This window comes from Parabacteroides sp. PF5-6 (assembly GCF_029504695.1).
Lineage (GTDB): Bacteria > Bacteroidota > Bacteroidia > Bacteroidales > Tannerellaceae > QVMG01.
In genome coordinates this window covers 57,672-115,342 of the sequence record NZ_JAQFIN010000001.1, presented here as the reverse complement: position 1 = coordinate 115,342, position 57,671 = coordinate 57,672, and the positions used below count along the sequence as shown (strand labels likewise).

General features: G+C 48.6%; 47 protein-coding genes and 1 pseudogene (2 of these 48 cut by a window edge). 32 read left to right on the top strand and 16 right to left on the bottom strand.

Translation table 11 applies throughout. The features are described 5' to 3' along the window. The 5 genes from M2133_RS00445 to M2133_RS00425 all read left to right on the top strand — a co-directional run. Positions 1-82, top strand: partial view of a PG0541 family transporter-associated protein gene (locus tag M2133_RS00445; protein WP_277463978.1) — the 3' end only. 212 nt of this gene lie to the left of the window's left edge; the window shows 82 of its 294 coding nt (coding positions 213-294); its start codon lies beyond the left edge, outside the window; its stop codon occupies positions 80-82. Positions 83-86: 4 nt separating this feature from the next. Next, a complete protein-coding gene (locus M2133_RS00440) occupies positions 87-650 on the top strand; it encodes an STM3941 family protein (protein ID WP_277463977.1) in 564 nt (187 codons plus the stop codon). A 151-nt stretch (positions 651-801) separates the two neighbouring features. Beyond that, complete coding sequence (locus M2133_RS00435; protein ID WP_277463976.1) at positions 802-1,398, top strand: 50S ribosomal protein L25/general stress protein Ctc; 597 nt, start codon at positions 802-804, stop codon at positions 1,396-1,398. 127 nt (positions 1,399-1,525) lie between these two features. Continuing rightward, complete coding sequence (pth, locus tag M2133_RS00430) at positions 1,526-2,092, top strand: aminoacyl-tRNA hydrolase (protein WP_277463975.1); 567 nt, start codon at positions 1,526-1,528, stop codon at positions 2,090-2,092. A gap of 83 nt (positions 2,093-2,175) precedes the next feature. Further along, positions 2,176-2,586 carry a S4 domain-containing protein gene (locus tag M2133_RS00425; protein WP_277463974.1) on the top strand — a complete coding sequence of 137 codons (411 nt, stop codon included), beginning with the start codon at positions 2,176-2,178 and terminating at the stop codon, positions 2,584-2,586. A 98-nt stretch (positions 2,587-2,684) separates the two neighbouring features. Here M2133_RS00425 and M2133_RS00420 read toward each other — a convergent pair whose 3' ends face one another. The 5 genes from M2133_RS00420 to M2133_RS00400 all read right to left on the bottom strand — a co-directional run bounded on the left by M2133_RS00420 (position 2,685) and on the right by M2133_RS00400 (position 9,507). Then, positions 2,685-3,701, bottom strand: a complete 1,017-nt coding sequence (locus tag M2133_RS00420; RefSeq protein ID WP_277463973.1) for a Gfo/Idh/MocA family oxidoreductase — start codon at positions 3,699-3,701, stop codon at positions 2,685-2,687. A 102-nt stretch (positions 3,702-3,803) separates the two neighbouring features. Further along, positions 3,804-4,895: a glycine cleavage system aminomethyltransferase GcvT gene (gene gcvT / locus M2133_RS00415; protein ID WP_277463972.1), complete on the bottom strand. Its 1,092-nt coding sequence runs from the start codon at positions 4,893-4,895 to the stop codon at positions 3,804-3,806. 48 nt (positions 4,896-4,943) lie between these two features. After that, positions 4,944-6,152 (bottom strand): peptidase T, encoded by a 1,209-nt coding sequence (gene pepT, locus M2133_RS00410; protein ID WP_277463971.1) that lies wholly within the window; start codon positions 6,150-6,152, stop codon positions 4,944-4,946. Between the two features lie 108 nt (positions 6,153-6,260). After that, positions 6,261-7,664: an amidophosphoribosyltransferase gene (locus M2133_RS00405; protein WP_277463970.1), complete on the bottom strand. Its 1,404-nt coding sequence runs from the start codon at positions 7,662-7,664 to the stop codon at positions 6,261-6,263. 163 nt (positions 7,665-7,827) lie between these two features. Further along, positions 7,828-9,507: a putative transporter gene (locus M2133_RS00400; protein ID WP_277463969.1), complete on the bottom strand. Its 1,680-nt coding sequence runs from the start codon at positions 9,505-9,507 to the stop codon at positions 7,828-7,830. A 311-nt stretch (positions 9,508-9,818) separates the two neighbouring features. On the opposite strand from M2133_RS00400, the gene M2133_RS00395 reads away from it, so the two are divergent. After that, positions 9,819-10,772: an Rpn family recombination-promoting nuclease/putative transposase gene (locus M2133_RS00395; protein ID WP_277463968.1), complete on the top strand. Its 954-nt coding sequence runs from the start codon at positions 9,819-9,821 to the stop codon at positions 10,770-10,772. On the opposite strand, the gene atpG is transcribed toward M2133_RS00395, so the two are convergent. From atpG to atpD, 9 genes are all read right to left on the bottom strand, one after another. Further along, positions 10,769-11,632, bottom strand: a complete 864-nt coding sequence (atpG, locus tag M2133_RS00390; protein ID WP_277463967.1) for an ATP synthase F1 subunit gamma — start codon at positions 11,630-11,632, stop codon at positions 10,769-10,771. The genes M2133_RS00395 and atpG overlap by 4 nt on opposite strands. Before the next feature lie 10 nt (positions 11,633-11,642). Continuing rightward, positions 11,643-13,223 carry a F0F1 ATP synthase subunit alpha gene (gene atpA / locus M2133_RS00385; RefSeq protein ID WP_277463965.1) on the bottom strand — a complete coding sequence of 527 codons (1,581 nt, stop codon included), beginning with the start codon at positions 13,221-13,223 and terminating at the stop codon, positions 11,643-11,645. 3 nt (positions 13,224-13,226) lie between these two features. After that, positions 13,227-13,778: a F0F1 ATP synthase subunit delta gene (locus tag M2133_RS00380; RefSeq protein ID WP_277463964.1), complete on the bottom strand. Its 552-nt coding sequence runs from the start codon at positions 13,776-13,778 to the stop codon at positions 13,227-13,229. Positions 13,779-13,781: 3 nt separating this feature from the next. Next, a complete protein-coding gene (gene atpF, locus M2133_RS00375) occupies positions 13,782-14,282 on the bottom strand; it encodes a F0F1 ATP synthase subunit B (RefSeq protein WP_277463963.1) in 501 nt (166 codons plus the stop codon). A 12-nt stretch (positions 14,283-14,294) separates the two neighbouring features. Then, entirely contained in the window at positions 14,295-14,546 is a 252-nt protein-coding gene (atpE, locus tag M2133_RS00370) for an ATP synthase F0 subunit C (protein WP_277463961.1), read from the bottom strand. Positions 14,547-14,727: 181 nt separating this feature from the next. Continuing rightward, entirely contained in the window at positions 14,728-15,717 is a 990-nt protein-coding gene (gene atpB / locus M2133_RS00365) for a F0F1 ATP synthase subunit A (protein ID WP_277464309.1), read from the bottom strand. A gap of 40 nt (positions 15,718-15,757) precedes the next feature. Continuing rightward, on the bottom strand, positions 15,758-16,183 hold the full coding sequence (locus M2133_RS00360; RefSeq protein ID WP_277463960.1) for a hypothetical protein: 426 nt from the start codon (positions 16,181-16,183) through the stop codon (positions 15,758-15,760). A gap of 13 nt (positions 16,184-16,196) precedes the next feature. Beyond that, complete coding sequence (locus M2133_RS00355) at positions 16,197-16,439, bottom strand: hypothetical protein (RefSeq protein WP_277463959.1); 243 nt, start codon at positions 16,437-16,439, stop codon at positions 16,197-16,199. Positions 16,440-16,445: 6 nt separating this feature from the next. Continuing rightward, a complete protein-coding gene (atpD, locus tag M2133_RS00350) occupies positions 16,446-17,984 on the bottom strand; it encodes a F0F1 ATP synthase subunit beta (RefSeq protein ID WP_277463957.1) in 1,539 nt (512 codons plus the stop codon). A 318-nt stretch (positions 17,985-18,302) separates the two neighbouring features. Here atpD and M2133_RS00345 point away from each other — a divergent pair, with 318 nt between their 5' ends. Genes M2133_RS00345 through M2133_RS00335 form a run of 3 tightly spaced genes read left to right on the top strand, consistent with a single transcriptional unit; the run spans position 18,303 to position 19,824 of the window. Then, positions 18,303-18,800, top strand: coding sequence for a sigma-70 family RNA polymerase sigma factor (locus M2133_RS00345; RefSeq protein WP_277463956.1), 498 nt, complete (start codon positions 18,303-18,305; stop codon positions 18,798-18,800). After that, on the top strand, positions 18,800-19,387 hold the full coding sequence (locus M2133_RS00340) for a hypothetical protein (protein WP_277463955.1): 588 nt from the start codon (positions 18,800-18,802) through the stop codon (positions 19,385-19,387). Before M2133_RS00345 ends, M2133_RS00340 begins: the two co-directional genes overlap by 1 nt. A gap of 23 nt (positions 19,388-19,410) precedes the next feature. Then, on the top strand, positions 19,411-19,824 hold the full coding sequence (locus M2133_RS00335; protein WP_277463954.1) for a DUF5024 domain-containing protein: 414 nt from the start codon (positions 19,411-19,413) through the stop codon (positions 19,822-19,824). A gap of 68 nt (positions 19,825-19,892) precedes the next feature. Here M2133_RS00335 and M2133_RS00330 read toward each other — a convergent pair whose 3' ends face one another. After that, a complete protein-coding gene (locus tag M2133_RS00330) occupies positions 19,893-20,756 on the bottom strand; it encodes an AraC family transcriptional regulator (RefSeq protein ID WP_277463953.1) in 864 nt (287 codons plus the stop codon). A 342-nt stretch (positions 20,757-21,098) separates the two neighbouring features. On the opposite strand from M2133_RS00330, the gene M2133_RS00325 reads away from it, so the two are divergent. The 15 genes from M2133_RS00325 (at position 21,099) to sppA (ending at position 45,227) form a co-directional block, all read left to right on the top strand. Further along, positions 21,099-22,913, top strand: coding sequence for a sodium/solute symporter (locus M2133_RS00325; RefSeq protein ID WP_277463952.1), 1,815 nt, complete (start codon positions 21,099-21,101; stop codon positions 22,911-22,913). Between the two features lie 72 nt (positions 22,914-22,985). Then, the gene (iolB, locus tag M2133_RS00320; RefSeq protein ID WP_277463951.1) at positions 22,986-23,846 is read left to right on the top strand and encodes a 5-deoxy-glucuronate isomerase; all 861 of its coding nucleotides are present in this window, start codon (positions 22,986-22,988) and stop codon (positions 23,844-23,846) included. 59 nt (positions 23,847-23,905) lie between these two features. Further along, on the top strand, positions 23,906-24,997 hold the full coding sequence (locus M2133_RS00315) for a transaldolase family protein (RefSeq protein ID WP_277463950.1): 1,092 nt from the start codon (positions 23,906-23,908) through the stop codon (positions 24,995-24,997). A 124-nt stretch (positions 24,998-25,121) separates the two neighbouring features. Next, a complete protein-coding gene (iolD, locus tag M2133_RS00310) occupies positions 25,122-26,978 on the top strand; it encodes a 3D-(3,5/4)-trihydroxycyclohexane-1,2-dione acylhydrolase (decyclizing) (protein ID WP_277463949.1) in 1,857 nt (618 codons plus the stop codon). Between the two features lie 22 nt (positions 26,979-27,000). Next, the gene (locus tag M2133_RS00305; protein ID WP_277463948.1) at positions 27,001-28,464 is read left to right on the top strand and encodes a CoA-acylating methylmalonate-semialdehyde dehydrogenase; all 1,464 of its coding nucleotides are present in this window, start codon (positions 27,001-27,003) and stop codon (positions 28,462-28,464) included. A gap of 143 nt (positions 28,465-28,607) precedes the next feature. Beyond that, positions 28,608-29,507, top strand: a complete 900-nt coding sequence (locus tag M2133_RS00300) for a sugar phosphate isomerase/epimerase (protein WP_277463947.1) — start codon at positions 28,608-28,610, stop codon at positions 29,505-29,507. 18 nt (positions 29,508-29,525) lie between these two features. Continuing rightward, entirely contained in the window at positions 29,526-30,539 is a 1,014-nt protein-coding gene (gene iolG, locus M2133_RS00295) for an inositol 2-dehydrogenase (protein WP_277463946.1), read from the top strand. A gap of 56 nt (positions 30,540-30,595) precedes the next feature. Continuing rightward, on the top strand, positions 30,596-33,670 hold the full coding sequence (locus tag M2133_RS00290) for a TonB-dependent receptor (RefSeq protein WP_277463945.1): 3,075 nt from the start codon (positions 30,596-30,598) through the stop codon (positions 33,668-33,670). A gap of 12 nt (positions 33,671-33,682) precedes the next feature. After that, the gene (locus M2133_RS00285) at positions 33,683-35,287 is read left to right on the top strand and encodes a RagB/SusD family nutrient uptake outer membrane protein (RefSeq protein ID WP_277463944.1); all 1,605 of its coding nucleotides are present in this window, start codon (positions 33,683-33,685) and stop codon (positions 35,285-35,287) included. 103 nt (positions 35,288-35,390) lie between these two features. Beyond that, positions 35,391-37,307 (top strand): hypothetical protein, encoded by a 1,917-nt coding sequence (locus M2133_RS00280; RefSeq protein WP_277463943.1) that lies wholly within the window; start codon positions 35,391-35,393, stop codon positions 37,305-37,307. A 28-nt stretch (positions 37,308-37,335) separates the two neighbouring features. Continuing rightward, a complete protein-coding gene (locus tag M2133_RS00275) occupies positions 37,336-39,438 on the top strand; it encodes a metallophosphoesterase (RefSeq protein ID WP_277463941.1) in 2,103 nt (700 codons plus the stop codon). 29 nt (positions 39,439-39,467) lie between these two features. Continuing rightward, complete coding sequence (locus M2133_RS00270; RefSeq protein ID WP_277463939.1) at positions 39,468-40,550, top strand: alkaline phosphatase; 1,083 nt, start codon at positions 39,468-39,470, stop codon at positions 40,548-40,550. 63 nt (positions 40,551-40,613) lie between these two features. Continuing rightward, positions 40,614-42,008, top strand: coding sequence for a glycoside hydrolase family 88 protein (locus M2133_RS00265; RefSeq protein ID WP_277463938.1), 1,395 nt, complete (start codon positions 40,614-40,616; stop codon positions 42,006-42,008). Positions 42,009-42,077: 69 nt separating this feature from the next. Then, the gene (locus tag M2133_RS00260; protein ID WP_277463937.1) at positions 42,078-43,307 is read left to right on the top strand and encodes a DUF4861 domain-containing protein; all 1,230 of its coding nucleotides are present in this window, start codon (positions 42,078-42,080) and stop codon (positions 43,305-43,307) included. Positions 43,308-43,421: 114 nt separating this feature from the next. After that, complete coding sequence (sppA, locus tag M2133_RS00255) at positions 43,422-45,227, top strand: signal peptide peptidase SppA (RefSeq protein ID WP_277463936.1); 1,806 nt, start codon at positions 43,422-43,424, stop codon at positions 45,225-45,227. 108 nt (positions 45,228-45,335) lie between these two features. Here the strand turns inward: sppA and M2133_RS00250 are convergent. After that, positions 45,336-45,692, bottom strand: a pseudogene (locus tag M2133_RS00250) (KilA-N domain-containing protein); the annotation flags it as partial. A 393-nt stretch (positions 45,693-46,085) separates the two neighbouring features. On the opposite strand from M2133_RS00250, the gene M2133_RS00245 reads away from it, so the two are divergent. From M2133_RS00245 to M2133_RS00210, 8 genes are all read left to right on the top strand, one after another. Further along, complete coding sequence (locus M2133_RS00245) at positions 46,086-47,267, top strand: 6-bladed beta-propeller (RefSeq protein WP_277463935.1); 1,182 nt, start codon at positions 46,086-46,088, stop codon at positions 47,265-47,267. Positions 47,268-47,299: 32 nt separating this feature from the next. Further along, entirely contained in the window at positions 47,300-48,484 is a 1,185-nt protein-coding gene (locus M2133_RS00240) for a 6-bladed beta-propeller (protein WP_277463934.1), read from the top strand. Positions 48,485-48,510: 26 nt separating this feature from the next. Then, on the top strand, positions 48,511-49,692 hold the full coding sequence (locus M2133_RS00235; RefSeq protein ID WP_277463933.1) for a 6-bladed beta-propeller: 1,182 nt from the start codon (positions 48,511-48,513) through the stop codon (positions 49,690-49,692). Positions 49,693-49,727: 35 nt separating this feature from the next. Beyond that, positions 49,728-50,903, top strand: a complete 1,176-nt coding sequence (locus M2133_RS00230; RefSeq protein ID WP_277463932.1) for a 6-bladed beta-propeller — start codon at positions 49,728-49,730, stop codon at positions 50,901-50,903. 32 nt (positions 50,904-50,935) lie between these two features. Continuing rightward, positions 50,936-52,162 carry a 6-bladed beta-propeller gene (locus M2133_RS00225; RefSeq protein WP_277463931.1) on the top strand — a complete coding sequence of 409 codons (1,227 nt, stop codon included), beginning with the start codon at positions 50,936-50,938 and terminating at the stop codon, positions 52,160-52,162. A 46-nt stretch (positions 52,163-52,208) separates the two neighbouring features. Continuing rightward, entirely contained in the window at positions 52,209-53,840 is a 1,632-nt protein-coding gene (locus M2133_RS00220) for a tetratricopeptide repeat protein (RefSeq protein ID WP_277463930.1), read from the top strand. A 393-nt stretch (positions 53,841-54,233) separates the two neighbouring features. Continuing rightward, complete coding sequence (locus M2133_RS00215) at positions 54,234-57,374, top strand: TonB-dependent receptor (protein ID WP_277463929.1); 3,141 nt, start codon at positions 54,234-54,236, stop codon at positions 57,372-57,374. A 28-nt stretch (positions 57,375-57,402) separates the two neighbouring features. Continuing rightward, a protein-coding gene (locus M2133_RS00210; RefSeq protein ID WP_277463928.1) for a RagB/SusD family nutrient uptake outer membrane protein crosses the window boundary here: on the top strand, positions 57,403-57,671 show its 5' end (the start). Its footprint extends 1,243 nt past the window's final position; only the first 269 of its 1,512 coding nucleotides appear in the window; the start codon lies at positions 57,403-57,405; its stop codon lies off the right edge, out of view.

The window sequence follows — 57,671 nt, the reverse complement described above, 5'->3', positions numbered from 1 at the left end:
GGAGTTGCTGCAGAAGCTGGATAAACAGACCGAAGCCTTGGGCTTGCGCGCGTTTGTAATGAATGTGGAACAAACGATATAATCACATGGTTCCTAATGTTATTACATTCACCCTGGCCCGAAAAGAGAAGATCATCTTCTATCTGATCACTTTTCTCTCGGGAGTGATCGGATTCGGTGGAGTCTTCCTGGCAGGGAAGCTGGCTTTCGGGGGTGGCAGGTTTATTGTCCTGACCGTGGGTGTCTTTTCCTTGATCGTTATGTTCTTTTGCCTCTACAGCTTCTTCCGCCTGCGAAAAGAAGAGGGGGTCGGGATCTATATCTCGGACGAAGGAATCTATGATATCTCGACGGGAAACACCTATGGCACAGTTGTTTGGAGTGATGTGGAGGAGATTCGCATCATGGATGATATCAGTGACTTGAAACATCAGTATATCGTGGTCCGGGTGAAGAACCCGACCGCTTATATCCAGCGCGAACAGAACAAAGCTAAACAACACTCATTGGAGCTGAAGTTACAGTTCTACGGTACGCCCATCTGTTTCTCCAACCGCACATTGAATTGTACATTCGAGCAGCTGAAAGACGCTGTTTTCCTCAAATACAACCAGTACAAAGAGCAAAACGAAGCCCCGGCAAACGAATAAAAGAAAGAATAAGAGTTGTTTGAGAAAAAAACTTTCAACTTTCAACTTCCTACTCTCAACTTTTTATGTATCTTTGCACCGCTTTTTAGCCCCGTACGTGTGATGGGAAATTAGAAGCACTAATTTTGAGTAACACAAAAAAAGAATTAAAATGAAAACATTTGTTTTAGAAGGCAAATCAAGAGAGATCGCAGCCAGCTCTGCCGATCAGAAGAGATCATTAAGTGCGTTAAGAAAGAATGCCCAGGTTCCTGCTGTATTATACGGTGGTGAAAAGGTGATTCATTTCAGTGTAAGCTTCGACGGTATCCGTCCGTTGGTTTATACTCCGGAAGTATTCCTGGTAGAACTCACGATCGACGGCGCAAAGAAGATGGCTATCGTGAAAGACCTGCAGTTCCAACCGGTAACCGACGAGCTGTTGCACGTAGACTTCCAGGAAATCTTCGCCGATAAGCCTGTGATGATTGAAGTACCCGTTGTTCTTTCAGGTTATGCCGAAGGGGTGAAAGCCGGGGGTAAGTTGACGCTGCGTATGCGTAAGCTGAAAGTAAAAGCATTGTACAGTAACCTGCCGGAGAAACTGGTGATCAACGTAGATAAGTTAGGTCTGGGTAAATCCATGCAAGTGGGCGAATTGACTTTCGACAACCTGGAACTGATGAATGCGAAGAACGCTGTAGTTTGCGCCGTTCAGTTGACACGTGCTGCTCGTGGTGCTGCCGCTGCTGCCGCTGCCGGAAAATAAATAACGTAAGTTATCACATAGACAAGGGGCTCTTTCGCAAGAATGGCCCCTTTGTTCATTGTGTATGAGAATGAGTATCAAACAACGTTCGCTTAGCGAAGTGTAAAGCAATTATCAATTAAATAAGGTGAAATATCTGATTGTCGGATTAGGGAACATCGGTTCGGAGTATTGGGGCACCCGCCACAATATCGGATTCCGCGTAGTCAATAAGTTGGTCGAAGCTGCCGGAGGGCAGTTTACCGAGCAACGCTACGGCGCGACCGCCCGGATCCGGGTGAAGAATAAAGAGTTGGTCGTGCTCAAACCCAATACGTTTATGAACCTCAGCGGCAATGCCGTGCGCTACTGGTTGCAGAAGGAGAATATCCCGGTGGAACACCTATTGGTCGTTGTCGACGACATCGCCCTACCCTTCGGTACCCTTCGCCTCAAACCCAAAGGTAGCGACGCGGGACATAACGGATTGAAAAACATCCAACAGATCCTGGCCACCCAGGACTACTGCCGCCTGCGCTTCGGTATTGGCAATCAATTCCCCCGGGGCGGACAGGTCGATTACGTATTGGGACTGTTCGATCCGGAAGAACTCTCCGCCATGCCCCCCGTATTGGACCGGGCGATCGAGATTGTCAAAAGCTTCTGCCTGGCCGGTGTGCAACTGACGATGAATCAGTACAACAACAAAGATTAATTGACAATTGATAATTGACAATTGACAATTGGCTTGTGCGTAGGAGGCTAACCATTAAACATTAATCATTAAACATTAACAACATGAACGAAGTTCGAATAGATAAATGGATGTGGGCGACCCGGATCTTCAAGAGTCGCTCGATAGCAGTGGATGCCTGCAAGAAAAACCGGGTGATGATCGGTGGAGTCAATATTAAAGCTTCGCGCATGATCAAGGTAGGCGATGTAATTCAGGTGCGCAAGCCGCCGATTGTGTATTCTTTTAAGGTATTGGCACTGACCGAACGCCGCATGAGTGCCAAACTGGTGCCCGAATACCTCGAAAACGTAACCACCCCCGACCAGTATGAGATCCTGGAGATGAATAAGATCTCCGGCTTCGTCGATCGAGCCAAAGGAATGGGCCGTCCGACCAAGAAAGACCGCCGTGAACTGGAACAATTCACAGACGACGATTTCGACTTTGATTTTGATTTTGAATCGGAAGACTAAAAGGCTGCCGGCCTTTTCCAAAAGGCTGCCGGAGTTTTCCAAAAGGCCGCCGGAGTTTTCCAAAAGGCTGCCGGCCTTTTTTTAAAAGCTGCCGGCCTTTACTTATCCGCCGGATAAACCACACCTAACTGCCGGCGGATCTCATCAATAATCTCCAAGGTGATGAGGGAATGTTGCCAACTATTGATCTCAGATTCCGGTTTTCCGGCACCGATCAGGTCGATAAATTCTTTTATTTCATAGTAATATTCATCTTTGTCGGTAACTGCAGAGAGGTCTTCCGCTGTTGCGGGCGTTTCTTTGCCGGAATTGGGTTGCTGGCGGGGGATAAATTCGACCCGGCCGATCGTATTGATCCGGTCGAGCATTAGATTGCCTTCTTCGCCTTGTATTTCTGTGGGCAGACTGGAATTGGCGATCTTAGAATAGAGTACGGTCGCGTTCATGCCGTCGTATTGAAAATTGACCGCCCCTTGTCCGTCGGCACCCGAGGAGAGTACCACCCCGCTGGCGTCGATCCGTTGCGGCCTGCCGAAGAGCACCACCATCGGATAGATCGTGTAGATCCCGATATCCATAATCGCGCCGTTAGACAACTGTGGATTGAAGGCATTCAAGACGATGCCTTCCTTGAACTTATCGTAGCGGGAGGAGTATTGGCAGTAAGATGCAAAATAACGACGCACCACCCCTACCCGATCCAGGTTGTCGCGCAACGCTCGGAAGTTCGGCGTCAGTGTGGGTTTCATCGCTTCCATAAAAGTCACCCCGTTGCGTTCCGCCGCGGCGATCATCTCGCGCACTTCCCGCGCGTTCGAAGCCAAGGGTTTCTCACACAAGACATGTTTGCCGTGATCCATGCAGAAAATACTCTGCTCGGCATGCAGATAGTTGGGCGTTGCGATATAGACGGCGTCGATCAAAGGGCTGGCCGCCATCTCTTCCAAAGAAGTAAAGGTATGTGGGATTTGGTGGCGGGCAGCAAAAGCTTTGGCCGTTTCCGGATGACGGGAGCAGACGGAAGCCAGTTCGAAACGCTCGTCCTGACGGCCACCGGCAATGACCCAGTCGGTGATGAAGTTGGTGCCGATGACACCGAATTTGATTTTGTTCATAAGGGGAGAAAGGGGGATAAGGGGATTAAGGGGGATAAGGGGTTTAAGGGGGATAAGGCCTTAATCCCCTTAATCCCCTTAAACCCCTTAATTCCTTTTTCTTTATTTCTTCGCCCGGAACGGTGTCTTAATCACCTGGGCTTTCAGGTTGCGATTACGCACCTGGATAAAGAATTCAGTACCTACCTTAGTCAATTCGGGGGCAACATAACCCATACCGATGCCTTTCTTCAGGAAAGGCGACATGGTTCCCGAAGTAACCACCCCAATCGCATGGCCATTGCCATCAACAATATCATAGCCATGACGGGGAATCCCTTTGTCGATCATCTCAAACGCACAGAGCTTACGGCTTACGCCTTCTTTCTTCTGGCGTTCCAGTTCGGCACGGTTCGTGAATTCTTTCCCTTCCACGAATTTCGTGATCCATCCCAGGCCGGCTTCGATCGGCGAAGTGGTATCGTCCAGGTCATTGCCGTAGAGGCAGAACCCGGCTTCCAGACGAAGTGTATCGCGTGCGCCCAAGCCCACCGGTTTGATGCCTTCCGGTTTGCCGGCTTCGAAGATGGCTTCCCAGATCTTCATAGCATCAGCGTTGTCGAAGTACAATTCGAAACCACCCGCTCCGGTATAACCCGTATTGGAGATGATCACATTCGGGCATCCGGCAAATTCGCCTACGGTAAAGGTATAATAAGGCAATTGAGAAAGATCAACCGGCGTCAGGCGTTGCAATACTTCCGTGGCTTTCGGTCCCTGAATAGCCAACTGAGCGATCCGGTCGGAGGAGTTCTCCAGTTCGGCACCCATCGGGTTATGGCTGACACACCAGTCCCAGTCCTTCTGCAGGTTACCGGCATTGGGCACCAACAGATACTTCTCCGGCGCATAGCAATAGACCAACAGGTCGTCTACGATACCGCCCTTATCGTTCGGGAAACAGGAATACTGGATCTTACCCGGCGTCAATGCCGCTACATCGTTCGAGGTGATTCCCTGCAGGAAGGCCAAAGCTTGCGGGCCCTTCACCCAGAATTCACCCATGTGGGAAACATCAAACACACCCACACCGTCAACAACGGTCATGTGTTCGTCCATAATACCGGTGTACTCAATAGGCATATTGAACCCGGCAAACTCATGCATCTTCGCGCCTAAGGCGATATGCACATCTGTAAAAGGAGTAGTTTTCATACGTTTCTTTGTTTTTGATTTTGACGTATATAGTATTTGAAATAAATATTAATTCACTCGTTCGATAATCTTCACGATCGTTTCCATACTCTTCTGCAACGAAGGTACAGGCAGGTACTCATATCTCCCGTGGAAGTTCATCCCGCCGGCAAAGATATTCGGACAGGGCAATCCCATGAACGACAAGCGCGCACCGTCGGTTCCCCCACGGATAGGCTTGACGATCGGTTGCACACCGACCGCTGTCATGGCTTCGAAGGCCAGGTCGATAATATGTTTCTGCGGTTCAACGATCTCTTTCATATTGTAATACTGGTCGTACATCTCCAACACGGTGCTTTCCGGGAAGAGTTCGTTCATGCGCTGCGTCAATAGCCGCATATTCTCTTTCCGCGCTTCGAACGCTCCGCGGGAATGATCGCGCAGGATATACGTCAGGCTGGCTGCTTCGACCGTGCCCGACATCGCTGTCAGATGAAAGAATCCCTCATAACCCTCCGTAGTCTCCGGACGTTCGGTCGGCGGCAACCAGGAAGCAAACCGGGCAGCCAATAGAGCAGCGTTGACCATCTTGTTTTTCGCCGTGCCCGGATGCACATTCAAGCCTTTGAAGCTGATCCGTGCCGCGGCGGCGTTGAAGTTCTCATATTCCAATTCGCCCAGCTGTCCGCCGTCGATCGTATAGGCCCACGCGCAGCCGAACTTCTCCACATCGAAATGATCCGCTCCCTGGCCAATCTCTTCATCGGGCGTAAAAGCGATGCGCACCTTGCCGTGTTCGATCTCTGGATGCGCCAGGAGATACTCCATGGCCGAGACGATCGCGGCGACACCCGCCTTATCGTCGGCACCCAATAACGTCTTGCCATTGGTTACGACAATCTCCTGCCCCACATAGTTATTGAGTTCGGGAAACATCTTCGGAGATAATACAATATTTCCTTCCGCGCAGAGTACGATATCGCCCCCTTCATAGGCAACGATACGAGGCTCCACCCCTTTGCCCGACATATCGGGGCTGGTATCCAGATGGGCGACAAAACCGATGGTTGGGATCTCCCGGTTCGTATTGGCCGGCAAGGTAGCCATCAGATAACAGTTATCGTCGAGCGTTACCTCTTCCATTCCCATATCTTTCAATTCCTTCACCAACGCCTCGGCCAAAACCCGTTGTCCCGGCGTGCTCGGTGTCGTTCCGCTCTCCTCATCGGATTGCGTATCGAAAGTGACGTATCTTAGAAAGCGATCTATTAACATTTCAATTAAGAATTAAAAATTAAAAATTAAGAATTACGAATTAAGACTATAAGCTGCTGTTTTTAATTTTTAATTCGTAATTTTTAATTTGTTATTTTTAGTTTCTAACTAAAAATAACTGGTTCCATTGTAGCAATGTGTACAAACACATTCCTTAGGCAATCCGATCGAGGCTACAAGATCCTCCACGGTATTAAATTGCAGCGTGGTGATGTTCAGTTTCTTGCGGATACTTTCGATCATGGCATTGTATTGATCGGTTCCGGTGGTGGCATACTTGTCCAGATCCTTAGCATCATCACCTTCCAATTCTTTGATCGTCCGGCGGGCGATCAGCTCCAGGTGCGATTTGGAAGCGGAGAATCCTACAAACGGACAGGCATGCAGGATCGGTGGACAGCCCAGGCGCATATGTACTTCTTTGGCGCCATAGCCGTAAAGGATACTGACGTTATCGCGCAACTGCGTACCGCGCACGATCGAGTCGTCGCAGAAGATCACACGTTTGCCGTCCAACAGGTGGCGGTTGGGGATCAGTTTCATCTTCGCCACCAGATCACGGATCGACTGGTTGGCCGGTGTGAAGCTACGGGGCCAGGTGGGCGTGTACTTGATGATTGCCCGACGGTACGGGATGCCTTTGCCTTCGGCATAACCCAAGCCCATGCCGATACCCGAGTCGGGGATCGCTGCGACATAGTCGGCATTCACCTCGTCTTTCTTCGCCATGCGCAGGCCGGTGGCATAACGCACCTGATCAACGTTCACCCCTTCGTAGTCGGAGACGGGATAACCGTAGTACACCCAAAGGAAGGAACAGACCTGCATCTTTTTGTTCGGCTCGCGCAATTGAGTCATATCCTCGGCGGTAAGCAAAACGACTTCGCCCGGCCCCAGGTTGTACTCCAATTCAAAATCCAAATTCGGGAAGCTGCAAGGTTCACTCGAAGCGGCATACGCTCCCTCCTTGCGGCCAACTAATATAGGCGTACGGCCCAGTTTATCCCGAGCCGCGATGATTCCATATTCGGTAAGAAGCAACATCGAACAAGATCCTTTGATCTTTTCCTGCACGATCTCAATGCCTTCGACGAAAGTCTTGCCTTGCGAGATCAATAAGGCGATCAGTTCGGTTTGGTTGGTCTCTCCGGAGCTCAATTCGGTGAAGTGCGCGCCTTTATCCAGGAGCTCCTTTTCCAGTTCATTCAGATTATTCACTTTGGCCACCGTGACGATAGCGAACTTCCCCAGATGGGAGTTGATAAAGATCGGCTGCGGATCGGTATCACTGATGATCCCGATACCCGAATTGCCCTCGAACTTATCCAGTTCCGATTCGAAGCGTGTCCGGAAGTATGAATTTTCCAGGTTATGTATCGAGCGATGAAAGATACCGTTATTCAACGTTGCCATCCCTCCTCTTCGTGTACCTAAGTGTGAATTATAATCTGTGCCATAGAAAAGATCGGTAGCACAAGCCGAATCAGATATAGTTCCAAAAAAACCACCCATTATGTCTCTGCGTTTTTATTATTATTTCGGTGGCAAAGGTACTGATTATTTTTAGATAAAGGGATAAGGGGTTTAAGGGATTTAAGGGGATTAAGGAGTTAAAAGACCTTAGCCCCCTTAATCCCCTTAATCCCCTTAATCCCCTTAAACCCCTTAAGATCCTTTAAGCATAAAACAACAAGATCAACAACTGCGCCGTCAACACCCGCAAAAACATCGTGATCGGATAAACCGTCGCATAGCTCACTGCCGGCGCATCATTGCCTGCCGTAGCATTGGAATAGGCCAGTGCCGGGGGATCGGTCATACTTCCCGCCATGAGTCCGATCAGGATGAAATAGTTGAGTTTGAAGCCATAGCGTCCGATCGCTCCGACGATCAATAGCGGAATCGTTGTGATGGCAAAGCCGTAAGCGATCCAGGCGAAACCACCTTTATTGAGGATCGTATCGATAAAACCATCGCCGGCGCCAATGCCAACACAGGCCAGGAACAGGGCGATACCAACCTCGCGAAGCATCAATGCCGCGCTTTGCGTGGTATAAGTCACCAGTTTATAGCGATAGCCAAAGCGGCTGATCAGGATTGCCACGATTAATGGGCCACCTGCCAGGCCTAACTTCACCGGTTGCGGGATACCCGGGAATACAAAAGGAATACTGCCCAGCAATACCCCCAGGGCTATGCCGACGAAGATCGTGATCAGGTTGGGCTCATTCAACCGTTTTACCGAGTTACCCAATATTTCCTCTACTTTGGTCACCGCCGGCTCACTACCCACAACCGTCAGACGGTCGCCTACCTGCAGAGTCAATGCGCCGGAAGCGACCAGATCGACACCCGCGCGGTGCAGCCGTGTAATATTAATGCCATGTATACGCCGCAGTTGCAAATCACCCAGGCGTTTGCCGTTCAGTTCGGACTTGGTCATCAATATACGCCGGCTGATCAACTGGCTATCGGCGGGAATCCATTGTTTGCGGTCCATCTCGATGGCCTCACCCACAAAGGTACGGATCGTCTCCGCATCCTGTTCGGTGGTGATCACAAAGATCCGGTCGTCGGCATGCAACACCGTATCGGCCGAGGCAATCTCGACCCGGTGTGTATCATTATACATGATGCGGGAGATCACAAACTCACGGTGTTTCAACAGTTCGCATAATTCAGCGATGCGCTTGCCAAAGATCGCCGGGTTCTTCACCACCAGGGAGATCGGTGTTGCTTCACGCTCGTTCTGATGCTCACCTTCGATCAGTTGTTCGTTTTCTTTATTCAGGTTCACCCGGAAGATATAACGAATCAACAACATGGAAAGGATTATCCCGACCACCCCCAAGGGGTAAGCCACGGCATATCCCAATGCGATCGTCTCATCGCCCTGGCCGAACAGATCATGAAACGCCTGCTGCGCCGCACCCAGACCGGGAGTATTGGTAACCGCGCCCGACATCACCCCAACCATCGTCGCCATCGGCGTACCGGTGATGAAATGAATGGCTACAGTGACCACCGCGCCCAACAAGACGATCGAGCAAGCCAACAGATTCAATGTAATACCACCTTGTTTGAACGAAGAAAAGAAACCGGGTCCCACCTGCATCCCGACCGCAAAGACAAACAGGATCAAGCCAAACTCCTTCACAAAGTGAAGCACTTCCGGATCCATCCGAAAGCCGAAATGTCCCAACAGGATACCCACGAAAAGCACCCATGTCACACCCAGGGAGATCCCAAAGATCTTGATCTTCCCCAATTGCACACCCAAAGCGATCACGACCGCCAGGAGCAGGATAGAATGCGCTACCCCTTGCCCCCACAATAAATCATTCATCCAATCCATTTTATCTAAAAACCTTAGTGTTAAGGACTTCTCTAATACCTATTCTTCCGCATGCCCGATCGGACATCGCAGATCTTAACCGGCTGCAAAGATAAGCATTATTCCTATATGCTTACCTATCATCCGCATTTGTGAGATTGGAGGAAACTATACGGTATCCGCACTCTCCCTCCTCACCCTGCTTCGGAGTATAAGTTTTGATCTTCAACCCCTGCGCAATACCCTCCTAAGAAAATCGGCAAATCACTTGGTTATTAACCTGTTATTTCCTATCTTTATCCTCAGAGGAACAACTAAAAAAGACCTGAGCTATGGGAAAATACATGAATCCTTTACTCGACTTTAGCTTCAAGCGATTATTCGGGCAGGACGCAAATAAAGAGTTATTGATCGACTTCCTGAATATCCTGTTCGAGGGCGAACGAAAGGTGGAAGACATAACGTTTATGGATAAAGAGATTCCTTCCGAGTTCCTGGAAGGAAGGATGGTGATCTTCGATATCCTTTGCCGTGAGAAGGACGGGACGTTTTTTATTGTGGAGATGCAGAACAGCAACCAGTTTTACTTTTTCGATCGGGCGCTGTTTTATCTCTGTCGCATGATCAGCAGCCAGGGGCAGAAAGGAAGTGGTTGGAATTTTAAAATCTGTCCCGTGTATGGGATCTACTTCTTGAACTTCCGCCTGCCGGGCTTGGAGAAACTGCGAACGGATGTGATCCTGGCCGACCGGGATACCGGGATACAAACCGACAAGCGATTGCGGCAGATCTTTATCTCGTTGCCGCACTTCAACTTGGAGGCGGATGAATGTAAAACGGATTTTGAACGATGGATTTATCTATTTAAGAATATGGATACGTTAGAAAGAATACCATTCGAGACCAAAAAAGCAACCTTCAAAAAGTTGCTTAAAGCAGCTGAGGTAGAAAGTCTCAACTCGGGTGACCGCTGGCTCTACGATAAGATCCTCAAGAACTACCGCGACTATGTCAATACCGTTGAATACGCTAAAGTAGAAGGCGAAAGGAGGGGCATAAAGATCGGCAGAGAGAAAGGTATAGCCGAGGGCAAAATGAAAGGCATAGAGATCGGCAGAGAGAAAGGAATAGCCGAGGGCAAAATGAAAGGTATAGAGATCGGTAGAGAGAAAGGGCGTAAAGAAGAGAAACGCCTATTGGCCATTCAACTCAAAAAAGAAGGCCTGCCCTTCGACTTTATCAGTCGCCTGACCGGCCTGCCACCCGAAGAAATCAAGCTGCTCTAAGCAAACGAGCTTCCGATAATATCCAGGAGTTCGGTGGTGATGTTTTGCTGACGCAATTTGTTGTAGGTGAGTTGCAGTTCGGCGAGTATCTCGTCGGCATTCTCGGTGGCCAATTGCATCGCCATGGTGCGGGCGGCGTGTTCCGAGGTTTGGTTTTCCGCCAGCGCATAATGGAGTTGTGCGCGTAGTGCCATGGGGATCAATGCGTCGATCAGTTCCTCGCGGCCGGGCTCATAGATATAGTCTTCATTCGCCGCGACGCGCGAAGCCAATGTCGTAGTGAAAGGCAATAAAGTCACCTCTTTGATCTCCTGAATCGCCATGCTTTTGTATTGGTAATAAATCAGATCGGCTTGTTTGATCTGTTTGTTGCGGAAGAGATCGATCAACAGAGAAAGCAGTTCAGTCACTTCTTTGTCGGTGTACTTACCCGAGAGCTGGCTACCGTCCAGTCCTTCAGGCCAGCCGATCGCATGGCCTGCCCTTTCGACTGCCTCGCGGATCTTCTTGCCGATGGGGAAAAACAAGAGATCCTCGTCCGGATAGTAGACCCGGATATTATCAAGTAATTTGATCATATTGGCATTGAAAGCCCCACACATACCGGAGTCGGACGACAGGATCACCACAGCTACCGCACCTGTCGGTTGGTGGCCAACAAGCGGCAACTCGTCCCAGCCGGGACTACCCGAGAGTCCCGCCAGGATCTGATCCAATGCCAGTTTGTATTGTTTCGTATTCTCCAACACCCCTTGCATATGATGCAGTTGTGCCGAAGCGACCATCTGCCGTGCCTGGGTGATCTTCCGGGTCGTGCCGACCGAAGCGATACGTGTTTTTACCTCTTTCAATGAAGCCATAGTCTATCTCTTACAGATTCTTACTTACCGTCGCGGCGGTTTCTTTCAATATCTCTTCGATCTCCGGAGTGATCGTGCCTTTGCCCAGGGGCGTCAAGACGGTGTCTTTATATTGCAGGCGCAGCTGATCGAGGAAGTTCTTCTCGAACGTATCGACCTGCTCCAAGCCAACCTGGCGCAAGAGGCCATGCGTGCCGCAATAGAGCACAGCGATCTGTTCGCCGGCATTCAGGGGTTGGTATTGTGGCTGCACCAGCAACTGGGTATTCTTCCGTCCTTTATCGATGATCGAGGCAGTCACCGCATCCATCTCTCCGCCAAAGCGGGTAAAAGCTTCCAGTTCACGGTACTGTGCTTGCTCGATCTTGAGCGTACCGGCCACCTTCTTCATCGACTTCACCTGGGCATTCCCTCCGACACGCGATACGGAGATCCCGATATTGATCGCCGGGCGGTTACCACTATTGAACAGTTCGGTATCGAGGAAGATCTGTCCGTCGGTGATCGAGATCACGTTGGTCGGGATATACGCCGAGACGTCGCCCGCCTGGGTCTCGATAATCGGCAATGCCGTCAGCGAACCACCGCCTTTAACCCGTCCTTTCAATGCTTCGGGCAGGTCGTTCATGCGCGCGGCAATCTCGTCCTGGTTGATAATCTTAGCCGCACGCTCCAACAAGCGGGAGTGCAGGTAGAAGATATCCCCCGGATAGGCTTCCCGTCCGGAAGGACGGCGCAGGATCAATGACACCTCGCGATAGGCTACCGCCTGCTTCGACAGGTCATCGTAGACCACCAACGCGTGGCGCCCCGTATCCCGGAAATACTCCCCTACGGCTGCCCCGGCAAAAGGAGCGAAATACTGCATCGCCGCCGGATCGGAGGAGGTTGAAGAGATCACGGTGGTATAATCCATCGCTCCCTTCTCGCGCAAGGTATCCACCAGCGAAGCTACCGTCGAGGCTTTCTGTCCGATCGCCACATAGATGCAATAGACCGGTTGCCCTTCTTCGTAGTTCTTACGCTGATTGATAATGGCATCGATCGCGATCGAGGTCTTGCCCGTCTGGCGGTCGCCAATGATCAACTCACGCTGGCCACGTCCGATGGGGATCATCGCGTCGATGGCTTTGATACCCGTTTGCAAGGGTTCGTTCACCGGTTGACGGAAGATCACACCCGGTGCTTTGCGTTCCAAAGGCAGGGAGATGCGTTCGCCGGTGATCGGGCCGCCCCCATCGATCGGTTCGCCCAAAGGATTGATCACCCGGCCTACCAGGCCTTCGCCCACAGCGATCGAAGCGATCTGTCCGGTACGTTTGACGGTATCCCCTTCATCGACCCGTTCGCTGGAGCCCAGCAATACCGCGCCGACATTATCTTCTTCGAGGTTCATCACAATCGCTTTCACCCCATTATCAAACTCCAATAACTCACTGGCCTCGGCATTGCGCAGGCCATAGATACGCGCTACACCGTCGCTGATCTGGATCACCGTTCCTACCTCTTCCAGGTTCTTGTCGGGATCCATCTGATCCAGCATCTTATAGATGATATCCGAGATCTCACTCACTCTAATATTGTCTGTCATAGCCTATTCCATTTTAATCGAATCTTTCAATTCTTTCTTTATCTGTCGTAACTGGGAAGTAACGCTGGCATCCCAACGGTAGGTGTCCCACCGCAGGATATAACCGCCGATGATCGACGGATCGACTGTCGAACGGATATCGACCGTTTCGCTCGTCAGTTGCTCAAGGCGCTTGACGATGGCTTTCTCCGTTGCCTGGTCGACCGGCACGGCCGTGACGATATCGACTTGCAACAGCTTCTGCTCCGCGCGGTAGATCTCCTGATAGCTCAGACAGATCATCTGCAGGAAGTCTTCACGCTTCTGTCGGATCACCAGGCGAACGAACTCACGAAAGACTTCACTCACCTCCCGGCCGGCGGCCAGGGCGATCAGTTTCTCTTTCTCTTCCGTTGCCAGGATAGGGTTGGCCAACGTGCGCCGCAACGCCTCGTACTGCAGGTAGCTATGGCTTAGCGCCACCGCCGAGTCGTAGACACTTCGCTCCTGCCCGTGTTTGTGGGCATACCTGTACAACGCCTTGGCATATCTTCCCGATACTGTTCCCCGATCCATACGTTACGATTTATAGATTACTTCTTCTTTCAACAAGCGGTCGATCAATTCTTTCTGCTTCTTGTCGCCGGCGAGTTCTTCGCTGACCACCTTTCCGGCAATCTTCACCGAGAGGTCGACGATCTGATCTTTGATCTCCGTCAACGCCCGGCGCTTCGACTCTTCGATCTCCGCCAATGCTTTGTTCTTGAGTTGCCCGACCTCAGCCAGGGCCGACTCACGGGCTTCCATCTCAATGCGTTTCTTCGTTTCCGCGGCTTCCTCCAATAAGGCTTTGCGCTCTTCACGCGCCTGCTCCATCAACGCTTCAGCCTGCTGGCTGAGTGTCGCCAATTTCGCCTCCGCTTCGCGGGCGGCATCAAGCGAGTCGTGGATATAGCGGTTACGCTTCTCCACCCCTTGCGAGATGACGGGGAAAGCAAACTTGGCCAGGATAAAGAAGACCACACCGAATGAAAGTGTCATCCAGAACAGAAGCCCTACCTCCGGAATTAATAAAGACATAGTCGGCGCGTGTTAGAGGGCAAGGAAACAAACTACCACAGCAAAAAGGGCAACCCCTTCCACCAACGCGGCAGCAATAATCATGTTCATTCGGATGTTATTGGCCGCTTCCGGCTGACGCGCGATAGCATCCATTGCCGATCCACCGATCTTACCAATTCCAAACCCTGCACCAATCGCGGCAATGCCCGCACCAATCGCAGCACCTAAAGTACCTAACTCTATTCCGGCTGTTGCTGCCTGTAATAATACTGATAATAACATAGTTCTTAATTATTAATTGTTAATTGTTAATTGTTAATTATTCTTTCTATAGTAGTCAGCACTCGCTTTGCTCGTTGGTAGTCAGAGTAGTTATCACTCGCTGCGCTCGTTAGTAGTTAAGTCGTATCGCATGCGACTACTTTAACTACTTGACTACTTTGACTACTTTGACTACTTCATTTTAATGCGCTTTCACTTTAGCCAGCCCGATAAACACGGCCGAAAGCAATGTAAACACATACGCCTGAATATAGGCCACCAGCAGTTCCACCAGGTTCATAAAGATCGAGAACACCACCGCCAGTGCCGACATGCCCGCGTTGATCGCCGTTCCCATCGAAGCGGTGATAAAGATCAGACAGATCAGTCCCAGGATCACCGAGTGCCCCGCCATGATATTGGCAAACAAACGGATCATCAAAGCAAATGGCTTAGTAAACACCCCGAAAAGCTCGATCGCCGGCATAATCGGTAGCGGCACTTTCAACCAGGTAGGCACCTCGGGCCAGAACACTTCTTTCCAGTATTCTTTCGTTCCCGAAACATTCACCACCACAAACGTGCAGAACGCCAAGACCAGCGTGACCGCGATATTACCCGTCACATTGGCGCCACCCGGAAAGAACGGTACCAACCCCATCAGGTTATTAATAAAGATAAAGAAGAATACCGTAAGCAGGTAAGGCGCATAGCGTTTATAGTCTTCACCGATACAGGGCCTGATCAGTTCTTCCTGCACATCGAGCAATAAAACTTCGACCGCCCCTTTGAATCCTTTGGGCGGCGTATATTCCGTCTTTCGGTACCACCGGGCCAGGGGCAGGAAGATCAACAACAACACAGCACTATTGATCAACAGTGCCAACGCGTTCTTGGTCAGCGAAAGATCCAGTGCGGGACGCACCTCTTCGCCCTGCGCGTTTCGTTCGACCACCTTACCGGCGTATGCCCCTTCATGGGTAATATAAAAACCATTGTATTCCGCTCCATGGTGCAGGCGGGAAGATGAAAACACCTGCCAGCCGCTTTCCCGGCCTTTGACAATCACCGGCAGCGGAATGCCTATCTCTTTCTCGCCCCAGTTCGTGATATGCCATTCATACGAATCTCCCAGGTGTTCAAAGACAATCTCTTTCACATCCACCTCCTCCGCTGCCGAGCCTATGGGCATCCACACCGCAAGAAGGAAAAGAAATACGCCGAACCACCTCTTATTCCTTTGTCGCATCTTTGTTTTTGTTTACTGTGATCTTCTTGTTATACAGGAAGTATATATACATCTCAAGGAAAGTATAGATAAAGTAATTACACATCAATGTAATGGAAAACTGCATCTTCACCTCCGGCTCACGAGTGACATAAAAGAGCAGGAACAGGATCGTACAGAAAAACTTGATCATCTTCATCAGCATGAAGATATGCATCAATTTGTCCGGACTGGTCTTCCGGAAATGATCCAGGGAGAAAGTCAGTATCAAGCCCATCACCAGGTAGAAGATACTGATGGCGGGGAAAAGGCCGAAATATTCTTGGGGAAGAAGATATTCGAGTACGACTTCACCCAACAGGCCGACAAGCGTATACACCACGGCGACCAATACGAACAATTTTACCTTTAACTTGATATATGTAATCATCTTTTCGTTCCGATTAATGTTCTGTAAAAACCCAGATCTTGTTTTGCCGGACCTCTACGATACCGTCTTGCACTTCGATCTCTTTCTCTTCCGCATCGCCCCGGGCGGTATAGCGGATCGTCCCGTTGCGCAGGGTCGAAAGCAGAGGCGCATGGTTAGCCATCACCATAAACGAGCCCTGGCTTCCCGGCAATGTGGCCTTGTCGACCTGCACATTACACCGGATCCCACGCGGGGTTATCACTGTCAGTTCCATATCTTTTTACTTTTGGGCTTCCGCCGCCAGTTGTTCACCTTTGCGGATCGCATCTTCGATCGTTCCCACGTTGAGAAACGCCTGTTCGGGCAGATGGTCTACCTCCCCGTCGAGGATCATGCGGAACCCTTTGATCGTATCTTCGATATCGACCACCACCCCTTCGACGCCCGAGAACTGCTCGGCCACCTTAAACGGCTGCGAGAGGAAGCGTTGCACGCGGCGGGCACGGTTGACCACAATCTTGTCTTCATCCGACAGTTCTTCCATACCCAGAATCGAGATGATATCCTGAAGCTCTTTGTTGCGTTGCAGAATCTGCTTGACGCGTTGAGCGGTCTGGTAATGTTCTTCGCCCACAATCAGCGGATCGAGCACACGGGAAGTCGATTCCAACGGATCTACCGCCGGATAGATCCCCAATTCGGTGATCTTACGGCTCAACACCGTGGTGGCGTCCAGGTGGGTAAAGGTCGTTGCCGGAGCCGGGTCGGTCAAGTCATCGGCCGGCACATAGACGGCCTGTACCGAGGTGATCGAACCGTACTTGGTCGAGGTGATGCGTTCCTGCATCGCCCCCATCTCGGAAGCGAGCGTCGGTTGATACCCCACAGCCGACGGCATACGTCCCAATAGAGCGGACACTTCGGAACCGGCCTGCGTAAAGCGGAAGATATTATCGATAAAAAAGAGAATATCCTTCGGGCCTTCCGTCTCCGTATTGTCGCGAAACGACTCGGCAATGGTCAGACCGGATAAGGCTACCGATGAACGCGCACCGGGCGGTTCGTTCATCTGGCCGAAGACCAGGGTGGCCTGCGACTTGGCAACTTCATCATAATCGATCTTCGTGAGGTCCCAATGGCCCTCTTCCATACTTTTCTTGAACGCGTCGCCATAACGGATCACATCACTCTCGATCATCTCGCGCAACAAGTCGTTACCCTCACGCGTACGTTCGCCAACACCGGCGAAGACCGAGAATCCGTTGTGTTTCTTCGCGATATTATTGATCAGTTCCATGATCAATACCGTCTTGCCTACACCCGCGCCGCCAAAGAGACCGATCTTCCCCCCTTTCGAATAAGGTTCCAGCAAGTCGATCACCTTTATGCCGGTAAACAATACTTCCTGTTTGGTACTCAGATCTTTGAACTTAGGCGGTTCCCGGTGAATCGGCGAACTATTCTCCTGATCCAGCGCTTTCATGCCGTCGATCGGCTTACCGATCACATTCAATAGACGCCCTTTCACCTGATCGCCTGCCGGCACGCGGATCGCCGAGTGCATCGGATAGGCAGCTACCCCACGGCTCAGGCCGTCGGTAGTATCCATCGCGATCGTACGGACCCGGTTCTCCCCAATATGTTGTTGTACTTCGAGCACGAGAATAGAGCCATCAGGAGCATCTATTTCAATGGCATCATGTATATGAGGCAATTCGATCTTTCCTTCTTCATCCCCCTCAAAACAAACATCTACGACAGGGCCAATCACCTGGGTGACAAACCCTTTCTTATCTGTCCTCTTTCTTTCGACAATCATTTTCTTTTTCTCTATTAAAAAGACATTATATGATTAAAACAAACTATACTGCAAATATGTTAACAAATTCGCCGACAAAGATAGTCTATATCCGCCAGAAAATGTGCTAAACCCCCGTTTTTCCTCTTTTTAATATTATTTTGTCATTTCGTCCCTTCCCTACCCGATCTTTCCGTTTGTTGGCGGCGCATAAGCTTCCCGTTTTTTGCCTCGAATGAGAGGGTTAAATCAGTCGTTTGAAAAATAATTTGTTCTTTCTTTGAAAAAAACATTCACTTGGTGTTATGTTTTTATCTTTGGTTTGTCGTTAGAATAGAAATGGATCAGATACAGTTTAAACGGGAAGTGCTGCCGTTGCGGGAAGAGTTGTTATTCTACGCCCAGCGGATGTTAGCCGATAAGGATGAATCAGAGGATATTATCCAGGAGGTCTTTCTGAAATTGTGGTATATGCGTGAGGAGTTGAACCATTATAATAATGTAGCGGCGCTGTCGATGACGATCACCAAGCATTTATGCCTGAACCGGCTGAAGGTGCGCCAGCGAACGTATGAAGATGTAGAAGATGTTACTTTGATCAGCGAAACGCCCACGCCGCATTATCAGTTGGAACAAAAGGATAACCTGGCGAATGTGTTGCGGATTATAGACCGGCTGCCCGATTTGCAGCAGACCGTCCTTCGAATGAAACATATCGACGGATACGAAGTGGAAGAGATCGCTTCACTGACCGGTAGCACCCCCGATGCTGTACGTATGAACCTGTCCCGTGCCCGCCGCCGGGTGAAAGAAATCTTTTTTAAAATGCAAAACTGATGGAAGAGAAGATAAAGCATATAGAAGAGTTATTGGAACGCTTTTTCGAGGGACAAACCTCGAACGCGGAAGAACAAGAGCTGTACATCTTCTTCGGAAGTGACGATCTGCCGGAACATCTGGCTCCCTACAAACCGGTGTTCGGTTATTTCGAAACAGGCTTAATGGAAGAAATACAATCTTCATCGGAAAAGCAGGCATCTGTTAAGCCTTTGCCGCTTCGAAGGAAAGTGTTGATGGTATTGACCAGCGTGGCGGCAGTGGTATTGGCATTTTTCCTGTTGCAACCCTTGTTTACACATCAAAACGAGGAACCCGATCCCTTTGAAGGCAGTTTTATCGTGCGCAATGGCGAACGGATTGATGATCTCGACCAGATCCGTCCCGAACTGGAGTTGAAGATGCAACTCGCCCTCTTGCAGGAAGAACGCGCAGACCGGTTGTTGAACTGGAACGCCGACGATGAAGATCCCCTGCAGATGATCGAACAGGAATTGAAAGCTCAATATTGCGAACTGATCCACCAGTTCCCCGACGAAGCCGTGCAGCAGGAAGTGAAAGATATCTTACAAATCGAATGTGAATAATAACATATAAACAAGTAGAAATTATGAGAACAAAACATGTTGTATTAGCAGTCTTATTCCTGATGACAGGAAGCCTGATCGGTGAACTCCAAGCACAGGAAAATATCAAAGCGGTGATGAATAAATGTATCACGATGGATAACGTCGATGTCAACCGTATCCGCAGTAAAGACCGCACTATTATCACGGTGACGTTCAAAAATAACGATGCATTAATGAACGAGATCAGCGAAGCCTGCCGCAAAGACGAGCCCCAGGCTGAACATATCTCCGAGAGTAAGAAAAATGGAAAGATGGTACCGAACTTTTACCGTTTCGATAAAGGTTCTTTCAGTATCAAGGTCAACGAGGAAGATAATAGCGTCTCCGCCACCTTTGTCGAAGAGAAGGGGGATAGCTTCTACGCCCCGAAAAGAACACAGCGCACGGTGAAGTAAAAATAGTTAGATATAGGTTAACAGCTAAATGAGTAAATATCCCGCCTGCGAAGGTGGGATATTCTTTTTTATAATTTGTATTTCTTCCGGTACTCCTGCGGGGTGTATCCGGTTACTTTTTTGAACTGCTGGTTGAAATTGGAGAGGTTGTTGAAGCCGCATTCATGAGCAATGGTCGAGATTTTAATGTCGGTCTCGACCAATAGGCGGTTGGCATGGCCGATCCGAAACTCGTAAAGGAAGACGGAGAAACTTTTGCCCGTTCTTTTTTTGAAGTACCGGCAGAAGGCCGTGGGCGCCATATAGGCTTGCTGGGCAACATCCTCCAACCGGATCGGACGGGTGAAGTTCTGGATGATGTATTCGTATACGGTATTGAACCGCTCGAAATCGGAGGTGTATATACTTTTTGAGAAACCGCTGCTGGCAAGATATTCAAACTCTTCTTCATTCGACATCGCTTCAAGCAGCAGCAACAATCCGGAAATCCGTTTGAGTCCGTTCTCCTGGAAGATCTGCCGTATCATCTTTCCGATTTTGAGTCGCGAATTCCCCGTGAAGCGGATGCCCCGTTGCGACCGTTCCAATAATAAACGGATAGGCGCCATCTCAGGTAAACTGATAAATTGCAACAACACATCCTGCCGGAACTGAATCACATGGGCGTTCATGTTCAGGTTGGAACCTTCTTCGAGGTATTCGTTGTCGCTTTTCCACCAATGGGAAAGGCTTTCGCCGATCAAACAGACATCACCCGGACCGAATGTTTTGATGCTGTCGCCGATGTAACTCGTTCCCGTACTTTTGACCACCAACAGAATCTCGATTTCCGGGTGATAATGCCAGGGCACGATGAAATGGGGTAACTCTTCTTCGTAGAAAATAAAGGATTGTTCGGACGAAGGAAGTAGTTTTTGATAAATGGGTTTCATGGCTTTTTCATTATAATTATCTCTTCGGGGGCAAGATAAAAAGAAAAATGTTAAGATACCATCATGAGTGGTCAAAAAAAAGCAAATCATTTAATAAAGACTTCTTTATATTTGTAGAAGAAAGGATGCGCCTCAGCATAGCTCAAATAAATTTGGCTCTGCATTCGACTTTCACTTTCTTTGTAGAAGAAAGGATGCGCCTCAGCATAGCTCAAATAAATTTGGCTCTGCATTCGACTTTCACTTTCTTTGTAGAAGAAAGGATGCGCCTCAATATAGCACAAATAAATTAGGGGTTGCCATAAGAACACAAGTATAGGAATTTTTTAAATCTGATGAATTATGAACCACTTTGCACTTATCGATTGGGTAATTTTTGTCATATACGTCCTCGTCATCGTTGGGGTAGGATTATGGGTTTCGCGCACGAAGAAAGGGGAAGAGAAAACCGCTTCCGATTACTTCTTGGCCGGACGCTCGCTTACCTGGTGGGCCATCGGAGCCTCGTTGATTGCCGCTAATATTTCTGCCGAGCATTTTATTGCCATGTCGGGCTCCGGTTATGCGATCGGTCTGGCCGTGGCTTGTTATGAATGGATCGCGGCGGCGGTCTTACTGGTGGTGGCCAAATATTTCCTTCCCGTATTCCTGCGCACGGGTATTTATACCATGCCGCAATTCTTGAATAAACGCTACGACCGCCGGGTCAGCACCAGCTTATCTGTCTTTTGGCTGTTGATGTATGTGTTTGTCAACCTCACTTCCGTCAGTTATCTGGGCGCGCTCGCACTGGAAAAGATCCTGGGTGTTCCTTTGATGTACGGCATCGTGGGTTTATCGCTTTTTGCTGCCATTTATTCCCTGTATGGCGGGTTGAAAGCGGTGGCGTGGACGGATGTCATACAGGTGGTGTTCCTTGTTGGCGGTGGCTTGATCACTACGGTCCTGGCCTTAGATGCCGTAAGCGGTGGCGCAGGGGCTTTTGCCGGATTGAAAGAGATTATCTATCAGGCGCCCGAGCGCTTTACCATGATTATAGAGAAAGGTGTGCATTCCATTCCGGACGGGACCGATGGGGCAATGAAAGATGCGTTTCTGGACCTGCCGGGTGTGGCGGTTATCCTGGGTTCGATGTGGCTGACCAATACCTGTTTCTGGGGATTCAACCAGTATATCATACAACGGGGACTGGCAGCCAAGAGTGTGAAAGAAGCCCAGTACGGACTGACATTTGCTGCATTCCTGAAATTGTTGGTTCCCCTGTTGGTGGTTATTCCGGGTATTGCCGCTTATGTCTTGCAGGCAGATATCAGTAAATCGGACGAAGCTTATCCCTGGCTGTTGAATAATATCGTTCCTCCGGGCATTACCGGTCTGGCTTTTGCCGCCCTGGTTGCTGCGGTGGTCTCTTCTTTGAGTTCGATCATCAACAGCACTTCGACGATCTTCACCATGGATATCTATAAAGAATATGTACGGCCGGATGCCGGAAACAAAGAACTGGTACGTGTCGGGCGTATTGTGGCATTCGTGGCCTTATTGATCGCCACACTGATCGCTCCGAAATTTGCTTCGCTCGATCAGGTGTATCCGATCATTCAAGAGTATACCGGCTTTATCTATCCGGGCATATTCCTGATCTTCTTTATGGGCATCTTCTGGCGGCATGCGACGACCAAGGCGGCTTTGTGGACGGCTATCTTCACGCTGCCGGTAGCCTTTGCCATGAAGTTCCTGATTACCGATATGCCGTTTATCATCCGCATCGGTTATGTGTTTATTGTATTATCTATCCTCTTTGTCGGGTTGAGTCTGCGGGAGAAAAAACATCGGGTCGATGCGCCGGAATTGGGCGACGAGGCGAAAAAGAAAGATGTGCGTTTCGGCTCGGTGATGATTGCCATCTCAGCCCTGGTCGGTATTGTGGCGGCATTCTTCCTGAAGCGGTTCTCTACGTTCGCACTCGATTCGGTTTATGTATTGGTAGTCGGTTTCATCCTTTTGGGCATTGTATTGATCACCAATGCCAAACGTTCCGATATGGATGAAAAAGCTCTGATTTTCGACCGGAAAATATTCAAGACCTCGGTACCTTTCAATCTGGTTGCGATCGGTATCTGTGGTATACTGGCGTTTTTGTATTTCTATTTCTGGTAATATCAAAGAAAGGAATTCGGTATAACAAACTAAAAATCAAGTTTAAATATGAGTTGTAGTCATTGTAGGACTTTGCTGATTAAAGCAAAGCAGGGATCTCTTTATCAAAAAATTACGGCAGAGGATGCCCATTGGGAACACCTGAACTTCTGTGCGCGGACGCTGAAAAAAGAGGAAACATGGACGCAAAACACAGGCCATTCCGAGTATTGCATCGTCTTGTTGGGAGGCAATTTCTCTGTTACGTCCGATAAGGGAAACTGGCAAACTGTGAATGGGCGGGCGGATGTGTTCAGCGGCCTTCCCCATGCGCTTTATCTGCCGGCGCATACGCAATTTACGTTGACGGCAGAAAGCGAACTGTTGGATATCGCTTATAGCTGGGTGGAAACCGACCAGCAACACGAACCCTTATTCGTTACCCCGCAGGCGGTACAGGATATGGGCATTGAATTCCGCGGGGGCGATAATGCGAGCCGGCAGATCAATAGTATGTTGCCTCCCGGCTCACCCTGTCATCGGTTGGTTTGTGTGGAAGTGTATACGCCCTCCGGCAACTGGAGCTCTTTCCCAGCGCATAAACATGACGAACGGAAGGTGGATGCCGACGGGAAACTGAAAGAAGCCTGTCTGGAAGAGATCTATTTTTACAAGACAGATAAACCCCAGGGATTTGCAATTCAGCATGTATATACGGAAGATCGGGAACTCGATGAAATTGTGGAAGCGCATACGAATGATGTGGTGCTTGTGCCGCGTGGCCATCATCCGGTGATTGCCGGGCATGGATACAATGTGTATTACCTGAATTTCCTGGCCGGTAGCGATCAGAGCCTGGCCGGAAGTAACGATCCGGATCACGAATGGGTCTACGGCACCTGGAAAACCATGGATCCGAGACTGCCTTTGGTTACAATAGAAATGAACAAATAAACATATAAAATATGATATCATATTTATGAATAATATAGGATAATAAAAACGGAGGAATTATGAGTACAATAGGAAAAACCCCTTTGCACACCATGACATTAATGAGTCCTACGGAATTTTGGAATGACTCCTGTTCCGTTGCTGATTTAAAGTACGCCATTGATAATGGCGCGGTTGGTGGCACAAGCAACCCGACTATTGTTGGGAGTGTATTGAAAAAGGAAATTGATATCTGGCGGCCAGCTATCGTTTCCCTTATTGAAGAACACCCTTCCGCTACCGAAGATGAGATAGCCTGGAAAATTATGGAAATGATAACTGTCAATGCGGCCAAGCAACTGATGCCTATTTTTACCGAAAGCAATGGACGCAACGGCCGGCTTTCCATTCAAACCAATGCAAAGTATTACAGGAATGCAAACGCTATTGTTGAACAGGCGGTTTATTTCGATTCTCTTTATCCCAATAACAATATAAAACTACCCGTGACCAAAGCGGGAGTAGAAGCGATTGAAGAGCTTACTTATCGGGGGGTAAATATTAACGCAACGATTTCTTTTACGCTTCCGCAGGCAATAGCCGTAGCTGAAGCTGTGGAGCGTGGACTTAGCCGCCGACAGAAAGAGGGTAAGGATATCTCCACGATGAGTCCCGTATGCACACTTATGGTAGGGCGTCTGGATGATTGGTTGAAAGTACAGGTGGCCAAAAAAGGAATTATCACCGAACCCGGTTACCTGGAATGGGCAGGTGTCGCCGTTGCGAAAAAGGCTTATCAAATATATAAGAAACGGGGCTACCGGACAAGACTCCTTATCGCAGCCTTCCGTAACCATTACCATTGGTCGGAATTTATCGGTGCGGAAATGTCCCTGACCATTCCACCGGATTGGCAAAAGAAATACAATGCTTCGGATGTGGAGGTGAAAAACCGTATTGATAACGAAGTAGACCCCCAAATCATCGCGGGACTCCAGGCTAAATTCCCGGATTTCAATAGGGCATACGATGAAAATGGAATGAAACCGGAAGAATTTGAACTCTTCGGATCGACCCGCCGTACCCTCCTTTCATTTATTGAAAGCTATGCGGATTTGCTGAAACTTATACGGCATATTATGATTTCGGATCCGGATGTGAAGGGGGAGTAGGGAATTATGAATTATGAATGTTTTGAATAGCGAGAGCAGAGGCCAAACTCGTTTGGACTATGCCGAGTCATGAAAAACATCTGTTCAGAATGAATAAATTATGAATTACGAAAAGTATGAGATAATGAAAAGACGATTAACTGTAGGACAGGCAGTCCTTGAATTTTTAAATAATCAGTATGTCGAACGCGATGGAGTGGAACATAAGTTCTTTGCCGGTGCTTTGGGCATATTTGGCCACGGTATTGTCGCCGGATTCGGACAAGGATTGTTGCAGCGTCCCGGTTTTAAATATATTGTTACCCGTAATGAACAGGGATCCGTACATATTGCGGCAGCCTACGCCAAAGTGAAAAACCGGCTGGGCGCCTTCGCCTGCCTTTCTTCGATAGGGCCGGGAGCAACCAATATGGTTACGGGCGCGGCTATGGCGACCATCAATCGCCTGCCGGTATTATTGATCTCCGGTGATATTTTTGCCCGCCGCAATGTCGCCCCCGTATTGCAACAATTGGAGTCTGTACAGACACAGGATATTTCCGTGAACGATTGCTTCAAACCCGTGACCCGATACTGGGACCGCATCAATCGTGCCGAGCAACTGATCACCTCTTTACCCGAGGTGATGCGGGTACTGACTTCGCCTGCCGATACCGGAGCGGTTATGCTTTCTTTGCCTCAGGATGTGCAGGCCGAAGCCTACGATTTCCCGGAAGAACTCTTTCGGAAGAGGGTATGGAAAATACCGCGGTTGCGTCCGGATATGAACGTATTAAGTGAAGCGGCACAGCTTATCCGCACGGCCCAAAAACCGATGATTATCGCCGGAGGCGGAGTGATCTACAGTGAGGCAACCGAAGTATTGCAACAGTTTGCCGAGGCAACCGGTATTCCCGTAGCGGAAACGTTCGCGGGTAAAGGATCACTGCCTTATGATCATCCCTTGAATCTGGGTGCCGTAGGAGCAACCGGAACGCCGGGAGCGAATAAGGTCAGCCAGGAAGCGGATGTCGTAATTGGCATCGGTACACGTTATAGCGATTTCACTACTGCCTCCAAAACGGCATTCCAAAACCCCAATGTGCGTTTTATCAATATCAATGTGGCCGAATTTGATGCGTTCAAACAGGCCGCACTGCCTTTGACCGGAGATGCCAAAGCGTGTCTGGAGGAATTACTGGAACAATTGAAAGGCTATCGGACCGATGACGCCTATCAGCTTCAGGCGAAACAGTTTAACCGGGAGTGGGATCAGGAAGTCTCTACGATTTATAAAGACAGTGGAGAACTGCCGGTATCCCAGCTTGAAGTCGTCGGCGCTGTGAATGAAGTGGCCGATCCGAAAGATATCGTATTATGTGCTGCCGGCAGTCTTCCCGGTGATTTACATAAGCTGTGGCGTACGGCACATCCGAAAGGTTTCCACCTCGAATATGGCTATTCGACTATGGGATACGAGTGTGCGGCCGGTATGGGTGCGGCTATGGCTTATCCGGATCATCAGATTTGGGTGATGGTCGGCGATGGAAACTACCTAATGATGAACAGCGAGATCGTTACGTCCATACAGGAAGGCGTGAAATTCAATATTATCCTGTTGAATAACGATGGTTTCCAGAGCATCGGAGGACTGTCGGAATCGTTAGGCTTACAGCGTTTCGGCACGAAATACCGCTACCGGGAAGAAGAGTCCGGCCAGTTGACCGGTGATATCCTTCCGGTGGATTTCGCCGCGAATGCCCGGAGTCTGGGTGCTTATGTGATTGAAGCAACCGATATTCCTTCTTTAAAGAAAGCCATGGAAGAGGCGAAGAAACAAACGCGTACGACGGTAATCACCATCCATACCGACCTGTATAAGTGCGGGCCGGATTTTGCCTGGTGGGAAGTGCCTATCGCCGAAGTGTCTGAAATTGATACCGTGAACGAGGCCTATCGCAATTATGTGGAGCAAAAGAAGAAACAACGCTATTATTTATAAAACAAAATAAAAGAATAAGAAGATGCTAAAGAATTATATCAATGGAGAGTGGGTGGCTTCGACAGGGAGCGCCTCTATCGATGTCGTCAATCCGGCTACCGGGAAAGTGATCGAACAGGTACCGGCAGGAACCGCGGACGATATTGCCCGGGCAGTAGAAGCAGCACAAGCTGCCGCGCAGGCCTGGCGTAATACCCCGGCAGTGCAACGCATACAGTATCTGTTTCGGATGAAACAGATATTGGATGAACACGCGGAGGAGATCGCAGAGATCTGTACGAATGAAAGTGGCAAGACCTATGGCGAGTCGAAAGCCGAGGTGGTGCGGGCGGTTGAGAATGTAGAAGTCGCCTGTGGCATCCCGACGATGCTTCAAAGTGAATTCTCAGAAGATATTGCCGGCGGGATCGATGAGTTTATGATCCGTCAGCCGCTGGGCGTTTGTGCTTGTATTGCTCCGTTCAACTTCCCGATTATGATCCCATTCTGGTTTATGCCGTATGCCATAGCTTGTGGTAATACGTATATCGTCAAACCGTCCGAAAAGGTTCCGATGACCATGACACGCATCTTTGAATTGTTTGAAGCTGTGGGCCTGCCGAAAGGCGTATTGAATATGGTGCACGGCGCAAAGGATACGGTAGATGCTCTATTGGATCATCCGGCTGTTCCAGCCATTAGCTTTGTGGGATCGACAGCCGTTGCCAAATATGTGTATCAACGCGGTACAGCTAACGGCAAACGCATACAGGCACAGGGTGGTGCCAAGAATCCGGTGGTGGTGATGCCCGACGCGGATATCGACACTACGGTTCGAATTATTGCGGATAGTGTATACGGCTGTGCCGGTCAGCGTTGCCTGGCCGCCTCTTTGGTTGTGTTGGTCGGAAAGGCGAAAGAGCTGTTCCGGGACAAACTAGTTGAGGCTGCCAGAAATAAGACGACCGGTTATGGGATGGATCCTGCCGCGGGCATGGGACCTGTGATCACGAAAGAAAGCAAAGAGCGCATCGAGATGTTGATAGACAAAGGTGTTGACGAAGGAGCCTCCCTATTGCTCGACGGACGGAATAAACCGGTATCGGGTTATGAAGAGGGCTATTTTATTCACCCGACAGTATTGGATGATGTAAAACAAGGGACAGATACATTCGCGACCGAGATCTTCGGTCCGGTAATGGGCTTGATGTATGTGGATACGTTAGATGACGCGATCCAATTGGTCAATAGCGGAAATTACGGCAACTCGGCTTGTATCTTTACCCATAGCGGCTCGGCCGCCCGTCGTTTCCGCCACGATGTGATGGCCGGAAATATCGGAGTGAATATCGGGGTGGCTGCTCCGATGGCCTTTTTCCCGTTCAGCGGATGGAAAGACAGCTTCTTTGGCGACCTGCATGCCCAATCGCATCATGCGGTTGAATTCTATACCCAGACAAAGGTGGTGATTGAGCGCTGGCATGATGAATGGAATCGGAAGTTCTGATGCCTTAGAATTTTATTGTCGATGCGCATGGACAGTACTGTCGAAGGGCATGGACAATACTGTCGAAGAGCATGGACAGTACTGCCCATGTGCATCGACAATAGAAAAAACTAGGATATAAAACGATTTAATACAGATAATATATGATAAAAATAGCCAATGCCCCTTGCTCATGGGGTGTATTAGAATTTGAGTTGGAAGGCGAAGCAGCCGGTTATGAACAGGTTTTAGACGAGATGAAAGCCTGTGGTTATGCCGGAACGGAACTGGGCGACTGGGGATTTATGCCCACGGATCCGAAAGCTTTGCGGGCCGAGATGGATAAACGCGATTTCCACTTGTTGGGCGCTTTTGTTCCCGTATTGATGAAAGACCGGACGAAGCATGATGCCGGCGTAGAGCAGGCGGTGAAGACGGCTCGCCTGATGGCAGATGCCGGATTCCCCGAAGCCTTTATCGTCCTGGCCGATGAGAACGGAAGCATTCCCGAACGGACTCAAAACGCCGGCCGTGTAACCCCTGCTATGGGGCTGTCGACCGAGGAATGGAAAACCTTTGCGGAAGGAGCCGATCGCATTGCCCGGGAAGTGAAAAAACAAACAGGGCTGCGCACCGTATTCCATCATCATTGTGGCGGTTATGTGGAAACACCGGAAGAAATAGCCACCTTGTTGACATTTACCGATCCGGAACAGCTGGGACTGGTATTGGATATGGGGCATTATATGTTCGGCGGCGGCGATCCTTTGCAGGCGCTCCGGCAGTATGCCGATCGGATCTGGCATATTCATTTCAAAGATTGTGATCCGGCGATAGCCGCGAAATCACGCGAAGAAGGAATGGACTATTTCCAATCGGTTAACTCCGGCGTCTTCTGTGAATTAGGCAAAGGAGCGGTGGATTTCCAGGCGATTGTAGCAGAGCTTCACCAACAGAACTACGACGAATGGATTGTAGTCGAACAGGATGTACTTCCGGGTATGGGTAATCCTAAAACCTGTGCCCAACGGAACCGGGAATTTATCAAGACATTGGGATTATAAATAAAAACGAAAACGAGTATGACAAAATTAAAATTGGGAGTTATTGGTACCGGCCGGATCGGTAAGGTACATATTGCCACACTGGTACAGAGCGTACCGGATGCGGAAGTCGTAGCAGTCGCTGATATTAACATCGAAGGCGCTAAAATATTAGCCGCACAATTCGGTATCTCATTCGTTACGCCGGATTATAAAAACGTGATCAATCATCCGGAAGTCGATGCCGTAGTGATCTGTTCGCCGACCGACACGCACGCCAAATATATCGTAGAAGCGGCACAGGCCGGTAAACATATCTTCTGCGAAAAGCCGGTGGATCTGTCCTTAGCGGTCATCCGGAACGCGATCGATGAAGTGGAGAAAGCCGGCGTAAAACTGATGGTTGGCTTCAACCGCCGCTTCGATCCGAATTTCAAGAAAGTGCATGATATGGTGAAAGCTGGGAAAGTGGGTGAGCCGAACATCCTTAAGATCACATCGCGCGACCCGGCACCGCCTCCGGCGGAGTATGTGGCTGTTTCCGGTGGCATGTTCCTGGATATGACGATCCATGATTTTGATATGGCGCGTTATATTGTCGGCAGCGAAGTGACGGAGGTCTATGTCAAAGCAGCCGTTCTGGTGGACCCGGCTATCGGTGAAGCCGGCGATGTAGATACGGCGATCATCACATTGACTTTCGAGAATGGCGCTATCGGTGTGATTGATAACAGTCGCAAAGCGGTGTATGGTTATGACCAGCGTGTGGAGATCTTCGGTTCGAAAGGAATGGTTAGTGCCGATAATAATTTCCCGGACAACCATCGCTACTTCTCCTCCGAAGGCATACAAGGTTCCCTGCCGCTTAACTTCTTTATGGACAGGTATCTCGATGCCTATTCGACAGAGTTAAAAGCCTTCTGTGATGCCGTTATCCATGACAAACCCGTACCCGTCGGTGGCCAGGATGGTCTCCTATCCGTCGCCATCGGCTTAGCCGCAAAGAAATCGGTTGCCGAAGGGCGTCCGGTAAAATTGAACGAGATCAGGTAAAAAAACCGTAGAGTCTCTCTTGTTATCTCATTTATAAATCTAATAAATTTGTTTTTATGAAGAATCATGTGAAGAAAAGTACAAGACCACTTCTTGTTTTTTTGTTGTTGTGTGTGTTGTCCGTCCATGCTTTCGGCCAACAAGTTACTGTGAGTGGTACAATTACCGACCGGGTCACCGGTGAACCCCTGCCGGGCGTAAATGTGGTTGTATCGGGTACTACTACCGGGATATCTTCTGATATCGATGGAAAGTATTCTCTTGCTGTTCCAAGCGGGAATGTCAAATTGGTCTTTACCTATATCGGATATGATCCCGTAGAAGTTGAGACACGAGGATCACAAACGATGAATGTGACGATGGTGGAAAATAACACCCAACTGGAGGAAGTGGTGGTGATTGGTTATGGCACGATGACCCGTAAAGATGTGACCAGTTCGATCACTACCGTTACTTCTGAGAAGATGAATGTCGGGGTTTATTCGGATCCGGCTCAATTACTTCAGGGAAAAGTACCGGGGCTGGTGATTGCTCAGAGCAGCGACCCGAATGCGACTGCTTCGATCACCCTACGTGGTGCTTCCACCCTGCGTGAGGGAGCCGCTATGGAGCCCTATTATGTTATTGATGGTATGCCGGGTATGTCTTTGTCGTTGATCTCTCCAAATGACATTGAGAGCATCGATGTGCTCCGCGATGCTACGGCAACGGCGATTTACGGTTCGAAAGCAGCTAATGGTGTGATTATCGTTACGACCAAAAAAGGACAAGCAGGTCGCACAAATATCGATTACAATGGCTATGTGGCTGTAGACAATGTAATGGGGAATTATGAGATGATGACTGGTCCGGAACTTCGTGCTTATGCACAATCGGGAGGCATTGCTTTGATGAATGATTTAGGTTATGATACCAATTGGCAGGATGAAGTACAACGTACAGGCTTCAGTCAGAACCACAATGTGTCGATTAGTGGCGGTACGGACCAACTCTCATTCAGCGGTGGTGTTAATTACATGGAAAACCAGGGAGTTATCAAAGGGTCGGATATGACTCGCCTGATCGGACGCGCCTATATCCAGGCCAAAGGGCTGAAAGATCGTCTTACGGTATCATTTAATATCAATGCAAGTGTAACCAACAGAAGCAGGATTCAAACAAGTGGTCAAGGCATGAGTGTGTTGGATGCCATCTATTACTACTCTCCGTTGGTGCCTGTTCGCAACGAAGATAATACGTATTATGAAGATCCCAGTATTACTCAATATTATAATCCGGTTGCTTTGATTAATGAAAATATCAATGATACGGAAGGTAAACGCCTGATGGGTACGGGTAAAGCTTCACTCAAGATCGTAGAGGGTCTGATTTACAATGCGAGCTTGGCTTATCAGAATGAGCAATATATTTATAGCACCTATAACTCTTCCCGGTCATTAGTGGCTCAGAATATGAATGGTAGAGCTCGACGCTCGTCTGTGACAAACAAACGAACGGTATTTGAGACCTATCTGAATTATGATAAAACATTTAACAAAGTGCATAAATTGGGGCTTATGGCCGGTTATTCCTGGGAAGAATCAAATGATAATGATGGTTTCCAATTGACGACTTACGATTATTATAATGATGACCTGACCTATTATAATATGGGTATGGCGAACAAAATCGAAAAAACAGGTTTGGGGGATTACAATCTTTCTACGTTACGTATGATCTCATTCTATGGCCGCATCAATTATTCTTATGCCAGTAAGTATCTGTTCCAGGCCACTTTGCGTCGTGACGGATCTTCGGCTTTCGGGAAGAACAACCGATGGGGTACTTTCCCTTCCGTTTCTCTGGCCTGGCGTCTTTATGAAGAAGATTTCATCAAGAACCTGAATGTGTTTGATGACCTGAAACTGCGTGTGGGGTATGGAGTAAGCGGTAACTCTATGGGCTTCGACGTCTTTACAGCCACCCAATTGTATGGATCAACCGGTTGGTATGATCATTTGACTACTACAGGTCAATCCGACCAAATCCAAATTCTGGGCGCTACCCGCAATGCGAATCCGGATCTTAAATGGGAACGTACGGGGATGTTCAATGTCGGTCTGGACTTCGGTTTTTTCAATAACCGTTTGAGTGGAACGATTGAATATTATGACAAACGCACAAAAGATTTGATTGCTGATTATGCGGTTTCAACCGCTAAGTATCCTTTTGCTACTTTGACGGCAAACGTGGGCGAGATCAGCAACAAAGGGATCGAATTAACGCTTAATGCCACACCGGTTCAGGAAAAAGATTTCAGATGGGAAACATCCATAAATCTTTCGCACAATAAAAATGAGGTGGTTAGCATATCCAATCAGATGTATTCCGTGGATTACTTTGATAAGGGAGGTGTGCAATCGGGAGGTTTTTCAGGTGCAAATGTGCAACGTGTAATGGCCGGTTATCCCATGGGACAATTCTATACCTGGAAATGGGCTGGAGTTAAAGACGGCGTCTCTCATTTTTATGTATATGGCGAAGATAGCTTGAATGATATTTACAAGGAACAGGGCGGTTTTGAAGGTAAGGTGACAAAACAAGATGATGGTCGTTATATTGACAATGCAACCGGAGAGTATGTAACCACGAAAAACTGCTTGTACAGTGATAAATATTTTGCTGGTTCGGCTCAGCCTAAACTGTCCGGAGGATGGAATAATACCTTTACTTATAAAAAATGGACCTTGACAGCCTTCATGCAGGGTGTGGTTGGAAATAAAGTCATGAATGCTACGCGAGCCAATCTGAATAATCTTGGCAATGTGACAGTGGGAAAGAACGTATTAGCGAGTGTGGCAAAGGAAATTCCGACAACAGATAATAATGCGCATGCACCATCTGATCGCTATTTGGAGAATGCGAGTTATTTACGACTGGCATCACTCTCTTTAGCGTATAACTTTGGTAAGATTAATGATTATATCAGAGGTCTTCGTCTGTATGCTACCTGCAACAATGTGTTTACCATTACGGGCTACAAGGGCATTGACCCGGAAGTTTCTCTCGGTGGCATAGCTCCGGGTATTGATAATCGCCAGACTTATCCGCGTACACGTACTTTTATGTTTGGTGTGAATGTTAATTTCTAAAATGCAATAAAGATGAAAACGAAATATATAAAATCATGGATGCCGGTGTTTTTGCTGGCGCTAACGATGAGTTGTACGGATCTTGATGTAGATATCAAATCCAGATATACTGAATTTCCCGATAATGAGAGGGCTGTTGAAGCCAAAGCTTCCAATGCCTATTTTGCCATGCGCGGACCGATAGGACGTCATTATAATTCCGCTCAGACTTTATCTTCCGACGAATCCATGTGTTTTTCTTATAATGGGACTGACTATTATGATTCCGGTGCCTGGAGCCAACTTGCCTTACATTGGTGGAATGCGGATAACGGGTTTATTGCGTATTGGGAAGACCTTGCCGGAGGCATTACGATTTGTAATGAATTAATCGCTGAAATGGGAGGGGAAGAATCCGATGCCATTGCTCCTATTCGCGCCGTTCGTGCCTATTATCATTGGGTGTTGATCGACAATTATGGTGATGCTCCCATACTGGATCATGTGTTGGAAGCAGACGAAGCTGTAGATCGTTCTCCCCGTGCGGATGTAGCCCAGTTTATTGAATCGGAACTGTTGGCTGTAATGGATAAACTGTCGACGAATGTGGATATTACTACGTATGGGAAACCGACACGCTGGATGGCTTGTGCTCTATTGGTAAAACTTTATCTCAACTGGACGGTCTATACTTGTGGTGATGTGGCTACTTATACTCCATCGATGCCTAACAATAAATTGAACGATGCGGTACGTCTGTGTGATGAGATTATTGCTTCCGGCATATTCGATCTGACAGATGGCTATATCTCTAAGTTTCTTCCGGAAAACGGGCCACATATCAAGGACTTCATTTATGCTATGCCTTTCGATCGTGAAACGCAACGCGGTATGACCTACGCTCGCTTCAGGACACATCGTAGTGGACAACAAGTATTCTATGGCATAAATCTGCCGCAGAGTGTCGGGGGAAATATTGCAATGAACGCTGAATTTGTAGACAAATTTAATTTGTCGGGTGATGAACGTAACGAGCAATTTGTCGGTGGTCCATTGTTTGTACGTGATCCGAATACTTACAAAGCAACAAATGTTCCATGGATGATTGATGATCAGCAAGTAACATTAACGAAACAAATCACATTGACCAGCTTGGATCAAACCTTGCCGGTTGACGCTACGCCCCATGGAGGACGTTCGCAAGGCTATCGTTCCATTAAGTTTTATATGGATTTGAAAACAACACAAGCCCAAGCCCGTTCCCAGAGTAATGATGTGCCTATCTTCCGTTTCGCAGATATTATCTTGATGAAGGCAGAAGCGATCTTACGTGGGGCTACGGCAACAAACGGTGATACACCTATGTCTTTGATGAACCAGATTCGGGATTATGTTCAAGCTCCGCGGCTGACCCAGCATCCGACATTGGATGAGCTTCTGGATGAGCGTGCCCGTGAATTTGCGGATGAGAACTGGCGGCGTAACGACCTGATCCGTTTTGGGAAGTTTGAAGATGATTGGGGATATAAACACATTATTAATCCGCAGGCTAAGACAGAACTTTATCGGCGTATTTTCCCGGTTCCCAGAGGCATTCTCAATACAAATACGAACTGGAAACAGAACCCCGGATATTAAAAAAAACAAAACATTGCACTTTTGCGGACAAAACATTGCACTTTTGTGAACAAAACATTAATGTTTTATCCGTGAAAGTGCGATGTTTAAAAAACAAGAAAATATGAATACTGAAAATAAACGAGAACCACAGAATTTCATCTCCCGTAGAACATTTATCAATCGTGCCGCATTGGGGGCTGCAGCGATTGCGATAGCTCCGGCCAGTTCTCTTTGGGCAAATCCGGGGACTGCGTTTTCGGCCGCGCTTCCCGGGCAGATCCGTCTGCCGGATAATGAAGAAGGAATGCACCTGCTCAAGGAATTGACCACGCTTAATGATGGTTTTCTGGCGCCGATGATCCAAAATATCGACCGGATGAATATGTCGGGCTTCCGCAATGTCGGCGGATTTATTATGGCCCTGTCGGCGGCTTATGTAAATCCGGAATCCAAATACCGGCATGACCAATCATTGCCACCCCTAATGGAGAAACTGGCTGTAGGCCTTGCCGAGCGCCAGAATCCAAGCGGGCTCTACAACGGGGGCAACCTGGACTCGCCACCCGATACCGGTTTTCTGGTGAAGACGCTTTGCAAAGGGCAACATCTTCTCTTGCAAGATGACTCGTCTGCGACAACCGGTGTCCGTGACCGGCTTAAAGAGATCATACTCAAGATCTCCAAAGGACTGCTTGTCGGAGGCGTGCATACACCGAATCACCGGTGGGATATCTGTTCGGCATTAGCCCATATCCATACACTCTATCCGGATGAGGCCTATATCAAGCGGATCGACGAATGGCTCGGCGAAGGAATCGATATCGATGAAGACGGGCAATGGGCGGAAAGAAGCTCCAATTATAATTCAGCCGTGAATAATCCGGCGATGATGAATCTGGCGTTGTCGCTGAAGCGTGAGCAGCTTTTGGAACCTCTGCGGAGAAACCTGGAGATGACACTGTATTATGTCGGTCCCGACGGTCTGATGGAAACGGTCGCTTCCCGTCGCCAGGATCAGCGTCGCGGCTCACGCAAATCCATATACGAATACTACAGCCAGTATCGCCTGCTCGCGGTATTGGATAATAACGGTGTCTTTGCCAGTATGGCGCGCCATATCGAAGAGAACTATATGAAAGAACTGGCCGGTATGGTGACGGATATGAATTCGCCTCTGGTTTATCTGCTTGAAGATCCGCTTTTCGGCGCTAAACTGCCCGAACTCAAGCCGCTTCCGGAGAATTACGAAAAGGTATTTCCCCATTCCAAACTCGTGCGTATCCGGCGCGGTGATCTGACCGCGACGATCAATGGCGGCAATGATGCGGCTCTTGGCTTTGGCTTTGCATCAGGCCTTGCCATGAATCCCGCATTCTTCCGCATGACAAAAGGAAAGGCCGTATTAGACTCCATCCGCATGACGCCGGCGTTCTTCAATACCGGTTTCTTTTATCCCGATGAATTTATTCCCATCGAAGGTGGGTATATCCTGCGGGAGACCCGGAAGGTGCCTTATCACCTGCCGCTGCCGAAGGAATATCGGCATGCCGATGGAGATTATAAGCTTACGCCCGATGGACGCTTTTACAGCAAAATGGATTTCCCTAATCGCCCGAAGGACTACAAAACAATCGTCAATACGGTGACTATCCGGGAAAAGAACGGTGTTTTTACCTTGGATTTTGATATCAGCGGTTATGAAAATGTGCCGGTGACGATTGAACTTTGTTTCCGCCGTGGCGGTCAGCTTAATGGAGTTGTTTCGACAGGAAGTGGTAATGCATTGGGGGGTGTAGCCAGTGGGCGTGCCGGTCGGCAGATGCAGGATGATCCGGAAAGCTATAAAATGAATGAAGGCTGGGGAACGTATACCGTAGACGGGAGTACACTTGAATTCGGCCCGGGCATCTATGAACACAACCGGTTGGGTATGGAAGGTGAGCAGTTCAGCGTGTATAACGGTGAACTCAAAGCTGACGGGCAGCGTGTCTATCTGACGGGAACTACTCCGTTTAAACATACGCTCAAACTCAAGTAACTTCTTCGTGAAAATGCCAGATAAGACAATGAATCCGATAAAGAAAACATCAACGAAGAAACGATGGTTTGTGTCGCGTCGTGAATTTCTTCGTGCCGGTACTTTGCTTGGCATGAATGCGTTAGCCTTGCGTCAGTTTGAGTTGCATGGCGAAACGTTTCGCGACACGACAAAGGATTCGCTACAACAAATCGCCTTCTTGGCAGATGTACATTTCCATGATGTCTATGCCATATTCGAAGAGGGATCATTTCAAGGGATAAAAGGTGCGGACGGTCGCAATGCCACCATCCGCACCATGTCGGCGCAACTCTCATCCACCCGCTTGTTCAATGAGAATTATTTTGCGTTAAAGGCGGCCTTGGATAGTATTGTAGCCCGTAACATTAAGCTGGTTGTTCTTACAGGCGATTTCAGTGATGATGGGCAACCGGTGCATATGCGTGGACTGAAGCGTATACTCGACGAGTATACGTTGCGCAATGGAATCCGTTTCATTGCTACATTCGGCAATCACGATCCGGTGAAACCCTTTGAGCAGCCGCATGGCAAGCGTGATTTTCTCGGTGAATATGGCCGGCAACAGGCTGTTCTCAGTCAGCAAACGGCTGATATGCGAGCGTTGGGTTATGAGGGACTTCTGGACTATATGGGGCAATTCGGGCCTTATCCCCAAAAAGAGGATACCTATTGGGAATCACCATTCTCAACGTATTCGTACACGGATTATACATTTGAGCGTGCCCGTGCAGAGGCAGGTCTTGAAAACCGGATGTATGAAGCGTATGAAAAGGCTACTCCTTCTCCTGATGCCCCTTCGATTCGTATTCCGGATTTGAGTTATTTGGTGGAGCCTGTTGAGGGCGTCTGGCTATTGGGTATTGACGCGAATGTATTTTCGCTATCTCCGGATGTCGATTTTCTACATCCCGAGGCTCCGGCCAACTTTGTGGCAGCAGGCAATGCCGGTTGGAACCGGCTGGTAGTAGAAAAGAAAGCTGTGGTGACATGGATAAAGAACGTGGTAGATCGTGCAGCGGCTTTAAACAAGCGGTTGATCGCGTTTAGCCACTACCCCATGCTCGATACGATGCGTGGCGCAGGCCCGGATATTGCCGCAATGTTTGCAACCGGGCGAAATCAACCAACTGCTGAAACCATGCGTGAAATGGCTGCAACAGGTTTGCGCCTGCATTTTGGTGGACATTTACATAAAAACAACACCGCCGTCTATGCATCGGAAGATGCTTTTCTGGTAGATGTGCAGATCCCGTCGATTGCCGCCTACGTGCCTGCTTTCAAAGTTTTGACACTTCATCCTAACGATTCTGCGGAAATTGAAACCATTACGCTGGACGATGTCCCTGGTTTTGATACTTTCTTCGATCATTACCGTGTTGAACATGCACATTTGGCGCAGAGCGAATCGCCGGCACTTTGGAATGCCCGGATATTGGAGTCGAAGAACTACCGCGCCTATACGCAGGGGCACCTTATGGAGCTGACCCGGCGACGATATCTTCCGCGCGAATGGCCCAAGGAAATACGCGAGTCGTTTGGCACCATGTCGGGGATATCTTTGCTGACTCTTCTTGCGTTTAATACGGATGTCCGGATGCAGGATCTTGATACAGTGGCCGATTCGGAATCGAGATTGATCGCTAAATTGTCTGATGGCGAGAGTGAAGACATACGGTTAGGGAAGTTGATAACGGATTGGCACGCAGCAGAGCAAGTTGTGATACGGGAACTCGAAAAAAGAGAGATCACTCGCGAGAGCCTTAGCGATATTAACGGATTGATGATCGCAACCGATTATTATCGCCTGTTGGGTGCCGGCGGCTCGCTTGCCGCCGAAGATATCAAACCAAGAGTCTGCTTTTACAATATTGCCCGAACATTAGCGAAAGCTTCTTCGGCTCTTTCAATAGAAGGTATTGAACCGAACCCGGAGGATCTCATGCCTGTGGGAATGCGTTTCAAGAGGCAGTTTATTCACTTACTGCATATTATAGACAAATTGTCGGGAGGGTTGCCAAACGATCATTTCAAGATCGATTTCAAATACAGATGCGTTCGAATGATGCATGACGGCAACAATATCTCGGATATTATGCAGTTAGATATATAGTCATATCCTTTCATTTAAAAACTAATATTATGTATCAAAAAATCAAATCATTCTTGTATTTACCGGTTATATTATTCCTTTTTTGGGGATGTACGACTGCGCCCGAAAAAGATCCTCACGTTCGTAATGTTATCCTGCTGATTGGCGACGGCATGGGGCTTACCCAGATGTATGCCGGTTACACGGCAAATAAAGGTAGTCTTGCTCTTGAACGTTCTCAATATGTAGGGCTTGCCACAACATTTTCGGCGAATAGATATAATACCGACTCGGCAGCGGGTGGTACAGCGATTGCCTGTGGCGTGAAAACCAATAATGGTATGTTGGGCGTAACACCCGATACTATCCCTGTGAAATCCATGCTTGAATATGCCGCGGACTTTGGCCTTTCAACCGGTATGGTCGTAACCTGCGAATTAACTCATGCCACACCCGCTGCTTTTGTCTCACATGTAGGGAAAAGAACCGAAAATGAGAAAATCGCATTGCAGTTGTCGCATTCGAAAATCAACGTAGCCATTGGTGGCGGACGTAAATATTTTGAAGAACGAACAGATGCTAAGAACCTCACTGACTCAATGCGGGCAAAAGGTTTTCATGTAGCCTATTCGATGGATGAAGTGAAAGCTGTTCAGGAAGGTAACCTTCTGGGTTTACTCGCTGATGTAGCACAAGAGCGTTATCCTGCCCGTGGTGAAATGCTTCCTGAATCGGTTGCAAAGGCTATCAATATCTTAAATAAAAACAAGAAAGGTTTCTTTCTGATGGTCGAAGGCTCGTTTATCGACAGTGGAGGACATGCCAATGATCATGAGTTTGTGGCGAACGAAATGCTTGATTTCGATCGTGCAGTGAAAGCCGCACTCGATTTTGCCGAATTAGACGGACATACATTGGTCATCGTTACCGCAGACCATGAAACGGGTGGTATGACAATCAACAGCGGTGATCTTGAAACCGGCAGTATGGCCACCAGTTTCTCCACCAAAGGGCATACCGGTGTCCCAGTTCCTGTGTATGCTTTCGGACCTGGTGCGGAAACGTTTACAGGCATATTCGACAATACGGATTTTTTACCTAAAGTATTGAAATTGTACGGGATCAATCCATAGTTTTCTATTATTTGTGAAAAAGACGGTACCTTCACACTCCAATAAATCAAAAATGATATACAAATGAAACAAGCCATTCTAATTACTTCTTTATATTTATCCGGCGTCGTGTTTTTAGGTGCGTGCCAACCGAAAGCGGAGCAGGAAGTCAATGATTCCAATACTCCGTTGCATTTGCTTCAGCCGGCTTATCAGAATCCTTATGGGATACCCTCTGAAAGTTCGATCAAGCAGGTGCTCGACAGGGTCTGGACTTATCTTGATAAAGAAACACCCACGCAGGTAGTCGATGCCGTCAGCGGAGAAGAAATCGCTGATTATACGAAAATCGATCGCAACTCCGTATTGAAAAGCGGTGCCTTCCGCCTGACCAGTTATGAGTGGGGGGTTACCTATGCCGGTATGACTTTGATCGGCGAAGTGACGGGTGATAAAAAGTATTCGGATTATACCACCCGCCGTTTGCAGTATCTCTCCGAGATAGCGCCTCATTTCAGAAAACTATTAGACGACAAATCCATACAGAATCCGCAGTTGCATCAGTTGCTCACGCCAAAGGCATTGGATGATTGCGGTTCCATGTGTGCCGCGTTTATCAAGGCCTCTTATCAGGAGAATGCGCCCGATTACCGGAGTATTATTGATAATTACATGGATTGGATCATGAATGGGCAGATGCGATTGGCCGACGGTACACTTGCCCGTAACCGTCCCCAACTGAATACATTGTGGCTGGATGATATGTTTATGAGTATTCCCGCTATGGCGTGGATGGGTAAGTTCACGGGCGAAGCCCGGTATTACGACGAAGCAGTCAGGCAGATCCGGCAATTTGCCTCGCGCATGTTTATTCCCGAGAAGAACCTGTTCATGCATGGATGGGTAGAAGGAACGGATCACCCCGCGTTTTTATGGGGCCGCGCCAATGGTTGGGCGGTGATGACGCTGGTGGAAGTGCTCGAGGTATTGCCTGAAACGCACGAAGGATACGCCGATGTCATGGCGCTATTGAAGAATCATATCCGCGGCCTGGTTGCCCTGCAATCCGGTGAGGGGTTATGGCATCAGTTATTAGACAAGAGCGATTCGTATCTGGAGACATCGGCTTCCGCTATTTATATCTACGCCATTGCCCGGGCGATCAATAACGGATGGATCGATGCCCGGATCTATGGCCCGTCTGTCGTGTTGGCATGGAATGCGGTTTCCCAGCAGGTTAATGCAGCCGGTCAGGTGATGGGCACATGTGTCGGCACCGGAATGGCTTTCGATCCGGCTTTTTATTATTATCGTCCGGTCAATGTGTTTGCCGCGCATGGGTATGGCCCGGTATTGCTTGCCGGTGGGGAGATGATGGTCTTGCTCAAAAAGACGCATCCGAAAATGAATGATAACGCCGTACAATTCTATGATAAAGAAGTGATCACGGATCAGGCTACCTTTGAGATCGAACCGTAGGAGGGGAGAAGATAGAAGGTAGAAGGTAGAAGATAGAAGATGGAAGATAGAAATAAAAAAGAGATAACGATGAAAAGGAATTTTGCACTTTTAGCTTTATTATTAATCAGTTTTTGGGGTACGGCCAGCGGACAGAATCGCGTGGAGTGTACGGTCAGCAACCCTTTGAACAGCCTGCGCGAGAACGAACCGGTAGTGATCCGCTTGACGGATATCCGTAAAGAACTGCCGGGTTATAAAGGCGGTAATGTTGCGGTGTATAACGGCAATACGCAAGTCTGTTCGCAACAGGACGACCTCGATGGGGATGGCCTTTGGGACGAACTGGTCTTTCTGACCGATCTCGGCCCGAAAGAACAGAAAACGTTCGTGTTGCATCTCAATGCCAATAGCCAACCGAAGGCATGCGTGAAGGAGATGAATGCCCAGATGTTTTTCAATAATCCGGATAAGAGCATCAGCCCGACGCTCGAGGCCTCGTCTACCGCCGACGATATGTACAACAAGATGTATCATCACGGTCCGGCATGGGAATCGGATAAGATCGGATATCGCCTCTATTTCGACAAGAAAACAACGGTGGATGTGTACGGCAAAAAGAAATACCGCCTGGAACTGGCCGATACGAAGTGGTATCCTACCGATCAGCAATTGGCCGATCAGTACGGTGATGACATCCTCTGGGTCGGCAGCTCGGTCGGTGTCGGCACCTTGAAAGGCTGGGATGGCCAGGCGGCTACGCATATCGATCCGATGGACAAACGCACCGCGCGTATTGTGATCGACGGCAACCTGCGTACGGTGGTCGATATGACCGTGGAAGGCTGGAAGTATCAGGGACAATCGATCAACGTGACGGCCCGTTACATCCATTATGCCCGCCACCGGGATATGATCGCGCAGGTGATCCTTGATCAGGCGGCAGCGGGTAAGAATCTGACGTTCAGCACCGGTGTGCAGAAGGTGCGCCAATCGCAGACCTATAGTGAAAAAGATGGATTAGTTGCAGTCTGGGGCACGGAATATCCGACGCCCGACTCATTAAAGTATGCCCGCGAGACTTTCGGTCTGGGAGTAATTGTCCCCCAAAAGAATATAGAGAAGATGACGACCGATCCGCTCAATCATCTCGTTGTGATTCAAAACAACAAACAGCCGGTGATTGAATATTATGTTACCGCAGCATCGCTCAAAGAAGAAGCCGGATACAAAACGGCGGATGAGTTTTTTGCCTATCTGCGGGAATGGAAACAAGTCGTTCAACATCCTGTTAAAGTGAAATTAAAAAAGAAGAAATGAACTTTCTTATTTCGTAAATGATTGTTTTTAAAGGAAAACATTGCATATGTTAAATAAAACATATTGCTTTGTATCTCCTGAACGACAATTTTATAGTTTAAATAGAAAGTTATTATGAAGTCATTTTTCAAAACATTCTTCGCCTCTACGTTGGGCGTGTTTTTCGCATTGTTTATTTTATCGATAGTGTTTTTCGTTTCGCTGATCGGCATGCTGGCCACCAGTGATTCGACGTATACCGTAAAGAACAATACGGTGTTTCGTCTGGATCTGAACGGTACGATCTCCGACTGTGACCAGTCAAGCCCGCTGGATGCGATCCTGGGTGCCGGGGAGAGCATGACTGAAGAAGCCATCATCACTTCGATAAAAAAAGCCAAAGAGAACGATAAGATCAAAGGCATTTACCTGAAAGGGGAATTGCTGGATGCTTCTTTTGCTACCCTGGAACCGATCCGTCAGGCGTTGCTCGACTTTAAGGAATCGGGTAAGTTTATCGTGGCCTATAGCGAGATTTATCTGCAGACCTCTTACCTGTTGGCCTCTACGGCGGATAAGGTGGTGTTGAATCCCAAAGGCATACTCAGCCTGGAAGGTTTGCAATCTATTTCGCAGTTCAAAAAGAACCAATACGACAAACTGGGCATCAAGTACCAGGTGTTTAAGGTAGGCACCTTCAAATCGGCGGTCGAACCGTATATCCAGGAGAAGATGAGTGATGCCAACCGTGAGCAGGTCACTTCTTACCTGAACGATACCTGGAAGCACGTATTGACCGGTATCTCCGAGAACCGGGGCATCTCGGTGGAGACACTGAACGCTTATGCCGATCAAATGCTGATGTTCACCGAACCGGAAGAGATCCTTTCTTACGGCTTGGTGGATGAGCTCTTGTTCGAAAACGCCATGGCCGATTATATCAAAGATCTGGTTGGTGTGGAGAAAGCGAAAGACGTGACCTATGCGACACTGAAGAATATGAAATCCGTGCCGGCCAAGAAAGAGAAAAAACACAAAGATAAGGTCGCTATACTTTATGCCGAAGGGCAGATCGTGAACGACTTCTATCCCGATTCGCCCCTGATGGGTTCGGGCGCGATGATCCGTCCGAAGGATGTGGCTACGGAACTGAAGAAACTGCAGGACGATGAAGACGTGAAAGCCGTGGTGTTCCGTGTGAATTCACCCGGAGGAAGCGCTTCGGCGTCTGAACATATCTGGAACGCGGTGGTGGAACTCAATGCCGTCAAACCTGTGATTGTCTCTATGGGTCAATACGCCGCATCCGGTGGTTATTATATCTCTTGCGGCGCGACTTCGATCGTGGCCGAACCCACTACGCTGACCGGCTCGATCGGTATCTTCGGCCTGGTGCCCGACGGAACGGAGCTGGCCCAGAAGATGGGACTTTCTTTCGATGAGGTGGGGACGAATAAGTTCAGCACCTTCGGTGGACGTTCCTTCGGTATTCCTTTCCTGGTCGATGCCTATTCCCGTGCTTTGAATGAAGAAGAAGCAGCCTTGATGCAGATGAATATCGAACGGGGGTACGACCTGTTTATCACCCGTTGTGCCGACGGCCGCGGAATGACTAAGACCGAGATCGATGCCATCGGTCAGGGACGCGTATGGACAGGCGCCCAGGCGAAAGAGATCGGCCTGGTCGACGAACTGGGAGGTATCAAAGAAGCCATCAAACTGGCGGCTGAGAAAGCTGAGCTTGAAAAATACTCCACCGTACGTTATCCCGAAGAGAAAGATTTTATGACTAAGATGATGGAAGAGATGATGGGCGGTATGGAAGTACGTATGGTCAAAGCCTTTATGGGCAAAGAAGCCTACGAGCAACAATCCCTCCGCCGCAGCCTCAACGCCCTGGAATTCCAGCAAGCCATCATGACCGAAGGCATTGCTTATTAAAACCGGATACCCATAAAACACACAAAGGCTGCCTTTCGGGCAGCCTTTGTGTGTTTTGTCTCTTGGGGTATTTTGTAACTTGAAGTCGAAAATTTCGACTTCAAGTTATACCCAAGTAGCAAACTCAAATGCAATGTCTTTATGAGCGAAGGTGCCACCGTAACGTCCTGTCCTTGCTGTAATCCCTTTAGAATTAGTTTTTTCAGTCCATTGCTTCACGGAAAGGGTAAATCTGTTTAATCCGGCTTCATTTTTAATTCCCTCGAATTCGGGGGAATTAAAATCTGGGTTGTACATTTCTTCCCATATTCCCAAGAATTCGATTGTGTTTTTATTTCTTAACCATTTTTCGATTAAAGACAGACCATTTTCGACGCCTCTGACCATATCTGTCAGTGAGATATAATCTTTTTCTTGTATTGTAATTACTGTTATTTCAGTCTCTTTTACCGTAATTTTTGCCATTTTACATAGTTTTTAGATGTTACAATTTGGTTATGAGTTGTCACAAAGATAACTTTTTAACCTGTACAATTTATAATTATCGGCAAAAACAGGTATGGAAAAGTCTCCAAAAAGGCAGCTTTTTTGTGTTCGAAAAGCAAAACGATAGGGGGCTGTATTTTGAACCTATCGCTGGAGTATTTATTTGTTGATAATTATCAACAAACAAATACTCCCTACTGTTCATGGAATGATCGGGGAAACTATATTTCTCTACTATTGACAAGGGTTAATAGGTGCAAAGCGGGGCATCACAAAAAATTACGCAATAACCGTATAAAGATAATTATAAAAGCATTACGTTTATTTCGTAATTAATTATATCTTTATGCCGTCAACAAAAAGAGACGGAATATGAATACTTTATTGAAATGCCTCTACGGCTGTGTGTCTTTCGTATTTATCCTGTTTGCTTGTGCGCCGAAAGAGAAATCAGCGGAGAACGAACTCTATGTTATCGATATCGGTCGGGAGGCTCCGGTTAAAGAGATGGTGTTGCAAGACATGGCCGAGGTGGAGTATATTCGGATGGAAACGTCCGATGAGATGTTGTGGCAAGGATGGGCTGTCAGCGCATTTACCGACCAGTATATTATAGACTATCATTTCAGGAGCGGCGATGTATTGGTCTTCGACCGGAAGGGAAAAGGAATCCGTAAAATCAACCGAAAAGGAGAAAGTGGGGAGGAATATTCGCTTTACAGCAATTTGCTCTTCGACGAAGAGCAGGAAGAATTGTATTTCAACGATCCGATGAAAAATAAAATTCTGGTCTATACCCTGGACGGAACATTCAAAAGAGCGCTCGATCACGCCGCGGACAAACGCTACACCGACCTGCGGCTCTTCGACTCCGAGCGATTGATCGTCTACAACAGCCTCTATCCGGACGACCAGGTTAATACTTACCTGATCCTTTCGCGAGAAACCGGTGCGATCGAAGAGGAGTTTTTAATCCCCCAGATGGGAAACAAACTGAACACGCAGCATCGGATGACGGTGGGCGAACAGGAATTGCTTGTCTTTATCCCAAATTATCCCCTGATCGCCACACCACCTGAATTTATTCTTACGGAGATCTCCAACGATACGATCTTTACGATGAACCGGGCGATGGAACTCACTCCGTTTATCGTTCAGCAACCGGCACGACGGACGATGGAGTCCGAAACGTTTCTCTTTTATGCCTTCAATAGTTCGAACTATCTTTTCCTCACCTCGATAGAAAAGATCTTCAAAAGAGAACATGGCAACATCAATCCGGCCAGAAAACATTGGATGTATGATAAAAAAGAAGGCAAACTCTACCAGCCGGCGATCCGGAACGGCGATTTCACGACGGAAGAGGAAATAACGATCACCACCCAGCAGACGGTATTCTCCGCGGCGAATCAGAATGTCTACCTGCAAGTCTTACATGCCGGCGACCTGGTGGAAGCCTACGCGAACAACCAACTAACAGGCCGGTTGAAAGAGATCGCCAAAGAGTTGGACGAAGAGGACAATCCGGTTATTTTGGTGGCAAGGTTTAGATAATGATTAATTATGAATGTTTAATTATTAATTGTATGAGAGTATTGATCTCCTATTTTTGTTTCGCTTGGCTGCTTTTGATAGGATTAGTGGCTTGTGCGCCGAAAGAGAAAACAGTTGTTCAAGAAGTCGTGACTATCGATGCCAGTCGGGAGTATCCGGAAAAGAAGATGTTGCTGCAGGATATGGCCGAGGTGGACTATATCCGGCTGGAGACATCCGATGAGATGTTGTGGAAAGGCGGCGTAAAAGCGTTTACCGACAACTATATCCTGAACCAGAATCTCAGCACCGGAGATATTTTGTTATTCGACAAAACAGGGAAAATAATCCGGAAAATCAACCACCAGGGAGGTAGCGGAGAAGAATATTCGCCGTATAGCAGTGCATTGTTCGATGAAGAAAACGAAGAGCTCTATGTGAATGACACCGACAAGCGCAAGATCTTTGTGTACGACCTGGAGGGAAACTTCAAAAGGGTTTTGGACTTTGTGCCGGATAAGTATTACTACTACAGTAGCCTGCACCTCTTTGATGCGAAGCATCTGATCGTTTATAACGACGCGCAGGAAGATGAAGAGGACAACAGCTACCTGATCCTATCGAAACAGACCGGTGAGATCGAGAAAGAGATTATCATCCCACCGACCAGCCGGAAATTGTTTTTGCGTCACACCCTGCAGAGCGGAGGAGAAACGATGACGATTGTATTTATGAATTATCCGCTGGCGGCTGCCCATCCGAAACTGATCCTGACGGAGATTTCCAACGATACGATCTTCTCCCTGAACCAGGCGATGGAATTGAAACCGATTATCGTTCAAAAGCCTTCACGTTCCACGATGGAACACGAGACTTTCCTGTTTTATACAATGGAGAGCAACAACTATATCTTCCTTTCGGCTACAGCAAAGAAATTCATAGGCGAAGGTTATAATACCAAAGCAATCGCCTATAATCTGATCTATGACAAAAAAGAAGCAGCCTGTTATCAGCAGGACGTCCGAAACGGGGATTTCACTCCGGAGAAGAAAGTCTATATTCCGCCCGTAATGCCCCAGCTTTCGCTTTCCAATAAAAATGTATTCCTGCAAATCCTGAACGCCGGCGACCTGGTGGAAGCCTACGAGAACAATCAGTTAACAGGCCGGTTGAAAGAGATCGCCAAAGAGCTCGATGAAGAGGATAATCCGGTGATTTTGGTGGCAAGGTTTAAGTAATGGATAATGAATAATTGATAATGGATATGAAGAATTTGATTTCATTTTTATGCGTCGCAGGAGTACTTTTGGCAGGGCTACCGGCTTGTGCGCCGAAAGAGAAAACAGTTGTTCAAGAAGTGGTGACGGTCGATGTCAGTCGGGAATATCCGGAAAAGAAGATGTTGCTTCAGGATGTTGCCGAGGTGGACTATATCCGGTTGGAGACATCCGACGAGATGTTGTGGCAGGGATGGTCGGTGACGGCATTCACCGACCGGTATATTCTGAATCAAAATCATTCAACCGGTGATATCTTGTTCTTCGACCGCACGGGTAAAGCGCTACGGAAGGTCAACCGTCAGGGAGGCAGCGGAGAAGAATATTCTCCTTATAGCGATTTCCTGTTCGACGAAGACGGGCAAGAGCTCTACTTTAGCGATCGAAATAAGAAGAAGGTCTTTGTGTACGACCTGGAGGGTAACTTCAAAAGAGCTTTGGACTATGCACCGGATAAGCGGTATACGGATCTAAAGGTTTGGGATGCCGAGCGGTTGATCGCTTACAACAATGTCTACGATGAGACGATTATCAATTCGTACCTGATCCTTTCCAAAGAAACCGGTGCGATTGAAGAGGAATTCTCCATCCCGCAAACCAAACAGAAACTCACTTCCCTACTTAGGGTGCAAGACGGCGACAATGTGATGGTCTATAGATTTATGACTTATCCGCTGCAGGCTGCCCATCCGAACTTTATCCTGACCGAAATATCCAATGACACCATCTTCTCCATGAACCGGGCGATGGAATTAACGCCTATAGCGATCCAGCAACCGTCGCGCGCGACAATGGATCCCGAAGTCTTCCTTTTCCAGGCGATGGATAGTCGGGAGTATACATTCTATTATACCATTGAGAAGAAAGTGACCGGCGAAGGTATGCGTGCAAAAATGGAGGACCGCATACTGCTCTACGACAAAAAAGAAGGTAAGCTCTACCGACAGAATTTCCAAAACGACGACTTCCATACGGAAAAGTTGACTCCCATCCTGCCCGAGCGCACACAGCTTTCGCTAAACAACCAAAATGTTTGCCTGAAAGTATTACAAGCCGCCGACCTGGTCGAAGCCTACGAGAACAACCACTTAACAGGCCGCTTGAAAGAGATCGCCAAAGAGCTCGACGAAGAGGATAATCCGGTTATTCTGGTGGCACGGTTTCGGTAATGATTAATTATTAATGGTTAATTATTAATTATAAGATGAAGACGCATTACTTGTTATTTCTTTACTGTTCTTTCCTGATCCTTTGCGGATGTTCAACAAAGAAGGGAGAGACTGTTCCGGAGATACTGATTTTTGACCTCACTCAGAAGTATCCGGTCAAAGAAATCTACTTACAAGACATTGCCGAAGTCAGCTATATTCCATTAGAAACGCGAGATGATATGTTATGGAAAGGACCGGTAAGTGGTTTGGGGGAAGATCTGATCCTGAATGTCGAAGCCATGAAAGGAGACATCTTACTTTTTGATGGCCGGGGGAAAGCCATCCGACATATCAAACGCCAGGGAGGAAGTGCCGAAGAGTATTCCGGCATTATATCCGTCGTTTGCGATGAACAGCAAAAAGAACTCTTTGTCAAGAGCAATAGTATGAAAAAGATATTGGTCTATGACCTGGAAGGAAATTACAAAAGAACTTTAGCGTTCATCCCGGAGAGAATATACAGAAGCTTCGCAATCCTCGATGCGAATCACCTGATTGCATTCAGCAAAGAACATGAAGCGGGATTGAATAACAACTTCTTTATCCTTTCTAAAGAAGACGGTAGACTCGTCAAAGCCCTCACCATACCTGCCGAAAAGGAAATACCTGAAATCCTTATGCAAACAGATGCAAACAACAACACATCAATTGCTACTATTGCTTCGTATCCGATCACGCCGACTTCCAATGGCTTATTTGTACAAGATTTATCGAGTGACACGATTTTTTCATTTGATCCCGCAACCCTTTCTTTACACCCGGCGATTGTACGTACCCCAAGTATCCATGTTATGGAGTCGGAGATATTCCTTTATACGCTGATTGACTCTCCCGGTTATACTTATTTCATGACAATGGAAAGGGCAAACCACAACACTCAACATTCGGGATACCCCCGTAAGTATTATATACACGACAAGAAGAAAGGAGAAATCTACGAAGCACTAATCGCAAACAAAGACCATCCCGCATCTGGCCATTCTTTGATCCTTTCCGGACAAAGAAGTAAAATGTCACCCGGCACGAATGGCATTGGTTTCAAAACCCTTGACCCGATGGAACTTTTGGATGCCTACGAGAGCAACCAGCTGCAAGGCCGCTTGAAAGAGATCGCCAAAGAGCTCGATGAAGAGGACAATCCGGTGATTATGGTCGCAAAGTTTAGATAATGATTAATTATTAATGGTTAATTATTAATTGTATGATAAAGACGTATCAGCTTTTATTTATTTCCGGCCTGTTCCTGATCCTTTGCGGATGTAAAGGGGAGAAGAATAAGGTGTTCGATGAAAACAGTGAAACACCTACGACCCTGCATCTGGGAACGATTGTGAAAGAGACGGGGGAAGAGTTTCTGTCGACAATCACTTCGGAGATTGAATATGTGGCATTGGAGACGACCGATGAAGCATTGGTCGGCAATATCTCCCGGATCGCCCGGTTGAAGAACGGAAATTTGGTGATCGGAAGCAATCAACAGCTCCTGTTGTTCGGTCCGACCGGAAAGTTCCTGCGACCGGTCTCCCGGAAAGGGAATGCGCCGATGGAGTACAACCGGGTAGGTTCCGTAGTGGCCGATCCGCAGACCGGGGGTTTCTTCCTGTTGTCGACCAATAAGATCCTTGAATTTGATGCGCAAGGCAACTATGTCAATCATTTCCCAACGACAGACCGCCTGATGGAGATGGCTATCAGCCCGGAAGGGGAACTGATCGCGCACCAGTTGAGCATCCCGAAAGACCCGAGAGAGACCGAGCCGACCTGGTTCCTCCACCGCTACGACAGACAAGGCAATGAAATCAGGCGCTACGAGAACCTTACGCCACGCATGAGCGGAGAGAATATCGTGTCGATCACCACCCCCATACGCCCACTCTACCGCTACAAAGGCAATGTGCGCTTCAATGAGTTTGGTAACGATACGGTCTTCACAATTGAAACGCAAGGGCTCAAGCCGTATATCATCCTCGACCTGGGCGAGATGCGGATGTCGGGATCACCCGAGGGAACAATCAACGAGCGCGATGCCGTCTTAAGCCAGATCAACGGGCAACTCTTCCTGACCGATATGCAGGAAGACGAACATTTCTTCTACATGATACTCAGTTGGGGATTCAGTATGAAAAGCCTCTTCGCGGTCTACAACAAAGAGACGGGCAAGGCCACCAGCTTTGGCGATGGCGGATACATCACCACCGACAAAGGCCTGACCAACGATATCGACGGAGGCCTGCCTTTCTTCCCCACCAGGATCCAGGCCGATGGTTGCCGTTTCCAATGGAAGACCGTCGAGGCCTTCAAAGAGGCTTTTGCCGAGAAAGATGTTGAAATCAATAAAAAGAAATACGGCGCCCACTTCGAGAAAGCCTACCGCCTGGCGCAGTCGCTCGACGAAGACGACAATCCGGTGGTGATCATCGTACGTTAAGATAAAAATTTTCGTATCTTAGCCCTTTCAAAACAAAGTGTTTGTTATGAGGGAACTCACGCGATTCGTTTATTTATTCTTATGCTGCTGTATAGGTCAGGTGAGTCTGGCTGATGCGCAGACGTTTACCTCCGAAAAGCGTATCGACGATCTGTTATCCAAGGCGGAAGAGATGCTGAAAGCCGATCCTTCACGCGCCATTTACTACGCGAACTCGGCCATGACCGAAGCTCAGAAGATCGAAGACAAGAGCTACCTGGCCATGGTGCTCGCCACCCTGGGCGAAGCGTACATGAACCAGGGGGATTTCGATATGGGGTTTGAGGCGTTGACCAACGCTATGGAAGCCTGTCCGCCCGACAATCTCTTTCTGCAGGCGTATATCGATGTGCGTTTGTCTAATTCGTACATCAAACTGAGGGACCTGACCCAGGCGTTTACCTATGTCGACAAGGCGCTGCAACTCTATCAGGAACTAAACGACTCCGTGAACCTGGCGCGCAGCTACAACTCCAAAGGATTGGTCTATATCCAGGTGCCCGACAACGAGAAAGCCGAAGAATGTTTCAAGACCGCCTTGGAAATCAATCGCAAGATCGGTAATATCCAGGCCATTGCTTCCAACCTGAATAATCTTTGCCTCTACGAAGGGGATACGCAAGAGAAGATCGGTCTGTTGTATGAAGCGATCGCCATCAACGACTCACTGGGCACCGTCTGGTCGCTGGGTGAGAACTACAACAACCTGGGCACCCAGTATTTCTATGCCAAAGCTTACGACCGGGCTTTGGGCGCACTCGACACTGCTATTCATTATGCCCGGCAGATCAATGCCAAGGAGTTGATTTCCGACAACTACCGCTATTCTTCCTGGGTATATGCCGCGCAAAACAATTACAAAGAGGCCTATCAACACCTGCTCGATCTCTACAATACGGAGCATGAGCTATTGACCTTGAACGAGATGCGGCAGATCGAATTGAACGTCATCCAGAAACGCCTGCGCGCCAAGGAACAGGAGATGATCGTGCAGGAGCAAAAGTTCGAGATCCGGAGCCTGCGCTTATCTATCTTCATTGCCCTATTGATCGCGATCGCGCTGGTGTTGGCACTCTCCTACGCCATCTACCACAACCGCCATCAGAAAAAACTCGAAAGGCTCGAAGCAGCCAAAAAATTGGACAGCCAGGAGAGAGAACTGATCACCCTCAAACTGCAACAGGCCGAGATCGAAGCCAACGCCACGCAGAAAGAGTTGGCATACAGCCGGCATGAACTGACGAACTTCGCTTTCTTCGTGCGCAGCCGAAACGATATGTTGGCACATATCCAGGCGATGATCAAAGAAGGATACAGATTGTCCGGAAGTGAAGCCGACCGGCACCTGCGCAGTATCAATGCCTATATCTCCCAGTTCAATGCAAAGAATACGGAGACGGAGTTGTTGATCGATCAGATCAATGCGGCGTTTATCGATAAATTGTCCCAGCTCCACCCCGACCTGTCGAAGAATGAACAGCGGCTGGCCTCCCTCCTGCGGATCGGACTATCAACGAAAGAGATCGCCTCCGTCATCGACTCCACCCCCAAGACCGTCAACATGGCCCGCTACCGGCTGCGCAAGCACCTCAACCTCGAAAGCGACGAGAGCCTGACGGAGTATATGAAGAATATTTGAGGAGGGGGGCTCAGGAGGGGGGCTATTTAAGAACTCATAGGAACTCATAAGAATTCATAAGAACTCATAGGAATTCCCAGGCCTTCTTACTTTCTTATGAGTTCTTATGAGTTCTTATGAGCTCCTATGAGTTCTTATGAGCTCTTATGAGTTCTTATGAATTCTTATGAGTTCCTATGAGTTCCTATGAGTTCCTATTCCCCTTTTGTAGATCGCCCTCTCCCCCTATCCCCCTGACAACCAATCCCAATCCTTTCCCTTTGTAGATATAATTCCCCTCATTTTCCCTCTTTTGTAGATCATTCTTAGACCCAAAATTCCTCCTCCGAGCCGGGCAATCCCCTATCCTTGCAGAAAAGTTTTTTAGTTTATAAATCTAATTTACAAAACGTCATGGGAATATCACAAAGACTAAGCCGGTCGTGGGCCGGTTCTTTCCTGAGGATAGCCACAGTTGGGGTTCTCCTTTCCTTTTTGCCCGTATTGGGTTTTGCTCAAAACGTACTATTAAAAGGGATTGTCTACGATGACTTAGACATGCCCGCCATGGGTGTAAACATTGTAAAGAAAGGCACGGTCGAAGGAACAGTGACTAATCTGGACGGTGAATTCGAACTCTCGGTCAAACGGGGAGACATCCTGGTCTTCTCCTATATCGGTTTCATGACGCAGGAAGTGGCTTACACCGGTCAGCCCCGCCTGGAGATCAAGCTCAAAGAAGATGCCGAACGATTGGATGAAGTGGTGGTGATCGGTTACGGCACGATGAAAAAGAGTGACCTCACCGGCGCAATCTCTTCGGTGAATGTCGATGAACTGGCCAGCCGCGCGACAACCAATCCGGCGGAAGCGCTGCAAGGGAAAGTTGCCGGGGTGAATATCCGGAAGTCCGGAGGGAATGCCGGAGCCGGCGTATCGGTGAAGATCCGTGGGGTGAAGTCGTTTGGCGACAACGAACCGCTTTATATCATCGACGGCTTCCCGGGAAACATCAATAACATCAATCCGCAGGATATCGCTTCGATGGAGGTACTGAAAGACGGTGCCGCCGCTGCGATCTACGGATCGACCGCCGCCAACGGGGTGATTATCGTGACCACCAAGAACGGCAAAAAGGGAGAATTGAAGATCGACCTGAACGCTTACCTCAACTCCACCCAGATCGCCAAGAAACTGGAACTGCTCAATGCCAAAGGCTATGTACAGGTGCACAAACAAATGTACGAAAACTACAACGCCGACGCTTCCAAGCCGGTTGAATTGCCCGGTTACATCACCAATCCCGGCAATGTCGATACCGACTGGCAGGACGAAGTGTTCCGTAACGGACTTTCACAGAACTATATGCTGAGCGTACGGGGTGGCAACGACAATGCACGCTACTCGGTGTCCTACAACCATGCCGACGATAAAGGGATCCTCCTGGGCAACCAGTTCAAAATGGAGAATGCCCGCATGAAGCTGGCGGTGACCAAAGGCATCTTCGATATCGATGCGAACGTCGGTTTCCGCATGACCAAGAGCAACCAGCCGCAATACTCTTTGAAAGAGGTATATATGATCTCTCCGTTGGTGCCGGTCTTCGACGACACTAAAGAATACGGCTACGGTCTGACCGACAGTAACGGCTTGCCCAGCAACCGGAACGTATTGGCCGATAACCACTACCGCAAGGCGGTGACGCACAACTACCATACGACGGCAAACGCCTCGGTAACCGCCAACTTCACGGACTGGCTGAACTTCCGTACCTCCTATTCTTACCGAGGTAGCCATAGCCGGTACGAATACCATACGCCTCCCTACATCGCCGACATCAAAGCCAAGACAGAGTATCCGTATCATAGCGAAGAAACGTCGTACTGGCAAGAGCAGGTGATCGACAATATCCTGACATTCAATAAATCTTTCGGCGATCATTCACTGAATGTGATGGCCGGTAACTCGGTTACCTTGCAGGATTACAACTGGAACAGTGTGGCAGTGGAAGGAAAAACCATCGTCTATGAAGTGAAAGACGGACAATTGGTTACTTCCGAAAAGAACGCCGGCTTCCTTGATCCGAACTTCGGCACGATCAACGCCGGCAAGGGAGGAACCTATACCGGTGGCGGCAGCCTCTACGACTATCGCCGCGTCTCTTTCTTCGGCCGTCTGAACTATGCGTATGCCGGTAAATATATGCTGCAAGCCACTTTCCGCCAGGACGGTTCGTCCAAGTTCGGTAAAGACAGCCGCTGGGGTTTCTTCCCTTCCGTGGCGTTGGGCTGGCGTATCTCCGAGGAAGAATTCTTCCCGAAAGACGGCTTATTCAACAACTTGAAACTGCGCGCAAGCTGGGGGCAACTGGGTAACGAGCAGGCACTGGGTTATTATGACTTCCAGGCGTTGATCTCAACCTACAACAACCTCTACGGCGGTTCGGTACAAGGAAGCGGTTCCACCCCATGGCCGGGCAGCATCGCGATGGGCTTAGCCAACCGGAACCTGCAGTGGGAAACGACCGATACGAAGAACATCGGGTTCGACTACGGCTTATTGAACGGTAAACTCTTCGGTTCGTTCAACTATTACTATAATAAGACATCCGATATGTTGATCACCAAAAAGCTGGCGCCTTCGGTAGGGCTCTGGAACCCGGTGATGAACGTGGGTGAGATACGGAATACCGGTATCGAACTGGAAGTGAACTGGAACGACCGCGCCGGCGATTTCGACTACAGTATCGGCTTCAACCTGACGACCACCAGCAACGAAGTATTGGAACTCTCCGATCCCAAGCAGGCACTCTACGGAGAAGGCTTGAAATGGGGAACCGAACACTTCCCGACGCAGACACGCGTAGGCCAGCCGATCGCAAGCTACTATGTCTACCGTACCGACGGCATCTTCCAGACCCAGGATGAAGTATCCGCCCATAAGAACGCGGATGGCAGACTGTTGCAACCGAATGCCCGCCCGGGAGATATCCGTTTCAAGGATGTGAATGGCGACGGTGTGATCGATGAAGACGATAAAGAGAACTGTGGCGCGGCTATCCCGAAGGTGGAAGCCAACCTGACGCTCGGTGCATCATACAAAGGTTTTGATATCTCTGTCCTCTTGGGCGGCGGTTGGGGAGGTAAACTCTACAATGCCAACCGTTATTTCTATGAAGGCATGAGCTCGGGCTCGAACTTCCTGGATACGGCCTTGGATGCCTGGACTCCGCAGAACACCAACACCGATGTGCCGCGTGCCGTCCTGCAGGATATCAACGGGAACACCCGTGAATCGGATCGTTTCGTGGAAAAAGGAGATTATATCCGCCTGCGCCAGTTGCAGCTTGGTTATTCTTTACCCAGCAGCCTGACGAAGAGTATGCGCCTGGATCGCCTGCGTTTCTATGTCAGTGGGGAAAACCTGTTCACGATCACCTCGTATTCCGGTATCGATCCGGAGTTCTCACGCGCATCCGTCCTGAATGCCGGGATCGACACCCATATCTATCCGTTTACCCGCTCGTACGTATTCGGACTACAACTCACTTTCTAATCGTTCACCCTATAAATACTGAAAAGATATGAAACAATTCAAATATATCGCTTTGAGCCTCTTATTGGCTGGAGCCCTGACAAGTTGCGAAGATTTTCTGACGGTGAGTTCACCGGATGAACTGACCTCCGACTCTTTCTGGAGAGACCGTTCGGACGCGGAAGCCGCATTGGCATCTGCCTATTCCAAACTGGAAGCCTCGACTGATACGTGGGAATTCCCCGAAGTCTATTTCCCCGTGGAAGCCTACCGCGAAGATATCATCAAGCCGGGTGCTGATGCCTACAACTATCCCAA

What these genes read in the sequence shown, in the direction of transcription:
- M2133_RS00440 (WP_277463977.1), top strand. Translation starts at nt 87, where the DNA reads ATGGTTCCTAATGTTATTACATTCACCCTGGCCCGAAAAGAGAAGATC.
- M2133_RS00435 (WP_277463976.1), top strand. Translation starts at nt 802, where the DNA reads ATGAAAACATTTGTTTTAGAAGGCAAATCAAGAGAGATCGCAGCCAGC.
- M2133_RS00425 (WP_277463974.1), top strand. Translation starts at nt 2,176, where the DNA reads ATGAACGAAGTTCGAATAGATAAATGGATGTGGGCGACCCGGATCTTC.
- M2133_RS00420 (WP_277463973.1), bottom strand. Translation starts at nt 3,701, where the DNA reads ATGAACAAAATCAAATTCGGTGTCATCGGCACCAACTTCATCACCGAC.
- gcvT (WP_277463972.1), bottom strand. Translation starts at nt 4,895, where the DNA reads ATGAAAACTACTCCTTTTACAGATGTGCATATCGCCTTAGGCGCGAAG.
- pepT (WP_277463971.1), bottom strand. Translation starts at nt 6,152, where the DNA reads ATGTTAATAGATCGCTTTCTAAGATACGTCACTTTCGATACGCAATCC.
- M2133_RS00405 (WP_277463970.1), bottom strand. Translation starts at nt 7,664, where the DNA reads ATGGGTGGTTTTTTTGGAACTATATCTGATTCGGCTTGTGCTACCGAT.
- M2133_RS00400 (WP_277463969.1), bottom strand. Translation starts at nt 9,507, where the DNA reads ATGGATTGGATGAATGATTTATTGTGGGGGCAAGGGGTAGCGCATTCT.
- M2133_RS00395 (WP_277463968.1), top strand. Translation starts at nt 9,819, where the DNA reads ATGGGAAAATACATGAATCCTTTACTCGACTTTAGCTTCAAGCGATTA.
- atpG (WP_277463967.1), bottom strand. Translation starts at nt 11,632, where the DNA reads ATGGCTTCATTGAAAGAGGTAAAAACACGTATCGCTTCGGTCGGCACG.
- atpA (WP_277463965.1), bottom strand. Translation starts at nt 13,223, where the DNA reads ATGACAGACAATATTAGAGTGAGTGAGATCTCGGATATCATCTATAAG.
- M2133_RS00380 (WP_277463964.1), bottom strand. Translation starts at nt 13,778, where the DNA reads ATGGATCGGGGAACAGTATCGGGAAGATATGCCAAGGCGTTGTACAGG.
- atpF (WP_277463963.1), bottom strand. Translation starts at nt 14,282, where the DNA reads ATGTCTTTATTAATTCCGGAGGTAGGGCTTCTGTTCTGGATGACACTT.
- atpE (WP_277463961.1), bottom strand. Translation starts at nt 14,546, where the DNA reads ATGTTATTATCAGTATTATTACAGGCAGCAACAGCCGGAATAGAGTTA.
- atpB (WP_277464309.1), bottom strand. Translation starts at nt 15,717, where the DNA reads ATGCCCATAGGCTCGGCAGCGGAGGAGGTGGATGTGAAAGAGATTGTC.
- M2133_RS00360 (WP_277463960.1), bottom strand. Translation starts at nt 16,183, where the DNA reads ATGATTACATATATCAAGTTAAAGGTAAAATTGTTCGTATTGGTCGCC.
- M2133_RS00355 (WP_277463959.1), bottom strand. Translation starts at nt 16,439, where the DNA reads ATGGAACTGACAGTGATAACCCCGCGTGGGATCCGGTGTAATGTGCAG.
- atpD (WP_277463957.1), bottom strand. Translation starts at nt 17,984, where the DNA reads ATGATTGTCGAAAGAAAGAGGACAGATAAGAAAGGGTTTGTCACCCAG.
- M2133_RS00345 (WP_277463956.1), top strand. Translation starts at nt 18,303, where the DNA reads ATGGATCAGATACAGTTTAAACGGGAAGTGCTGCCGTTGCGGGAAGAG.
- M2133_RS00340 (WP_277463955.1), top strand. Translation starts at nt 18,800, where the DNA reads ATGGAAGAGAAGATAAAGCATATAGAAGAGTTATTGGAACGCTTTTTC.
- M2133_RS00335 (WP_277463954.1), top strand. Translation starts at nt 19,411, where the DNA reads ATGAGAACAAAACATGTTGTATTAGCAGTCTTATTCCTGATGACAGGA.
- M2133_RS00330 (WP_277463953.1), bottom strand. Translation starts at nt 20,756, where the DNA reads ATGAAACCCATTTATCAAAAACTACTTCCTTCGTCCGAACAATCCTTT.
- M2133_RS00325 (WP_277463952.1), top strand. Translation starts at nt 21,099, where the DNA reads ATGAACCACTTTGCACTTATCGATTGGGTAATTTTTGTCATATACGTC.
- M2133_RS00315 (WP_277463950.1), top strand. Translation starts at nt 23,906, where the DNA reads ATGAGTACAATAGGAAAAACCCCTTTGCACACCATGACATTAATGAGT.
- iolD (WP_277463949.1), top strand. Translation starts at nt 25,122, where the DNA reads ATGAAAAGACGATTAACTGTAGGACAGGCAGTCCTTGAATTTTTAAAT.
- M2133_RS00305 (WP_277463948.1), top strand. Translation starts at nt 27,001, where the DNA reads ATGCTAAAGAATTATATCAATGGAGAGTGGGTGGCTTCGACAGGGAGC.
- M2133_RS00300 (WP_277463947.1), top strand. Translation starts at nt 28,608, where the DNA reads ATGATAAAAATAGCCAATGCCCCTTGCTCATGGGGTGTATTAGAATTT.
- iolG (WP_277463946.1), top strand. Translation starts at nt 29,526, where the DNA reads ATGACAAAATTAAAATTGGGAGTTATTGGTACCGGCCGGATCGGTAAG.
- M2133_RS00290 (WP_277463945.1), top strand. Translation starts at nt 30,596, where the DNA reads ATGAAGAATCATGTGAAGAAAAGTACAAGACCACTTCTTGTTTTTTTG.
- M2133_RS00285 (WP_277463944.1), top strand. Translation starts at nt 33,683, where the DNA reads ATGAAAACGAAATATATAAAATCATGGATGCCGGTGTTTTTGCTGGCG.
- M2133_RS00280 (WP_277463943.1), top strand. Translation starts at nt 35,391, where the DNA reads ATGAATACTGAAAATAAACGAGAACCACAGAATTTCATCTCCCGTAGA.
- M2133_RS00275 (WP_277463941.1), top strand. Translation starts at nt 37,336, where the DNA reads ATGAATCCGATAAAGAAAACATCAACGAAGAAACGATGGTTTGTGTCG.
- M2133_RS00270 (WP_277463939.1), top strand. Translation starts at nt 39,468, where the DNA reads ATGTATCAAAAAATCAAATCATTCTTGTATTTACCGGTTATATTATTC.
- M2133_RS00265 (WP_277463938.1), top strand. Translation starts at nt 40,614, where the DNA reads ATGAAACAAGCCATTCTAATTACTTCTTTATATTTATCCGGCGTCGTG.
- M2133_RS00260 (WP_277463937.1), top strand. Translation starts at nt 42,078, where the DNA reads ATGAAAAGGAATTTTGCACTTTTAGCTTTATTATTAATCAGTTTTTGG.
- sppA (WP_277463936.1), top strand. Translation starts at nt 43,422, where the DNA reads ATGAAGTCATTTTTCAAAACATTCTTCGCCTCTACGTTGGGCGTGTTT.
- M2133_RS00245 (WP_277463935.1), top strand. Translation starts at nt 46,086, where the DNA reads ATGAATACTTTATTGAAATGCCTCTACGGCTGTGTGTCTTTCGTATTT.
- M2133_RS00240 (WP_277463934.1), top strand. Translation starts at nt 47,300, where the DNA reads ATGAGAGTATTGATCTCCTATTTTTGTTTCGCTTGGCTGCTTTTGATA.
- M2133_RS00235 (WP_277463933.1), top strand. Translation starts at nt 48,511, where the DNA reads ATGAAGAATTTGATTTCATTTTTATGCGTCGCAGGAGTACTTTTGGCA.
- M2133_RS00230 (WP_277463932.1), top strand. Translation starts at nt 49,728, where the DNA reads ATGAAGACGCATTACTTGTTATTTCTTTACTGTTCTTTCCTGATCCTT.
- M2133_RS00225 (WP_277463931.1), top strand. Translation starts at nt 50,936, where the DNA reads ATGATAAAGACGTATCAGCTTTTATTTATTTCCGGCCTGTTCCTGATC.
- M2133_RS00220 (WP_277463930.1), top strand. Translation starts at nt 52,209, where the DNA reads ATGAGGGAACTCACGCGATTCGTTTATTTATTCTTATGCTGCTGTATA.
- M2133_RS00215 (WP_277463929.1), top strand. Translation starts at nt 54,234, where the DNA reads ATGGGAATATCACAAAGACTAAGCCGGTCGTGGGCCGGTTCTTTCCTG.